Source organism: Roseobacter sp. YIN89, from assembly GCF_057219365.1.
Genome location: NZ_JBXVVD010000003.1, coordinates 230,686 through 288,356, shown reverse-complemented (window position 1 = coordinate 288,356; position 57,671 = coordinate 230,686). Strand labels below are relative to the sequence as shown.

44 protein-coding genes and 1 tRNA gene (1 of these 45 running past the window's edge) are annotated in these 57,671 nt (G+C 55.4%); 10 read left to right on the top strand and 35 right to left on the bottom strand.

Annotated features, from left to right (window positions below):
• Positions 1-44: 44 nt before the first annotated feature.
• A complete protein-coding gene (gene dctP, locus AC2D8V_RS13710) occupies positions 45-1,061 on the bottom strand; it encodes a TRAP transporter substrate-binding protein DctP (protein ID WP_484734140.1) in 1,017 nt (338 codons plus the stop codon).
• 398 nt (positions 1,062-1,459) lie between these two features.
• On the opposite strand from dctP, the gene acs reads away from it, so the two are divergent.
• Complete coding sequence (gene acs, locus AC2D8V_RS13705) at positions 1,460-3,424, top strand: acetate--CoA ligase (protein ID WP_484734139.1); 1,965 nt, start codon at positions 1,460-1,462, stop codon at positions 3,422-3,424.
• 130 nt (positions 3,425-3,554) lie between these two features.
• Complete coding sequence (locus tag AC2D8V_RS13700; protein WP_484734138.1) at positions 3,555-4,070, top strand: flavin reductase family protein; 516 nt, start codon at positions 3,555-3,557, stop codon at positions 4,068-4,070.
• Positions 4,071-4,086: 16 nt separating this feature from the next.
• Here AC2D8V_RS13700 and AC2D8V_RS13695 read toward each other — a convergent pair whose 3' ends face one another.
• The 4 genes from AC2D8V_RS13695 to AC2D8V_RS13680 all read right to left on the bottom strand — a co-directional run bounded on the left by AC2D8V_RS13695 (position 4,087) and on the right by AC2D8V_RS13680 (position 18,033).
• Positions 4,087-7,848 carry a translocation/assembly module TamB domain-containing protein gene (locus AC2D8V_RS13695; protein WP_484734137.1) on the bottom strand — a complete coding sequence of 1,254 codons (3,762 nt, stop codon included), beginning with the start codon at positions 7,846-7,848 and terminating at the stop codon, positions 4,087-4,089.
• Positions 7,849-7,880: 32 nt separating this feature from the next.
• Positions 7,881-9,665: an autotransporter assembly complex protein TamA gene (locus tag AC2D8V_RS13690; RefSeq protein ID WP_484734136.1), complete on the bottom strand. Its 1,785-nt coding sequence runs from the start codon at positions 9,663-9,665 to the stop codon at positions 7,881-7,883.
• 203 nt (positions 9,666-9,868) lie between these two features.
• Positions 9,869-11,776 carry a hypothetical protein gene (locus AC2D8V_RS13685; RefSeq protein WP_484734135.1) on the bottom strand — a complete coding sequence of 636 codons (1,908 nt, stop codon included), beginning with the start codon at positions 11,774-11,776 and terminating at the stop codon, positions 9,869-9,871.
• Between the two features lie 203 nt (positions 11,777-11,979).
• Positions 11,980-18,033 carry a VCBS domain-containing protein gene (locus tag AC2D8V_RS13680; RefSeq protein WP_484734134.1) on the bottom strand — a complete coding sequence of 2,018 codons (6,054 nt, stop codon included), beginning with the start codon at positions 18,031-18,033 and terminating at the stop codon, positions 11,980-11,982.
• Between the two features lie 280 nt (positions 18,034-18,313).
• On the opposite strand from AC2D8V_RS13680, the gene AC2D8V_RS13675 reads away from it, so the two are divergent.
• A complete protein-coding gene (locus AC2D8V_RS13675; RefSeq protein WP_484734133.1) occupies positions 18,314-20,575 on the top strand; it encodes a CHASE2 domain-containing protein in 2,262 nt (753 codons plus the stop codon).
• On the opposite strand, the gene AC2D8V_RS13670 is transcribed toward AC2D8V_RS13675, so the two are convergent.
• The 9 genes from AC2D8V_RS13670 to AC2D8V_RS13630 all read right to left on the bottom strand — a co-directional run bounded on the left by AC2D8V_RS13670 (position 20,576) and on the right by AC2D8V_RS13630 (position 32,534).
• On the bottom strand, positions 20,576-21,898 hold the full coding sequence (locus AC2D8V_RS13670; protein ID WP_484734132.1) for an HlyD family type I secretion periplasmic adaptor subunit: 1,323 nt from the start codon (positions 21,896-21,898) through the stop codon (positions 20,576-20,578).
• A gap of 3 nt (positions 21,899-21,901) precedes the next feature.
• Positions 21,902-24,109, bottom strand: a complete 2,208-nt coding sequence (locus AC2D8V_RS13665) for a type I secretion system permease/ATPase (RefSeq protein WP_484734131.1) — start codon at positions 24,107-24,109, stop codon at positions 21,902-21,904.
• Positions 24,106-25,482 carry a TolC family protein gene (locus AC2D8V_RS13660; protein WP_484734130.1) on the bottom strand — a complete coding sequence of 459 codons (1,377 nt, stop codon included), beginning with the start codon at positions 25,480-25,482 and terminating at the stop codon, positions 24,106-24,108. Before AC2D8V_RS13660 ends, AC2D8V_RS13665 begins: the two co-directional genes overlap by 4 nt.
• 137 nt (positions 25,483-25,619) lie before the next feature.
• On the bottom strand, positions 25,620-26,036 hold the full coding sequence (locus AC2D8V_RS13655) for a DUF3307 domain-containing protein (RefSeq protein ID WP_484734129.1): 417 nt from the start codon (positions 26,034-26,036) through the stop codon (positions 25,620-25,622).
• Positions 26,037-26,190: 154 nt separating this feature from the next.
• On the bottom strand, positions 26,191-27,288 hold the full coding sequence (locus tag AC2D8V_RS13650; protein WP_484734128.1) for an ABC transporter ATP-binding protein: 1,098 nt from the start codon (positions 27,286-27,288) through the stop codon (positions 26,191-26,193).
• A 14-nt stretch (positions 27,289-27,302) separates the two neighbouring features.
• Positions 27,303-28,964 carry an alpha-glucosidase gene (locus AC2D8V_RS13645; protein ID WP_484734127.1) on the bottom strand — a complete coding sequence of 554 codons (1,662 nt, stop codon included), beginning with the start codon at positions 28,962-28,964 and terminating at the stop codon, positions 27,303-27,305.
• Positions 28,965-28,977: 13 nt separating this feature from the next.
• Positions 28,978-30,102: a carbohydrate ABC transporter permease gene (locus tag AC2D8V_RS13640; RefSeq protein ID WP_484734126.1), complete on the bottom strand. Its 1,125-nt coding sequence runs from the start codon at positions 30,100-30,102 to the stop codon at positions 28,978-28,980.
• Between the two features lie 16 nt (positions 30,103-30,118).
• Positions 30,119-31,099 carry a carbohydrate ABC transporter permease gene (locus AC2D8V_RS13635; RefSeq protein WP_484734125.1) on the bottom strand — a complete coding sequence of 327 codons (981 nt, stop codon included), beginning with the start codon at positions 31,097-31,099 and terminating at the stop codon, positions 30,119-30,121.
• Positions 31,100-31,178: 79 nt separating this feature from the next.
• Positions 31,179-32,534 (bottom strand): ABC transporter substrate-binding protein, encoded by a 1,356-nt coding sequence (locus AC2D8V_RS13630; RefSeq protein ID WP_484734124.1) that lies wholly within the window; start codon positions 32,532-32,534, stop codon positions 31,179-31,181.
• A 240-nt stretch (positions 32,535-32,774) separates the two neighbouring features.
• Between AC2D8V_RS13630 and AC2D8V_RS13625 the strand changes: the two genes are divergently transcribed.
• Both AC2D8V_RS13625 and AC2D8V_RS13620 read left to right on the top strand, forming a co-directional pair.
• Entirely contained in the window at positions 32,775-33,800 is a 1,026-nt protein-coding gene (locus tag AC2D8V_RS13625) for a LacI family DNA-binding transcriptional regulator (protein WP_484734123.1), read from the top strand.
• Positions 33,801-33,817: 17 nt separating this feature from the next.
• Positions 33,818-35,131 (top strand): GH1 family beta-glucosidase, encoded by a 1,314-nt coding sequence (locus AC2D8V_RS13620; protein WP_484734122.1) that lies wholly within the window; start codon positions 33,818-33,820, stop codon positions 35,129-35,131.
• Here the strand turns inward: AC2D8V_RS13620 and AC2D8V_RS13615 are convergent.
• Positions 35,128-36,387: a cytochrome-c peroxidase gene (locus AC2D8V_RS13615; protein WP_484734121.1), complete on the bottom strand. Its 1,260-nt coding sequence runs from the start codon at positions 36,385-36,387 to the stop codon at positions 35,128-35,130. The genes AC2D8V_RS13620 and AC2D8V_RS13615 overlap by 4 nt on opposite strands.
• A gap of 33 nt (positions 36,388-36,420) precedes the next feature.
• On the opposite strand from AC2D8V_RS13615, the gene AC2D8V_RS13610 reads away from it, so the two are divergent.
• A complete protein-coding gene (locus tag AC2D8V_RS13610) occupies positions 36,421-36,891 on the top strand; it encodes a tetratricopeptide repeat protein (RefSeq protein ID WP_484734120.1) in 471 nt (156 codons plus the stop codon).
• A gap of 15 nt (positions 36,892-36,906) precedes the next feature.
• Here AC2D8V_RS13610 and AC2D8V_RS13605 read toward each other — a convergent pair whose 3' ends face one another.
• The 7 genes from AC2D8V_RS13605 to AC2D8V_RS13575 all read right to left on the bottom strand — a co-directional run bounded on the left by AC2D8V_RS13605 (position 36,907) and on the right by AC2D8V_RS13575 (position 43,338).
• Entirely contained in the window at positions 36,907-37,653 is a 747-nt protein-coding gene (locus AC2D8V_RS13605) for a DUF1353 domain-containing protein (protein WP_484734119.1), read from the bottom strand.
• A gap of 63 nt (positions 37,654-37,716) precedes the next feature.
• Positions 37,717-38,775: a TRAP transporter substrate-binding protein gene (locus AC2D8V_RS13600; protein WP_484734118.1), complete on the bottom strand. Its 1,059-nt coding sequence runs from the start codon at positions 38,773-38,775 to the stop codon at positions 37,717-37,719.
• 30 nt (positions 38,776-38,805) lie between these two features.
• Positions 38,806-40,095: a TRAP transporter large permease gene (locus tag AC2D8V_RS13595; RefSeq protein WP_484734117.1), complete on the bottom strand. Its 1,290-nt coding sequence runs from the start codon at positions 40,093-40,095 to the stop codon at positions 38,806-38,808.
• On the bottom strand, positions 40,095-40,685 hold the full coding sequence (locus AC2D8V_RS13590) for a TRAP transporter small permease (RefSeq protein WP_484734116.1): 591 nt from the start codon (positions 40,683-40,685) through the stop codon (positions 40,095-40,097). The genes AC2D8V_RS13595 and AC2D8V_RS13590 overlap by 1 nt, the downstream gene beginning before the upstream one ends.
• Before the next feature lie 81 nt (positions 40,686-40,766).
• Positions 40,767-41,294, bottom strand: a complete 528-nt coding sequence (locus AC2D8V_RS13585) for a flavin reductase family protein (protein ID WP_484734115.1) — start codon at positions 41,292-41,294, stop codon at positions 40,767-40,769.
• Positions 41,294-42,184, bottom strand: coding sequence for an aldo/keto reductase (locus tag AC2D8V_RS13580; protein WP_484734114.1), 891 nt, complete (start codon positions 42,182-42,184; stop codon positions 41,294-41,296). Before AC2D8V_RS13580 ends, AC2D8V_RS13585 begins: the two co-directional genes overlap by 1 nt.
• Entirely contained in the window at positions 42,184-43,338 is a 1,155-nt protein-coding gene (locus tag AC2D8V_RS13575; protein ID WP_484734113.1) for an LLM class flavin-dependent oxidoreductase, read from the bottom strand. The genes AC2D8V_RS13580 and AC2D8V_RS13575 overlap by 1 nt, the downstream gene beginning before the upstream one ends.
• 97 nt (positions 43,339-43,435) lie before the next feature.
• Between AC2D8V_RS13575 and AC2D8V_RS13570 the strand changes: the two genes are divergently transcribed.
• Positions 43,436-44,143 carry a GntR family transcriptional regulator gene (locus AC2D8V_RS13570; RefSeq protein WP_484734112.1) on the top strand — a complete coding sequence of 236 codons (708 nt, stop codon included), beginning with the start codon at positions 43,436-43,438 and terminating at the stop codon, positions 44,141-44,143.
• Between the two features lie 11 nt (positions 44,144-44,154).
• Entirely contained in the window at positions 44,155-45,249 is a 1,095-nt protein-coding gene (locus tag AC2D8V_RS13565) for a Gfo/Idh/MocA family protein (protein ID WP_484734111.1), read from the top strand.
• A 73-nt stretch (positions 45,250-45,322) separates the two neighbouring features.
• On the opposite strand, the gene AC2D8V_RS13560 is transcribed toward AC2D8V_RS13565, so the two are convergent.
• A complete protein-coding gene (locus AC2D8V_RS13560) occupies positions 45,323-46,231 on the bottom strand; it encodes a hypothetical protein (RefSeq protein ID WP_484734110.1) in 909 nt (302 codons plus the stop codon).
• A 101-nt stretch (positions 46,232-46,332) separates the two neighbouring features.
• On the opposite strand from AC2D8V_RS13560, the gene AC2D8V_RS13555 reads away from it, so the two are divergent.
• Positions 46,333-46,408 (top strand) — tRNA-Thr (locus tag AC2D8V_RS13555).
• A gap of 106 nt (positions 46,409-46,514) precedes the next feature.
• Here the strand turns inward: AC2D8V_RS13555 and AC2D8V_RS13550 are convergent.
• Positions 46,515-47,378 carry a hypothetical protein gene (locus AC2D8V_RS13550; protein ID WP_484734109.1) on the bottom strand — a complete coding sequence of 288 codons (864 nt, stop codon included), beginning with the start codon at positions 47,376-47,378 and terminating at the stop codon, positions 46,515-46,517.
• The gene (locus tag AC2D8V_RS13545; RefSeq protein ID WP_484734108.1) at positions 47,375-47,605 is read right to left on the bottom strand and encodes a hypothetical protein; all 231 of its coding nucleotides are present in this window, start codon (positions 47,603-47,605) and stop codon (positions 47,375-47,377) included. The genes AC2D8V_RS13550 and AC2D8V_RS13545 overlap by 4 nt, the downstream gene beginning before the upstream one ends.
• A 10-nt stretch (positions 47,606-47,615) precedes the next feature.
• Here AC2D8V_RS13545 and AC2D8V_RS13540 point away from each other — a divergent pair, with 10 nt between their 5' ends.
• Entirely contained in the window at positions 47,616-47,978 is a 363-nt protein-coding gene (locus AC2D8V_RS13540) for a hypothetical protein (RefSeq protein WP_484734107.1), read from the top strand.
• A 319-nt stretch (positions 47,979-48,297) separates the two neighbouring features.
• On the opposite strand, the gene AC2D8V_RS13535 is transcribed toward AC2D8V_RS13540, so the two are convergent.
• The 10 genes from AC2D8V_RS13535 to AC2D8V_RS13490 all read right to left on the bottom strand — a co-directional run.
• Positions 48,298-49,167 carry an NAD(P)-dependent oxidoreductase gene (locus AC2D8V_RS13535; RefSeq protein WP_484734106.1) on the bottom strand — a complete coding sequence of 290 codons (870 nt, stop codon included), beginning with the start codon at positions 49,165-49,167 and terminating at the stop codon, positions 48,298-48,300.
• Positions 49,168-49,185: 18 nt separating this feature from the next.
• Positions 49,186-50,145 (bottom strand): 2-hydroxyacid dehydrogenase, encoded by a 960-nt coding sequence (locus AC2D8V_RS13530; RefSeq protein ID WP_484734105.1) that lies wholly within the window; start codon positions 50,143-50,145, stop codon positions 49,186-49,188.
• Positions 50,146-50,147: 2 nt separating this feature from the next.
• Complete coding sequence (locus AC2D8V_RS13525) at positions 50,148-50,345, bottom strand: hypothetical protein (protein WP_484734104.1); 198 nt, start codon at positions 50,343-50,345, stop codon at positions 50,148-50,150.
• A gap of 16 nt (positions 50,346-50,361) precedes the next feature.
• The gene (locus tag AC2D8V_RS13520) at positions 50,362-51,702 is read right to left on the bottom strand and encodes an amidase (RefSeq protein ID WP_484734103.1); all 1,341 of its coding nucleotides are present in this window, start codon (positions 51,700-51,702) and stop codon (positions 50,362-50,364) included.
• A complete protein-coding gene (locus AC2D8V_RS13515; RefSeq protein ID WP_484734102.1) occupies positions 51,699-53,063 on the bottom strand; it encodes a TRAP transporter large permease in 1,365 nt (454 codons plus the stop codon). The genes AC2D8V_RS13520 and AC2D8V_RS13515 overlap by 4 nt, the downstream gene beginning before the upstream one ends.
• Before the next feature lie 30 nt (positions 53,064-53,093).
• Positions 53,094-53,684: a TRAP transporter small permease subunit gene (locus AC2D8V_RS13510; protein WP_484734101.1), complete on the bottom strand. Its 591-nt coding sequence runs from the start codon at positions 53,682-53,684 to the stop codon at positions 53,094-53,096.
• A 108-nt stretch (positions 53,685-53,792) separates the two neighbouring features.
• The gene (locus AC2D8V_RS13505; RefSeq protein WP_484734100.1) at positions 53,793-54,887 is read right to left on the bottom strand and encodes a TRAP transporter substrate-binding protein; all 1,095 of its coding nucleotides are present in this window, start codon (positions 54,885-54,887) and stop codon (positions 53,793-53,795) included.
• A gap of 440 nt (positions 54,888-55,327) precedes the next feature.
• On the bottom strand, positions 55,328-56,791 hold the full coding sequence (locus tag AC2D8V_RS13500) for a mannitol dehydrogenase family protein (protein ID WP_484734099.1): 1,464 nt from the start codon (positions 56,789-56,791) through the stop codon (positions 55,328-55,330).
• Between the two features lie 29 nt (positions 56,792-56,820).
• Positions 56,821-57,594, bottom strand: a complete 774-nt coding sequence (locus AC2D8V_RS13495; protein WP_484734098.1) for an L-iditol 2-dehydrogenase — start codon at positions 57,592-57,594, stop codon at positions 56,821-56,823.
• On the bottom strand, positions 57,591-57,671 hold the 3' end of the coding sequence (locus AC2D8V_RS13490; RefSeq protein WP_484734097.1) for an ABC transporter ATP-binding protein. 924 nt of this gene lie beyond the right edge of the window; only the last 81 of its 1,005 coding nucleotides appear in the window; its start codon lies off the right edge, out of view — the gene reads right to left on this strand; the stop codon is at positions 57,591-57,593. The genes AC2D8V_RS13495 and AC2D8V_RS13490 overlap by 4 nt, the downstream gene beginning before the upstream one ends.

Genomic DNA, 57,671 nt, shown 5'->3' with positions numbered 1-57,671 from the left:
TTTTTGTAAAAAGGGCCGCCCCATCACGAGGCGGCCCAAAGTATTTAGCTGCCGCCCTTGGCGTCGGCCAGCGTTTCGACAACCAGATCATAAAGCTCTTGGCCCGGCAGGCCTTGAGCTTCCATGTCGGCGATCCATGCATCCTTGGCAGGCTCAGCAGCCGCTGCGCGGAACTGCTCAATTACTGCAGGGTCGATTTCGACCTTCTGGACACCCTTTTCTTCCAAGACGCTATCCCAACGTTCCAGCAGGTCTGCGTAGTTCGCAAGATAGTGTTCGATCGCTTCTTCAACGGAGCTATCCAGCGCTTCGCGGTGTGCGTCAGACAGAGACTCGTATGCGTCGATGTTCACGACCACCGGGCAGTTCACAGTGCCGGGATTGAGGTTTGCAGTCCACCAGTCGGCTTGGTTGATGGTGCCAAAACTCAAGTGCGCGTGCTGGGCAAACGCAACAGTGTCTACAACACCGCCTTCCATTGCCTGGTAGGCCTCCGTCGCTGTCACAGACGTTGGAACGCCTCCGACTGCCTTAAAGGCCTCTCCCAGACCGCCAGTTGCGCGCACGCGCATACCTTCAAAGTCGGCCAGTTCATCGCGAGGCTCGCCTGTGCCAACAAGGTTGTACTGCGGCATGGGCGAGGTCATCAGCAATTTGGCATTCCACTGGGCCATCTCTTCGGCAGCGGCAGGGTGCGCATAGACCGCTTTGGACACCGCTACTTCCTGCTCGAGGTTTTCAACTCCGAGGAATGGCAACTCCAGCACGGTGATCACGCGGTTTTTGTCGCGGTGATAGCCCGCGCAGAACTGCGCCATCTCGAACGCACCGATCGAAATGCCGTCAAGGTTTTCGCGGTTCTTGCTCAATCCACCGTAGCTTACGTTCATGGTGAACTCACCGCCGGTTTTTTCCGAAACAAGCTCTGCCAGTTTTTCGATATGCTCCGTAAACGCACGGCGCTTACCCCAGACAGAAACGTTCCATTCCGTGGCAGCGGCCTCGGTGACAAAAGCAAAGCTGATGGCGCAGACGGCTGCGCCGGTCAGGTATTTATTCATGATTTTTCTCCCTTGTTGCCCGCATTAGCTAGCGCGGACTTGCGCCGAAACTACCCAAGCTCACCGCAAGTGCCAACCCTTCTTTGCACTCAGAGCCACCCTGCCTGATGCTGCTGCGCAGCAATTGCAGAGGTTGCAACACCGATCTGCGCGGGCATTGACTGAAGCGGCACCGCAAAGCCCTTGATTTTTAACGCCCCACTCTCGAAAATTTACAAATCTCGCAATCGCAGCGGAAATACCTTTACAGCAAAAGCTATATATATCGGTACCTTATTTCATTCTTTTCAAATGCCTCTATGATCGACGGCGGAGGAACCTCTCGGCGCAGCACGGCACGGTGCACACGCCGGGAAAATGCCGCCTGGGGCGGTCAAGAACGACTAAGGAGGAGACATATGTCCGATACAGCAAACGCAGCAAAGACCTATCCCCCCTCTGCGACAATGGCAGAGAACGCACATGTGAATGCTGCGAAGTACGAGCAAATGTATGCGGCCTCCATCGCGGATTCCGAAGGGTTCTGGCGAGAGCAAGCCGGTCGGGTCGACTGGATGACACCTTTCACCCAGGTCAAGGATGTTGACTTCACGCTAGGCAACGTTTCGATCAAATGGTTCGCCGATGGCGGGTTGAACGTCGCTGCAAACTGCATTGATCGGCATCTCGAAGCGCGGGGAGATCAAACAGCAATTATCTGGGAACCCGACAGCCCCGAAGATGCGGCGCAATATATCACTTATAGAGAGTTGCACGGGTCCGTATGCCGCATGGCAAATGTTCTCAAGGATCTTGGTGTCGGCAAAGGCGACAGGGTTGTCATCTACCTGCCAATGATTCCGGAAGCTGCTCACGCCATGCTTGCCTGCGCGCGCATCGGCGCCATCCACTCAATTGTCTTTGCCGGGTTTTCACCTGATGCTCTGGCGGCACGGGTGAATGGCTGCGACGCCAAGGTCGTCATTACTGCGGATGAAGCGCCGCGCGGCGGCAGAAATACGCCTTTGAAATCGAACGCAGACCGGGCGCTGTCGAACTGTTCAGAAACGGTAAAATGCCTCGTGGTAAAGCGTACTGGCGGCGAGACCAATTGGGTTGAAGGGCGCGACGCAGATTACAACGACTTGGCATCGAAAGCGTCTGACGAGTGTGCGCCCGAGGAAATGAACGCCGAAGATCCGCTGTTCATTCTCTACACGTCCGGGTCGACGGGACAGCCCAAAGGGGTCGTTCATACCACTGGCGGGTACCTCGTGTATGCCGCGATGACGCATGAAATTACCTTTGATTACAAAGATGGCGACATCTACTGGTGCACCGCAGATGTAGGCTGGGTGACCGGTCACAGCTATATCGTCTACGGACCGCTGGCCAACGGCGCGACCACGCTCATGTTTGAAGGTGTTCCGACCTACCCTGATGCCAGTCGCTTTTGGCAGGTCTGCGACAAACACAAGGTCAATCAGTTTTATACAGCCCCTACTGCGATCCGAGCGCTGATGGGGCAAGGCAACAGTTTTGTCGAAAAATGCCATCTGTCCGATCTCAAGGTTCTCGGCACGGTGGGCGAGCCCATCAACCCCGAAGCCTGGAACTGGTACAACGAGATCGTCGGCAAAGGTCGCTGCCCGATTGTCGACACATGGTGGCAGACCGAAACCGGCGGTCACCTCATGACGCCCCTGCCAGGGGCGCACGCGATGAAGCCCGGGTCTGCCATGAAACCTTTCTTCGGAATTGAACCCGTCGTTCTTGAACCAACCACAGGAGAGGTTATCGAAGGCGACGGGGTCGAGGGTGTCTTGTGTATTGCAGACAGTTGGCCCGGCCAGATGCGCACGGTCTGGGGGGACCACGAGCGTTTCGAAAAGACGTATTTCTCTGACTACAAGGGATACTACTTCACCGGCGATGGATGCAGACGCGATGAAGATGGTGACTACTGGATCACCGGCCGTGTGGATGACGTGATCAACGTTTCAGGTCACAGAATGGGCACTGCCGAAGTGGAAAGCGCGCTGGTTGCGCATGAAAAGGTCGCAGAGGCGGCGGTGGTTGGCTACCCGCACGACATCAAGGGACAAGGCATCTACTGTTATGTCACGCTCATGGGCGGAGAAGAACCGTCTGAAGACCTGCGAAAAGAGTTGCGCACGTGGGTGCGTCAGGAGATTGGGCCTATTGCCTCACCGGACGTGATCCAATGGGCTCCGGGCCTGCCTAAAACACGCTCGGGAAAGATCATGCGCCGCATACTGCGCAAGATCGCTGAAGATGACTTTGGCAGCTTGGGAGACACATCCACTTTGGCCGACCCATCGGTCGTCGACGACCTGATCGAAAATCGCATGAACAAAAGCTAGAAGCAGGTTCAAGCATCTCAACGCAGGCCGCCTTGATGCGGCCTGCTCTTATGGGTCCGGGCGGTTTCGCTCTTGTCCGGCGGTGGGGCCGCGTTACATGCCTCAACAACAGGCGAATGAACGACCCAATATGACCCAAACACACCATAGCTTTGACCCTGACGCGTCCCAGCAAGCCGCATTTCGGCGTGCATTGGGGTGTTTCGGTACCGGTGTGACCATCATTACCACTGCCACAGATAGCGGCCCGCTTGGCTTTACCGCCAATTCCTTTTCTTCTGTATCCCTGCAGCCGCCACTCGTGCAGTGGTCTGTGGCACGCGATGCCTCGCGTCATGATGCTTTCGTAGCAGCAAAGAATTTTAACGTGCACGTGCTTGGCGCAGGCCAAAGCGCCTTGGCCCACCACTTTGCTAAAAACGGAGACGGATTTGACAAGTTTGACTGGCAGCGGGGGCCAGATGGTGTGCCTGTGCTTCAGGGATGTCTTGCGCGCTTTTCTTGCAGCACATATGGCATTCACCCCGCAGGTGACCATTCGTTGATCCTAGGTCAGGTGAGGCACGTGGTGGCGCAGGATGATCCTGGTGCCGCGTTGCTGTTCGTGCAAGGGCGCTTTGGCACCTTTACAGACACCTGCGCGTAGCCCCCGCGCGTCAGTCTCAGTAATCACGCTCAAAGAAGATGCCGATGCTGCTTTCTCCCTCGGACCCTGCCGTCGCTTTTGCCGTAAGACTGTCTGTCAGATCAATGTTCAGTGACACATCCGTCCCCCCCTCGCCACTCGTCGTGACGTCGGTGTAGATGTCGTCGGTCAGATATTTGCCCACGGTTACTTCGGTGTCGCCACTGTCCGTGGTGGTGACGTCAAACTCGTCGACACCGAGACGCTGCGCACCCTCGGCAAAGCCAATACCGCCGCGACCGGATAGCTGCGCCAGACCGTTCACAAGCTGGATTGTCTGAAATGCGCTCAGTTCGTCAAGTCGCCGCCCAAACAGGATCAATGACATCACCTCGTCCTGTGGCGCCTCGGGAACCGCTGAGAACGTGATGTCTGGTTCGGTTGCGAGCCCTTCTACACGAATGCTCGCAGTACCATCGGGAATATTCGTTGTTGTGACAAACAGGATATAGGGCGTGACGCTTCCTTGAAACTGCACCGATCCCTCATCCAGTTCAAACCGCTTACCGATGATGTCAAGGCGGCCTCGGATCAGGTCGAAACTACCCGCTGAGATGATGTTATTCGTGTCGCCTGTAATGTCGAGACCACCCCCAAGTTCAGCGTTAATGCCGCGTCCCCTGACGAAAAGTCGAGACGGCGCATCCACTCTTATTGCCAAAGGATAGGCTGGCCCTGCCGCGCCTCTGCTTGCCTCGGCTTTTTCGCTGTCAACAACGCCCGCCCGACTACGCGTGGCATTTGCCGCCGACGGTGCGCCTATATGCCGGATCAGTGGAATTTCACCGATGATGGTAAGACCGGTGTCCGGAACTGTTACGTTGACCTGCCCGAGCGTGATCCCCCCGGTGATCCGCGCACCGCCTGTCAAAGGGCCAACAACTGTAATGTCGCCGCCCAGCGTCGCCGCGTACAGCCTTGGATCGGTCAGAACGGCATCGCGCAACGCCACCGCAATATCACCGTTCAAGTTATTGAGGTCTACTGACCCATTGACGGACAGGCTGCCACCTGCCGAAATATTACTGCTAAGATCAATGCCTGCACGGCCGGCGTTCAAGTCGACATTAGTGTTGATGTCCGTCAGGCCGACACGCAGGTTGGGCGCTGTAAATCGTGCGCCGGATGTGGAGATGCGGCCGCTGACGGCGTTCAACCCCGGGGCACCTTTCACCGCGAGATCAAATTTCGCCTGCCCTTGCAGATCACGCGGCGCGAGAAACGGGCGGGACAGGCCCAGTGGGGCTTCGCCCACAACACTCAAGTCCAGATCACTGCCATCTGCGGCAGCTGTGCCGTCTACACGTGCGGTGGTACCCAATGGACCGCCAACATCCGTATCGATCCGCCAACGCTCACCCTCGCGTGCAGCCTCACCATCCAGCGAAATCGGGCCCGGAATATCCGGCACAAAGACACTGATATCAGGCATTGCAGCTTTGAACGTCACATTGGCATCAGGCCCCGTGGCAAGACCTGCAACGGAGACTTCCGACTCGTACGGGCCATCTGCATCGATATCCACAACGAAACCATCGGGCGATTGTTGTACCCGCCCTTGTGCCGCCAACGAGCCTGACACGGAGTCAACGAACGGCTGCACTTGCGGGATGCTCAAGGAAAAATTGACGTCGGCATCAGGCCCTGTTGCCAATCCCTCGACGGAGACATCGCTATCATGCGGTCCCGTGGCCTCAACATCAACGACATAACCGTCGGGTGACTGCTGTACCCGCCCGCGCGCATCGAGCGGTCCTGAAACCGATGCGCCGAAGGAGGCCACGTCGGGCACGCCCAGCGCAAATCTGACATCGGCGTTTGGCCCTGTTGCGAGGCCGTCGACGCTTAACTCACTGCCGTAAGGCGCATCAATGCGTCCCTGCACAACCCACCCTTCGACGGTCTGCTGTGCATTTGCATCGACAATGACAGCGCCTTGGTATTGAGGAACGACAAGCCCGATGTCAGCCAGTGCAACCCGAGCCGTCACATCGCTTCCCTGACTGCGCAAGGCAGCATCAACAAAGACATCGACCGCATCATTGTTCAACTTAAGATCGCGGACAAAGGTGCCTGTCTCATCTCTTACAGCCTGCAAGGCAAGTGTCGTCAAACCCGCGAGCACGGCGTCGGCCTGTGGAATTTGCACCGCCAGATCCTGCGTGTTGCCCGACACACGCAAATCAAACGTTCCTGCAAGCGGCGTGACATCGCCGCTTACAGCAAGCCGCGCGGCGCCAGAAAGCGGTTGGCCTGAAAGTTCAGCAAACCGGCTGAGATCCTCGGCTTGAACGGCTAATTCCAACTGGGTGGGAAACCCGTTTGCCGGTTCCTGGATAACTACCTGCCCTTGCAAACCGTAGTCCGCGCCCTCCAGCGCGAGGTTGGTTATTCGGATGGGCTCATCCTCGATAAAGCTGATCTTGGCCCCACCCGATACAGAATTGCCGAGCGCACGCGACGCCGTTTCATCCGACAGCACGATGCCGGTCGCATCAAAGGTCAGGTCCGCGAGCAATTGGCCGATTGAATTGACCTCGCCGCGCAAAACACCATCCAGTGTCAGCAATGTCTGATCGATTTTCAGCGCATCATGGCTTAAACCCTGAATGTCAAAAGAACCTGCCAGAGCATCATTGTCTGACACGTCGTAATTCACATCGAGCGTGACGGATTGCACGGTGACGCCAGCATCAGAACCCGGCAAGACAACCGGCTGGCCCTCGCGCGACAATCGTCCTTTGACATCAATAAAGCTGGGCCACTTATCTTGATTGAGGCGCACCGCCCCTTTCAAATCGAGGACGCGCGCGGCCACTTCAAATGCATTCACATCGACAGAGCCGTCACCTTGCAGAACCGTGTCGACCGACAGCTTCACTTCAGGGCCGAAAAAATCATGGTATTCTGGCGCAATCAATGCCGTTATGTCGCCGCCAAGATCCGCCAGAATGCGCCGGTCGGGTGATTGCCCTTCAGGAACATCGGCTTCGGCCGTCAGGGTCACCTCACCCGCCAGTCGTTGCATGCCATCGGTCGAAAGATCGATCTGCGTTGCGAAGTCGTCCAGCGGGCCCTGCCCTTCAACTTTCAGTTCAACTGATGGCTCACCCGGCAAGTTCAGCAGTTTTGCGGTAATGCCGCCCGGATCTTCTTCCAATGCGATGTTCAATGTGATCTCAGAGCCGCTGCGAGCAACATTTGCATCAATGAGGAAGGTGCCGGACACATCATCGATGCGGTCAGCGGTCATATCTACATCAAGGCCAGCATCATCCAGAATTGCGCTGGCCGACAGCGATACGCGTGCGGGGGCTCCAAGAATTGGTGCGCCAAGATCAATTTCAGTGACTTCAAAGACCTGTATGTTGACCGATACCGGCAGATCCGGAAGCTCGAAGGAAAATCCACCTGCCTCAGCCGACGGCAACTCTTCCACTTCTTCGGACTCAGGCAGGCGCTCGACCTTTAACAGTTCGGCGCTGAGGCGATCGACCTCAAGACGGCCTCGCAGCAGGGCCAGCCTGCTCCACACCAGTTCAACGTTTTCAAGCGTCAGCCAGATACCCTGAGCGTCTTCGATGACCATGCGATCAAAAGACGCTTCGGAACTCAAAGCACCCCGAAACCCGTCGATGCGCACCTCTCGCCCCGCGCCGGATAACGCGTTTTCTATGGTGCGGGTCAAAAAACCTTTGTCGTCCTCGTCTTGCGCCCAGACCGATACCGGCCAAAGCAACAAGAAAATCGCAAATACCCGCACCACCCTGATCAAAACGATTGTCCTATGCCGATGTAAATCTGGAAATTGGAGTCACTATTGTCGCCGGTGACCGGTACTGCAAGATCGACGCGAATGGGCCCGATCCCGGTGTCATATCTGATACCGATACCAGCGCCACTATGCCACTCACCGGAACCGTCAGGAAATTCTTCTTCTCCAATATAGCCCGCATCGAAAAACCCGACATAGCCAAGTGAACCTTCGGTCCTAAATCGCAACTCCGCCGACAAACCAACAAACGATCGACCGCCCGCAAGCTCATCTAGCCCTACATCAACACCAAGCGACTGATAGTCGTGGCCGCGTACGGTACCACCCCCACCTGAATAGAAGAGAAAATCAGCCGGAGCGTCGGCCAGTGACGGCCCAATGACAGAACCGAGCTGTCCGCGAAAGGCCAAGGTCGTGCGCTGCTGCTCACCGAACGTAAAGTATTTGCGGTAATCGACTTCGGTCAAAAGCCCGTTGTCACTGCCCGACAGAGCCAGAAACGGAGAGAACTCGGCGTTGATATAATAGCCCTTGCGCGCATCCAGTTCCAAGTCACGGTAGTCGAATTCCAATCCGCCCTGCAAAATGAAGAGCGTATAATCGGAATCACCAAAGACATCGCGGGTGGTGGCGCGGCGAAAGCCCAGACCAAATGTGTAGGTGCGTTGATCAGAGGCAAAGCGTTGGATGCCAGCACCAATCGACACGCGGCGCGAAAAGAAATTGACCTGATCGAGTTGTTCCACTTCGGCCAGCGCAAACAGCGTCGTGTCCTCGTTGAAAGTTGCCGGTCGTTCGTAGCGTGTGCCAAGGAGATAATCGATCCCGCCTGTGTCGCCGCCGATACCCGCGATCTCTGCATCAAAGCGCAGGCTTTCTGCTCCGCCAAAGAAGTTGCGATGCAACCAGAAGCCAGACAGCGTCAGACCCTCAATCGTTGCCAGCTCGGCGCCAAATCCAAAGCGGCGCGGTTTGTTTTCCGAAATCTGGGCAGTGATCGGCAACGTGTTGCCGGCGCTCACGGTCTGGCTTTCAATCATGGCGACCGAACTGAACGTGCCAGTGCGGCGCAGACGCTCTGCCGCGTCTTCCAGTTCTTTGGGCGAAAACACCTGCCCCTCGGGCAAACCGGCAATTTCGAGTATGCGTTCAGTACGTACAGTCTCATTTCCGGTGACGTTTAACGGGCCGAAGGTAAGTTTCGGGCCCGGGTTCAGGACAATCTCTGCGTTAATTTGGCCCTCGCCATGATTGGCCGTAATTTTTTGGTCTTTCAGTTCTGCCTTGGCATGGCCCTGATTGCGCCAGCCCGTGATACCCGCATTGGCGGCCTGTCGCATAAGGCTCAGACGCGCCACTTCTTTGGTTTGAAATCCTTCGGGAAGCGTTGTGTCTGGTGCCAACGGGCGCACTTCAGCGCGCCCAAACTGAAATTTCTTGCCCGGATCAACAGTAACCACGATGCGATTGACCGCACCTGGCGGGCGCACAGGGTCCAGCGTCGCTGCCTCGCGGCCGTCCACAGAAATGCGGATCGTCGGACCATAGTACCCTTGGTCGTACAAAACTGCGAGCAGCCGCTTGTAATCTGCTTGGGCGGTGGCGATGATTTCCTGCGGTGTTAAAGGCTCTTCCTCCGAAGCCTGCTCGATCACCAGTGAACCGCCTTCCAAAAGCGCAGTCAGGTCCGCGTCAGTTCCTGCTTGCAAGCTTACCTCATATGCGGCCAGAGGCGTTGTAAGCCCATTGAACAACACCATAGGACACAGCAGACCCAGCATCCTTACCGTGCGCTTGAAACTTAACTTAGACAAAGTGACAGGCCCCCCAATTCGCACCGCGAGTCATCTGGCAGGATCACAATCGACGCGTATGAGGAATTCATAACGCTAGTTGTAGGGGTGCTGCAAACAAGCTTTTTGAAAAATGCGGAATGGTGCCTGTTGTCAGGCGCTGCCTTGCCGGCTTTGCGGCATCTGACACGTCAGACTTGGATCAGATAATCAGAAAAAACCAGAATTTCGACACTCGTCATTTCGTTCATTTCGCCTGACGCGATCTCGACAATCTGCCAATTCGCATCGCCAAGGTGTGTGACATCAAAATCCGCAACGGACCGCCCCACCAGCAATGTGTCGGCATCGCTGCCTCCATCAATGGTATCGACGCCTGCGCCAAATATGAACGTGTCCCGCCCGGCACCTCCAAATAGAAGATCGTCGCCCGCACCGCCGTCCAGTGTATCGCGTCCTATTCCGCCCGACAGCATGTTGTGCGCAGAAGACCCCGTCAGATCGTCAGCATAAAAAGAGCCTTCAACATCTTCAAAGTTCCGGATCACATCGGCTTTAGCATCACCGCCATTGACCGAGTTTTTGGCAAGGTTTACCGTCACACCGTTGTAGGAACCGGCATAACTCAGCAGATCGTCTCCGCTGCCACCATCAAGGGTGTCGGCATGTTTGCCCCCGTGTATCGTGTCATCTCCGGAACCGCCGGTAACTACATCGTTGTTACGACCGCCAAACAAGACATCGTTTCCCGCGCCACCTTTGATCGTATCGTTGCTGTGTCCGCCGTGGATCATATCATCACCTGCGTGGCCCTGTAGCAGGTTGGCCTGTGTGTCGCCCCGCAACTCGTCGTCAAAAGCAGAGCCAATGATCGCTTCGACATCTGCGTAGAGATCGCCCTCGGCGTCGCCCCCTGCGGCTGTCGTCAGAAAAAGATCGACCTGTACTGACGCCAGCGATGTTGCGAAATCCACGACGTCGAATCCAGCGCCACCAAAGAGACTGTCCCCTCCCGCGCCACCATTGAGGGTGTCCGCACCGGCGCCACCCTCAAGACTGTCATCGCCCGCACCGCCCGAGAGCAGGTTATCGCCCGTGTTGCCCACCAGCGTGTCATTGCCTGCGTCTGCGGTAGCGTTTTCGATCAGCGTACCGTGGGCGATGTTATAGCCACCATGAATGCCTGCTGCTTTCGATACAATCCCACCGGCCAACATGCCATCCGCAGTGTCCAGCGTCGCAGCGCGCAGGTCGATGCGCGTGTCAAGCGCGCCACTGTAACGAAATTCGTCGATGCCGCCTGCGTCCCAGATCGCCTTGTAATGCGTGCCCGCAGCATTTTCGCCGACAATGGTATATACGTTGTCTTCGGTCGCGTGACTGTCATTGGCGCCATACAGCATCTGCAAAAAAGCAATATCCAAAGTTCCCAAGACGCCAAAGCTGCGATCCACAGTTCCGTAAGTGAAAGGATACCCGGTGGTTTCGTCGCCGTTGGCGTCCACCTGCCGCACGCTGTTGTAAGACAGCACAGAGTAGATGTTCTGGTTCAAGGCAAAGTCGCCTGTGTCGCCGGCGCCGGTGACGCCAGGTAGCACGGCGTGGCCGTCGTGCGGATGGCCAAGCCCAAGGTTATGCAGGATTTCATGGATCACCGTACGGTGGTTGATGCCGCCATATTCGAGACCGTCGCCGGTATAGGAATTCGGCGCGAAAACATCGGCCATATCCATGAAGACACCCGCGCCGTCGACCCCGTAGGAATATCCGGCAACGTTGTCTCCAGGGTTGGAGTAAGCCCAGTAATCGATATCAGCGCCATCAGAACCGTTCACCTGATCCGCCACTTCGGAAAAAATGACATTCGCAACGGATGAAATGTCAGCGTGCGCACGCTCAATACTTTGCGTCAGTGCATCGGTCCAAGTTGCGACGGCCCGTCCGTCAGGATTGTTGTCGCCGATGTTAAGTGTGTAGGTCAGATTGTTGTCATTCCATTTCACGTACCCGCCCGAATACCGAAACCCGAAAGCGGTCAAAATGGAGTTTGAATCTATTTCTGCGGTCGTCTGATAGTCGGTGAAAGCCCAAGTCGCCATTTCATTCCCACTCGTTGCCTGTACGAAACGGGAATGGCGTGATTGATCAGTGCGGCATGAGCCGTGCCCAAAATGCGGTTACAGCAGGGCAAGTTGCTAGAATTAATAGAAGTTTTTAGTGATTGGGGCTTTGGAATCGCGTCGCGCAGGACACCTGAAGGCGTACCTGTGGATTGCGAATACAGCGTGTCGCAAATGGATGTTTAGGCTACCGGCACATTGGCGGTGACGACAGAGATATCCGTCTCGACCCCGAGAGTGGCCAATGCATTGCCGCCGCCATCGCTGAATTCATAAACGTTCAGAGTATTTCCAGCGCCGTCATTCACTTGCCCTGTAAGCGAAATGTCGTAGGTGTCGCCACCATCGAGCGTCAGCGTGTCGGTACCATCACCGTACAAACTGAGACTATTGCTTTGCGCCTCACCGAGGTAGGCGTTCAGAACATCATCACCCGTATCCGACAAGGCAAACACGTCCTCAAAACCAAGTGTCAGGCTGTCAGATTGCGCGTTCGTAACATCAACTGCCTCGACGCCGGACAGATCCAAGGACGACAATATCGCCGTAATGTCCGCAATGGCATCAACCGCAAGCGTGTCACGACCACCCCCGCCGTCGATATCATCGCCCGATGTATCGCCGTCTGATATGACGATGCGATCGTCACCATCGCCAGCACGTATGCTGTCGCTGCCAGATCCACCATCGATAGTGTCTGCACCGCCAAATCCAATAAGGACGTCATTTCCGCCGTTGCCGCTGATGACATCAGCCAAATCACTGCCAAACATCAGATCGTCTCCGGCCCGACCGGAGGCGGTCTGCGCGCTGTCAGCTTTGCCAATGACATCGGAAGAGAAAAGCTCGATCTCGGCATCCGATGGATCGTTGTTCACATCGAACTGGGCCGTAATGTTGATCCGGTTGCTTTCCCCCAACAGATCAAGAATGTTGTCGATGCTGGCCAACGGCAGTTCAAAGTCAGTCCCCTCAACCACCAGCGCATCGCTGGTTTCATCGGCAATCTGCACTGCCGCGCCATCATCCGCTTCCAGTTCGACCCGAAGCGAGATCAATTCGGGATTGAAGATCGGCGTGGTCTGGAAGGCGGCGGTCAACTGCGAAGAGTCGCTCAGGAATGTTGCGTTTGTATCCACCAGCAGCAGGTCGTCTTCCTCATAAGCCGCACCGAACCCAAAAGCGTTGATCGTTACGTCAAACGCATCCGTCGTGTCACGCAATTCGTTCAGCGGTTCAGTAAAGGTTCCGGATGTCGGCACACCGTCCGTGACAAAGAACAAGACGTTCGACTCGGCCGGATCCTGCGAGAAAAAGAAATTGCCCGCTTCGACGAACGCCAGTTCCCATGAGGTTGCGCCGCCCCGATAGGGCAGGTTCGCGTTGTTGATGATGTCGAGCAGTTCAGGATCAGACAACTGATAGTCTGTGCCGTCCGGCTTTTGCGTGACATCCACGTCAGACGCAAAGGTGATGATTTTGACATCAACTGTCGTATCCGACCCCTCAAATTGCAGCGCCAGTTCTGACAATGCGTCGCGAACAGAAGCCAGCAATTCCTGCCACTGCAAGAACCCGATACTCGTTGATCTGTCCAACGCAATAGCAAGATTGACCGATGTCACCGGCGTCGTATCGATGCCGATTTCAACGGCGCCTGCCGCTGTGTCATTGTTAGCCTCGGTATTCAAACCGATTGAGACATTCTCATTGTCTGGGTCGTCCGGATCGCTTTCAACTTCGATCGTGATCCGTCCGGTCGACACGCCGCCATCGGCATCTTCGACTTGATATTCGATCCGTTCAATACCGAGAAAACCAGCATCAGGCGTATAATCGAACGTGCCGTCGGGATTGATGACCAAAGTGCCATTTTCCGCACCCGTACCGGAGACGGAGAATATGAGGTCTTCTTCCGCACCATCCACATCCGAAGCTGAAAGCGCGCCGGAGATCATCTGGGCCTCAATGGTCTCAAAGACTGTATTCGTTGTGACGATCGGGCGGTCATTTGTCCCGATGATTGTGACTTCGACAACTATCTCTGTCGTGCCACCCAAGCCGTCACTTGCCACCGCGGTCAGGCTTTCCACCCGCGTGTCGCCCACGGCCAACACGTCCGCCGCCGCGTTGTCGAGTTCGTAAGTCCACGACCCCGTTTCCGAAAGCTCAAACTCACCGTAGAGCACATCCGACGTCCCGGACCACACGGGTGTTTGCCCAGCATCTGCGTCTGTCGCGGCCAAGACCCCGCTGGCAACGATGGTTTCCTCGCCTTCGATCAGTACAGCTTGCGCCTGCGAGGCGTCCGACGTAATAACGGGTGCATCGTTTGTGCCCGTGATTGTGACAGTGACCGTCTCAACCACAGGCGCACCGACGCCATCCGTTACAGAAGCGTCGAAGGTTTCGGTGAGCTGTTGGCCTTGCGCCAGAAACTGAACCGTTGCCGGATCGACTGTGTAAGTCCACGCACCGGTTGTCTGTATGACGAAGGCACCGTAAATGCCCGTTGTAGACCCGCTCCAGCTGGCCGTGCCATCTACATCTGCCGCTGCCAACGTACCGGATGCGACAAGCGGACCGATATCTTCTGTCAAATCGCCTTCAGCGTCGGCGGTAGTTGACGTAATAACCGGCAAATCATCCGTGCCAGTGATCGTAACACTAACGGTTTGAATGACCCCTTCCCCAACACCTTCAGTGACCACAGCGTCAAAGGTTTCGACCACTTGCTGATCTTGCGCCAGAAACTGAACGCTTGATGGCACCAGTGTATAGGTCCATGCTCCATTGGGATCGATCGCAAAGGTGCCATAGTCACCTGTCGCAGACCCGCTCCAGCTTGCGGCGCCATCGACATCAGTGGCCGCGAGGGCACCAGATGCAACCACAGCCGCCGCATCTTCAATCAGCGAGCCCGTGGCATCCGCCGCCGAAGACGTCACAACCGGCAAGTCATCAGTGCCGGTAATTGTCACAGAGACGTCCTGCGTCACCGGTGCGCCTGCGCCGTCCGTTACGCTTGCCGTGAATGTCTCGGTAACTTCTTGCCCCAGAGCAAGAAACTGCACCGTTTCAGGATCAAGCGTATAGGTCCAGGCACCATCGGGATCGATGGAGAAGGCTCCATACGCGCCGTCGGTGGAACCGCTCCAACTGGCGTCGCCGTCGACATCTGTTGCCGAGAGCACGCCTGAGGCAGCGATTGGACCCACATCTTCTGTCAGCCCGCCCGTTGCGTCTGCGGCATCAGAAGTAATGACGGGCAAATCATCCGTGCCCGTGATCGTCACCGTCACTACCTGTTCCACCGGGCTGCTCAGCCCGTCGGTGACAGCCGCGACGAAGCTGTCTGTGACCTCTTGACCCTCCGCGAGGAACTGAATTGCATCGGGATCAACCGTATACGTCCATTCGCCGGTCGTCTGGATAACGAACGCGCCGAAATTGCCATCTGCAGAGCCGCTCCAACTTACCGCGCTGTCGGCATCGGTCGCGCTCAATGTGCCGGCGGCTGAGAGCGGCCCGCTGTCTTCGATCAGGGCGCCGGCGTCTTCACCGACTTCGGTGGTGATTACCGGCCCGTCGTTATCCCCGTTGATGGTGACGGTGATTACCTGAGAAACACTGGCACCGAACTGATCTTGCGCCGTTGCATCGAAAGTTTCCTGAACCACGTCGCCTTCCGCCAATGCGTCGGCCAGATCAGGATCGAGCGTATAAGTCCATGCACCGTTTTCAGACACATCAAACGTGCCGTAAATAGCTGACGAGACGCCACCCCAAGTCACCACAGCACCATTGTCGACGTCACTCGCGCTGAGTTGACCACTGGCGGATGCGCTGCCCCCGCCTTCGACGACAATACCACTATTTGCGCCGGCCGCTGTCGTAAGAACTGGCACATCATTTGTGCCGGTAATGCGAACTGTTACCGCTTGGAACAGCGGCGCGCCAATCCCATCCGATACAGAAACCGACAGCAGCTCATCAAATGTCTCGCCTATTGCCAGTTGTTGTGCAGCTTCGGCATCAAGCGTGTACGTCCACTGCCCTCCCGGTGTCACCGTAAAGGTTCCCATGCTGGGAACTGCGCTGGTGGACCACGACAATTCAGCATCGCCGTCCACGTCGGTTGCAGACAACGTTCCAGTGGCGGCGATCGGGCCTGAATCTTCGGTCAAAGCGCCTTCAAGGTTGGCGGCTGTGGTGGTCAAAACCGGTTGGTCGTTGGTGCCAGTCAAAGTCACAGTGACGTCGATGCTATCCGACACGCCATCGGCATCGGTTACGGTTGCTGTAAAGACTTCCTCGACCGTCTCACCCGCATCCAAAGTATCTGCTGATGTAGGGTCGAGAGTATACGACCACACGCCGCTTTCTGAGATGTCAAAGCTGCCGAATGCCCCGCTGGCAGAACCGGACCATTCCGGCAACGCGCCAGGATCGGGGTCTTCTGCTTCAAGCGTACCGCCAATGCTGGTGGGGCCTGCGTCTTCGGTCAATGCACCTGTCGCGTCGGTGACTGACGTCACAATGACCGGTGGATCATTCTCGCCCAGTACCGTCACCGAAATCGTCGCCAAAGACGCTGCGCCCTCCACGTCGGAGACGAGAACACTGAAACTGTCTGTGCCCTCAAAGTCGGGATCAGGAGTGTAGGTGTATGTGCCGTTTTGCAGCACTAGCACCTCACCATCCGTTGGCAAATCCTGCAGGTTGTAGGACAGTTCGTCGCCGTCGATGTCAACCGCCTCGATTGTACCCGAAACGATGCCATCCTCGACCATGCTCAGGTCGGCACCTTGTGCGACCGGTGCATCGTTGACCGGCAGTACCTCCACCACCACGGTGCCTTGGGCTAATTCGCCTTCGGGCCCATTTGCCGTAAAGGTAAAGCTGTCAATCCCGTTAAAATCGGGTTCTGGCACGAATGAAAACGTACCATCGGCGTTTACGGTTGCAGTCCCGTTGGCCGGTGCCTGGCCCAGGCCGAATACGATGGGAATCTCATCGGGGTTCTGAACAACCGCCTGCCCGGCGATCGCGCTGTCCTCGGTTGCGTCTTCAAAACCCTGCACGGCGATCAGCGTGGGAACCTGCACCTCGTCTTCGAGCAGGTTACTTTCGTCCAAAGGACCAATGTCATCACTTTCGACTTCGTTCTCGATCTCGTCCAGCGGGTCGAGGGCATCCTGATCGTCAACGCCGTTCACATCCAGATCGGTATCGACACCTTGGTTTTGCTGCAGGTTCTGCTGAGTGGTTGTTGAATCAGAGAGCGAAACAAACGTGTCGCCTGCTTCGACACGGGACGTGGCCGCGCGGAACGCCGCAAAGGCTTCGGCGATCAGAACGCTGTCTTCAAGATCATCCTCGGGCGTGCGGGCCAACTCGCGGGTGCTGTCATCTGCAGCTGAAACAACCCATTTGGTGTCAGTCTCGGTGATGTTGGCGATGAGATTGCCATCAAGATCAAAGAGCGCAACAGTTCCAACGTCACCATCGGGGTCATTCGTCAGCGTTACCTCTGTGGTCACCACACCGGCATCCGTACCGATTTGCACCAGAACGGTGGTGCCACGGATCCCCATTGTCGAGGCGGGTGTGCCCACATCCATACCACCGGTTTTCGCAACCTGGCCGGCGATAAAGACGAAGCCACCCTGAATGAGGCTGAAGCCTGCACTGTTGTCGTTTGCGTCCGGATCAAAAACCAGTTCGTCGATGACCATGCGCGATTCAGAGGAAAGCGTGAAAATTGTACCATCCACAAAGGTGACGGAAACCGTGCCATCCTCACTGGTCTGGATCAAATCCTGCTGAAAAATTTTCATGCCGATCTGCAGTGTCTCTACGACACCGTCGGCGCGCTGCACTGAAGCACCACCTTCCAGCGTTTCGACTTGCCCAATGGGGCTCGCGCCCGGTTGTGCGCCGACCTGCGTGTATTGAGCAGGTGCGATAGGGCCAGCCAGAAGCTCGACCAGATCGCCACGCAACACAGCACCGTTTGTGTCAAAAATGTCTGCTGGTGTTTCGGTCGCAAAATATCCAGGCAGGTGCAGACTGGCCGCACCGTCGCCGGAGATTATCAGGTCAGAACCGCTTCGTTCGAAATCACCACTAAACAGTTGCTTGCTGTTCGGGGCGACGAAATTGCCCGCCTCATCAGCAACCAAAGTAATAAACTCTACAAGCGTTTCGTCGTGTTCAGAAAACTTAATAGACACGCCACACCTCAAAATAAGAAGTTGACGTTACTGTACCTTAATCCGACGCTGGTTATGTGAACCAAGACACATTTCGATGAAAATTAGCCACAAAAATGCCATATTTCCGCCAATCGAGAAGAAAAAGGTTGAAAAAACTTGCCAGCTTTTCGCGTAAAAGTGGAATTCGGTTCACGAATCGGCAAGTGATTCGCACTAAACGCCGGAAACTGTTTCGAGATTCGGTTCAAAATATCCAGACGGCTTGTCCGTCAGCGATGCCAATCGTGCGACCCGTTGCATGAAGGCTTGGTTCAGCAAATGGATCGGGCTGGTGCGCATCGTCGCTCTTCTGGGGCTTTTCTTTGGTATCGTGATCCGCATCGGCGATCCGTTGCCACTGCAAACGCTTCGAAACGCGACGTTTGATTTTTACCACCAAACCAAACCGCGCGATGTGGTACCGATGCCCGTTACCATACTGGACGTTGATGACCGCAGCATCGAAGCTTTGGGGCAGTGGCCATGGCCCCGCACCCGCATTGCGGAAATGGTCGACAAGGCAACGGCCGACGGCGCGGTTGCAATTGCCTTCGATATTATCTTCGCGGAGCCAGACCGTTTGTCGCCCGAACAGTTTGTGGCCGATAATCCGACAGTGCCCCCAACCCTGTTAAAACAGATGTCTGACTTGCCAGACAATGATGCGGTTTTGGCGGAATCTTTTGCCCGGTCTCGAGTCATTCTTGGCCAGACCAGTGTGCGGTCGGTCGCCGGAAACCGGATCCAAAAACGGGAAATGGCACCAGTACAACATGCCCTGATCGGCCCCAATCCCCTGCCCTACATGCTGACCTTTCCAGACATTGTGCAGAACTTGCCCGAACTGGAAGCAGCAGCGGCGGGTCGCGGAATGTTCAACGCAAGACCAGACGCGGATGGTGTCTACCGACGTGTGCCTTTGGTGATGAGTGTGCAAGGCCAAATCAGGTTGGGGCTGACACCCGAACTTTTGCGGGTTGCCACCGGAGGCCAACCTTTCGCTGTGCGCACAAACGAAGCAGGTATCGAAGGGGTCATATTGGCCCGGCAGCTCATCCCGACCGCCCGCGATGGCACCGTATGGCCATATCTGAGCCCCTCGTCACCGGCGCGTTATGTGTCAATTGTCGATCTGATTGATGGCACAATGCCAAAAGGAAGGCTTGCCGGGCATCTTCTGCTTGTCGGCACTTCTGCCATCGGGCTGGAGGACTTTCGGGCGACACCGCTTGGCGTATCCATGGCAGGAGTGGAAATCCACGCGCAGGTGCTGGAAAACATTATGGCCAAAACCCTTCTGGTCCGGCCGAACTACACCATAGCAATCGAACTGGTTACGACCGCAGTTCTTTGCCTGCTGGTGATTATCTTTGCCCCAATGCTCAGCGCGCGCGCACTTATATCTTCGTCCTTGGTATTGCTGTCAGGCTATGTCGGCACCTCATACTACTTGTTTGCTGACAAACGCATCCTTCTGGACCCATCCTTTCCGGTGCTGGCGACGGCCACAGCCATCATGCTGATCTCTACGGTGAATTACCTGCGCGAAGAGCGTCAGCGGCGTCAGATCCGCGGCGCATTTGGCCAATACGTCTCGCCTGATCTGGTCGATCAGTTGTCGCGTAATCAGGGGCAACTGACATTGGGCGGCGAATCCCGGCAACTCACGCTGCTGTTCAGCGATGTGCGCGGCTTTACGGCCATCGCTGAAGAGTTTCGCGACGATCCCGAAGCGCTGACATTGCTCATGAACCAATTTTTGACCATCCTGTCGAATGCCATCATGGATCACCGCGGTACCATCGACAAATTTATGGGCGATGCGGTTATGGCCTTTTGGAACGCACCCCTCGATCACGAGGATCACGTCCGCTCTGCCTGCCGTGCCGCTCTTCGCATGATCGCCGATATTGAAGTGTTCAATATCAACAGGATGTCAGGCGTTGTTGATAGTACAGATGAAGCGGATGGGAGCAATGAAACAAAGGCCGATGCTCCAAAAGTGCATAAGCTGAATGTCGGTATCGGGATAAACACAGGCCAATGCGTTGTGGGCAACATGGGGAGCGACACCCGATTTGACTATACGGCGTTGGGCGATCCGGTGAACGTCGCATCTCGTCTTGAGGGGCAATCACGGTATTATGGTGCACCGATCATCCTCGGCCAAAATACCGCACATGAAGTGCTGGACGAGTTTGCCCTGATGGAACTCGACCTGATCCGTGTCGTCGGCAAGGACGTCCCGGAAAACATCTTCGCCTTGCTCGGCGATGAGACGCTTTTTGCGCATCCTGACTATGCCACCGCATTCGAGTTGAATGGCGCAATGCTTGCAGCATACCGGCGGCGGGACTGGGAGACAGTCGAGCAGACGTTGCCCAAGCTGAGACCGCTTTTCGACGCATTGGGCGTCGATCTCGAAGACTATTTGCAGATGTACCGTGATCGCTTGGCAGAATTGCGTGAAAACCCGCCCGCTCCGGAGTGGGACGGTGTTTATGCCTCTACCAAGAAATAATCAGCGTTCGCGCAACGCTTCTGACTGGGCGCGCAAGATCGGTTTGGCAAGATATGACAGCACTGTTTTTTCTCCGGTCTGAATATCAACAGAGGCAATCATGCCCGGTGTTATCGGCAATGGGGCGTCTTCGCTGCCAAGAAAAGACTTATCGGTGCGAACGATGACGCGAAAGAACTCCAGACCTTCCTGTGTTGTGATGGTATCGGCCCCAATACGCACCACCTCTCCTTCCAGCGCGCCGTAGACCACGTAGTCATAAGCGGAGATTTTCACTGAAGCCGGCTCGCCTGTGCGGACGAAAGCGATGTCGCGCGGTCCGAGATCGGCTTCGATAAGCAAACTGTCATCTATTGGAACGATTTCGATCAATTCCGCGCCGGGTTGTACAACGGCACCGATCGATTTGGCATTTATCCTGTTCACAGTTCCGCGCACAGGTGCGCGCAACTGAGCGCGGGTAACACGGTCATTCGCGCTGCGTAGTGTTTCCTGCACCACGGCGACCTCTGCCTGCAGTTTGGCCAATCGCTGCCGCGCGGACAAAACATACGCCGAACGGGCGGCGTCCATTTGTGTTGTGGCTTCTTCGATTGCGGCCTCGAGCCTTTTCTGACTCGCTTCGCTGACGGCCACATCACCACTCAACTCAGCCATACGCGATTGCAGTCGAAGCAATTCGATCTGGGGAACCAACCCACGGTCGAACATGTCCTGCGTAAGATCGATCTCATTTTGCAGTGGCGTCATCACGGCGCGGGTTCGCGCGCGCATTGCCAGTAATTCAGCCAGTTCGCTTTGACGCTGCGCCAGTTGTGAGCCAAGCACACGTGTTTCACGTTGCAACTGGTCCCGTCGTGACGCGAACACCTGCTCTTCGGCGGCGACAGCCAAGGGATTGCGCGTCTGCAATCCCGCCGGGAAAGTCACGCTGTCCGCAAAATTCGCTTCGGCTTCGAGGCGCGCGATCTCGGCGCGCATGGCGGTCTCCCGCTCCAGTAATTCGCCGCGCTGTGCGTCAAAACGGGTGTCATCGATCTGCATCAAGACGGTGCCCGCATCAACGATATCGCCCTCACGGACAGCAACCTCACGGACGATCCCGCCTTCGAGGCTTTGTACAACCTGAACTTCCTGTGACGGGATCACACGACCAACGGCACGTGACGTCTCTTCGATTTTGAATACGGCGGCCCATCCAATGAAACCCGCCATGCCCAGAGCAACGACAAGCAGTAGCTTCCATGGGCCACGATCGCGAACCACGGCATCAGCACCGGTTACATTGTTGGCGAACTCATCCTCGATGCGGTTACCAAACATGCCCTACCCCTTGCCTCCGGCGGATACCATACCGCGTAACTTCTCAAGGATATCGTCTCTCGCGCCGTCCAGAACCACGCGTCCCTGATCCATCACAATAAGGCGTTCCGCCATCGCCGCCAGAGATTGCCTGTGCGTCGATATGATCAGGCCTGTACCCTCGCGGTTCAATTCAGCCATCCGCGCGATGATCTGGCCTTGCATCTTTTGGTCCATGGCGTTGGTCGGCTCATCCAAGAACAAGGTCTTTGGCCTGCGCAGCAATAGCCGCGCCAGTGCGATACCCTGCCGCTGTCCACCAGACAGCCGTGCCCCTTGCTCGCCAAGGTAAAGATCTAGCCCCTCAGGTACACTGGCCATGAAATCATCCATGGCAGCAAAGTACAAAGCGCGCTTGATATCATCGTCGCTGGCCTGCGCGTTTCCGATTGTCAGGTTTTCGCGCAACGACCCGGTAAAAAGCTCGGGCGTCTGCGGCAGGTAGCCGATGCCTCTGCGCAACTCCGCGGAATCATATTGGTTTAGCGCAACGCCATCGATCAGAATGGAGCCTTCGTCGGCTGGCATAAGTCCGGCAATCACCTTACCTGCCGTCGTCTTGCCCGACCCCACGCGCCCCAGAAGGGCCACACATTCTCCGGCCGCAATGTCAAAGCTCAGATCCTTCAGCGCAGGTACATTCGATTGTGGGTAGGTAAAGTTGACTGCCTTCAGGCTTAGCGCGCCTTTTTCGATCTGAGCGTCAGATGTGACCCAGTCGGACTGTTCAACAGGTAACGCCATAAAACGGTTAAGTGCACCAAGCGACTTAAACGCATATTGCGCGCGAAAGATCGTCTGCGCGATCGTTCCCAGCGGTGAAAGTACACGTCCTGCCAAAATATTTGCCGCGATCAAACCACCGATCGTGATCAGACCATCTGCGACAAGGAACACGCCCCAAACGATGATCAGCACGCTGACAGCTTGCTGAACCGCCATTGTGCCGTTTGTCGCTATACCCGACCAAAACTTCGTCCGCCCATTCACTTGCGAAGAGGCGGCTACGGCATTTTCCCATTCACGCTGCATCAACGGCTCGGCGTTCAGTGACTTGATCGTTTCGATCCCACCCAGCGCTTCGATCAATACGGTATGCCGCTTGGTGGCCATTTGCTGCGCTCGACCGGCTGCGCGGCCAAGGGGAAGTTGCGCGAGTATCGCCAACAAAAGAACAATCGGCACAGCGCAAAGAGGCACCAATGCGATGGGCCCGACGATAAAGAACAAGGCCGCTACAAAAATTCCGATAAACGCCAGATCAATTACCGCGACAAACGTGGCAGAGGCGAAAAATTCCCTAACCACTTCAAAGTCGCGGATGGTGCTTGCGATGCCGGCAGCACCACCGGGTCGATCCAAAAGCCGGGCGCGCATGGCTTGGTCAAACAACTTGGACGCAACTTTCAGATCCACGCGCCGCCCGATGTTTTCGAGGATGTTTCCTCGAATTGTGCGCATCAGCAAATCCAGACCCAGCGCTATGCCAACGCCCACGGCAAGTGTCCACAGCGTGACATAAGCCAGATTTGGGATCACCTTGTCGTAGACGTTCATGACAAACAGCGGCAACGCCAGCGTCAGCAGATTGAGCATCAGGGCAGCGACCATGATCTGTACCCAGTTGCCCCAGTTGGCACGTACCGGTGCCCAGAACCAGTGACCTTTATTCCCGGCGGCACGTGCCGTATCCGGCGACAGCATGGCATGTGTTTTGTCCGCTGTAGGAGTCACCAGCAATACACCCGGAGAGACTGCGCAGCGCAGTTCCTTTAGCGAAACTTCGGCGCTCAGGTCCGGAGTCTGAGGGTCAACCGTGGTCGCGACCTTACGCTTGCGGTCGAGTTGCGTCACAACAAGCGGCCCTGCGCTTTTGCGAAAGACCACTACCGGCAATGCGACCGGATCGATGCCCGCGACGTCGCGTAGCACAAGCCGAGAGGTCAGGCCAATTGCTCCAAATGCCCGAGAAACACCGGTGGCTGTGCTCAGGTCGGTGCCCCTTGGCAACCGTGCCGCCACAGATGGCTCTGTGTATGGGCGGTTGAAATGCGCAGCGATCCATTCGATCAAGGCATAATCTTGCGCGAGAGCATTTTCTCGTGTCGGGGTATTCTCTGGTCCGCCATGCGGCATCATCTCTGAAGGGCGCTTGCCCTCGAGCAGAGTCATTGCAGAGGCTCGATCTTTACATTGAAGACGTTGTTGACGTTTTTCTGCGCCTGTTCCCTGAATGCAGGTTCAAGCGCCAAGTCGGCGCTTGCGAGACCGAAATGTGCTGCAAGCTGACTTTGCGTGGCTAAAGTGCGATATGTGCTAAATGCCAATCCGGCTTGTGCACCAACGGCTTCGAACTCGACGTTAAAGCGCGCCCGTTCAACATCCAAAAGATCAAGCAAGGTCCGTTTTGCCGCTTCAAATTCATCGCCGTATACCTCGACGAGTAGGCGGTTGATGCGCAGTTGTTCTTGTAGCTGCGAAGACCTCTGACGATTGGTCTGGTAGCTGTTCCAGGTGCGCGCGGCCAACTCGGTAATGTCGCGCACCGCTACTGCCTGCTCGGCAAGCGCGCGGCTGCTTTGTTCGGCAAGTGCGTTGCGTTCAGCCACGCGTCCGCCTTGGTAAAGCGTCCAGTTCAGGCTCAGACCAACTGTTTCATCCATCCGGTTGCCCGAAACACCATTTCTGTTGATGTCCCTTACAGCGCCCGCATGTAGCGAAACGCGAGGCGAGCGATCGGCAAGGATCGCTTCGGCCTGAAACCGTGTTTGGTCGATTTGGGTCTTTGCGAATTGTACGCGGTAGCTGTTTTGAACTGCGTTATTGGTAAATGTTTCCAAAGACGACGGCACGGGTGCACGGGGCACATTCATACCGCTGCCGGGCGCGCGCCCGATAATCCGTTCATAGCGCGCGTTTGCATCACGCAAAGACCGCCCGACTTCTAACCGCGCCAACCGCGCAGAGCGGATGCGGTCGTCGATAGTCAACTCGTCGCTGTAAGGCAGCCGCCCCCCCTGCACCAGATCACGGACGCGGCGGCCAATTTCTTCGTGCTTACGGACGTTGCGATCAGCCACTTCGACCAGCGTGCGGTGGCGCATGACGTCGATATAGGCCTCTGTCGCGTTGAGCGCCATCGTCTCTGAAGCGTCAAGCAGGCGAAAAATGCTGCCGTCTACCCGCGCTGCATTCGCGTACACAAGGTTCGATCTGCGAAACCCGTCAAACAACACAAGCTCGGCGCGCAGACCCAACTGATGTCGGTCTTTAGTTGAATCATTGTCAGAGATCGACAAGGACTGGGGATCGTCGACCCGTTGATAGCCGGTTTCTGCATTCAACGTCAGGATCGGAAGATACTCGCCGCGCAACTGCATCAATTCATACGCAGCGCCACGCATCTCGGCTTGAGATGCCTTGATGGCAGGGTTCGTTGTGACCGCAAATCTTACGGCGTCTTTCAAGCTCTCGGCAGAGGCACCAAAACCAACTGAACTAATAACTATAGTTGCCGCGAGATATTTTTGCAGCAAATTCAACATCTTACCCCCTCAACAGCTTGGCTGCTGGACTATCGGTTACGAAACCACGTTAATTCACTTAATCAAAAATGCAAATCGCGCTGAATTGCGCGACGTGCGATACCCCTTATTAAAGCGCATGCGCCCAAAATCACGCCCTACGCAAAAGAACTACTCCCCCACATCAGCCAGATCCAGATCATGGCAACATAGGTAAGTTGGTGCAAAGCCTGATCGATCCCGGTTGTCCGCCAATATGCGGCATCTGCGGGGGTCAAATTGTGCTCATCAGTCAATCGTCCCTTCCACCAATCGATGTGAAAGTGGACAAATAGCTCGGCGATCACCAAAGCGAGAATAAACGCAACGGGTGCGCCCATAACGACAAAAACGATGAAAGACAGTCCGGCATGAACACTGGCGTGCATGAGGCGTCCAAAGTGCAGATACTGACCACGGCCGTTCAACATGGTCCGTGTTTGCAGAAAAAAGTCGCCGAACATGTGCTTTATCTGAAGCAAACACAACAATATCAGCAGAGCGCCATACGTCTCGCCCAAATCGCGTCCTTTCACCCTACTTGGTGCTATTCGTTACGTTAATGCGTTCTTTACCGATGTGTAAATTACAATTTCTCGATACAATTCAATAATTTCTGATCGTGTCCTGCAGCCTATAGCGCGGTGGGGCGGTTTGGCAAGAATTAACCTCGACCGCCCCGCGCAGGCTTTAACGGTAAAGCAGCGATTGTTCGTCGTGAAACAAGTGAATTTTAGATGGATCGGCGGTCATTTTCATATCAGTGCCCCGTACATTGGCATGAATACCCTGCAGCTTGCCAATCACAGCGGTTTCTCGACCATCGCGTTTTTCAAAGTAGAGTTGGGTTACTTCGCCCAAGGCTTCAACGATTTCGACACGACCTTCGAATGCATAACTCTCGCCGTCTGTTGCAACCATATCTTCCGGTCGAATACCGATATTGACGCTCAGCCCCTTGTCCGCATCGATTGTCGGAATGTTGGCCTGAATGGTGCCGTTACCCGTTTCTACACGCACGGTAGTTACCTGCCCCGTTTCAACAATCTCGCCTGGGAGCAGGTTCATAGCGGGCGATCCGATGAATTGCGCCACAAACTCATTCTGTGGTGTTTCGTAAAGCTCAAGCGGGCTGCCCACCTGCGCAATACCCTTGTTGGCCAGAACAACGATACGGCTGGCAAGCGTCATTGCTTCGACCTGATCATGCGTCACGTAGATCATGGTCGAGTTCGGCATGCTCTCTTTCAGCTGTGCAATTTCGATCCGTGTTGCCACGCGCAGACTGGCGTCTAGGTTCGACAGGGGTTCGTCAAAAAGATAGACCTTCGGATCGCGTACGATCGATCGCCCAATCGCGACGCGCTGCCGTTGCCCACCAGAAAGGGCTTTGGGCAATCGGTCCAGGTATTGGTCGAGTTGCAAAACCTTGGCTGCTTTGGATACGGCCGCGTCGATTTCCTCGTTCGACTTCTTGGCCAGCTTGAGTGCAAATGCCATGTTGTCCCGCACCGTCATGTGCGGATAGAGCGCGTAGGATTGGAAAACCATCGCAATGCCACGCTGCGCGGGTGGTACGTCGTTCATACGTTGGCCGTCGATCTGCAATTCGCCGGAGGTGATCTGCTCCAATCCGGCGATCATACGCAGCAAGGTGGATTTGCCACAGCCAGACGGCCCGACGAAGACGATCAATTCGCCGGTTTCGATGTCGAGATCGATATTCTTGAGGACCTCGACATTGCCGCCATAGGCTTTGCCCACGTCTGTCAGCTTCAGGTTGGCCATTGTACTTCCCTCCCTCAGGTCTCTTGGTTTGCCGGAATGGCGAACAGCGCCTGATATGGCGGCAGGTCTATTCCTGCGGCCGTTTCCTTGAAATCGAACGGGGCACCGCGGTCAATGTGCCAGTCCCCCTCAGGCAGTTGCACCACCATCGGCTCTTCCGACAGATTGAACATGCAGAACATTTCACGATTTTCGTACCGCCGCATGAAGGTGATTTGCATGTCGTCCGCAGCCAGCACTTCGATATCGCCCTTCAACAACAAAGGATGCGCTTTGCGAAAGCCCAGCATGTTACGGTAGAAGTTCAGCATCGACGTCGGATCGTCTTCCTGATGACGCGCCGCGCGTTGAATATGCTCTACAGCCACCGGCAACCACGGCTTGCCGTCAGAAAAACCGCCGTTTTGGGTCTCGTCACTCCATGGAAACGGCGTGCGCGCACCATCCCGGCCCTTGAACTTGGGCCAGAATTGCTTGCCGTAAGGATCCTGGAGATCTTCGAACGGCACATAGGCTTCTGTCAGGCCAAGCTCTTCGCCCTGATAAAGACAGATCGACCCCTTAATGCTCATCAACAAGCCGGCGTACAGTTTTTGCTGATCCTCATTGAGGTTCCAGCGCGACGGATGACGCATCACATCGTGGTTCGAATATGCCCAGCACGCCCAGCCGTCCGAGACAACCTCGTTGAACTTGTCGAGGATCGAGGCGACGTGATGACCTGTTGGATATTCGTTGGCTAAAAACGCAAAATCATAGCACATGTGCATCAGGTCATCGCCGCGTGTGTAATCCGCCTGCACTTCCATACCGCGCTGACTTTCGCCAACTTCGCCGACGGATGCGGTATCCGGATATTCATCCAAAAGCGAACGAAAACGCTTTAGAAAGGCGATGTTTTCGGGCTGTGTTTTGTCATAGAGGTGATCCTGGAAATTGTAGGGATTCACCTTGGGTGCTGTTTTGTCGTTTCGCTCGGATTCGGGCAACGGCGGGTTGTCACGCAATTCCTTGTCGTGGAAGTAGAAGTTGACGGTATCAAGCCTGAAGCCATCAACGCCACGTTCCAGCCAATATCGGGTAACGTCCAACAACTCGTTCTTTACGTCGTCGTTGTGAAAATTCAGGTCTGGCTGCGACGTCAGGAAGTTGTGCAGATAGTACTGCATCCGCTCTCCGTCCCATTGCCATGCCGACCCGCCAAAGATCGACAGCCAGTTATTCGGCGGTGAACCGTCAGGCTTCGCATCGGCCCAGACGTACCAATCGTGTTTCGGATTGTCGCGGGATGACCGGCTTTCCTTGAACCATGGATGTTCAGAGCTGGTATGGCTCAGCACCAGATCAATCATGACCTTGATGCCAAGATCATGCGCGCGTTCGATCAACGCGTCGAAATCACCCAGCGTGCCGAACATCGGATCAACGTCTCGGTAATCCGAAACATCGTATCCGAAATCAAGCATGGGCGACCGAAAGAATGGCGAGATCCAGATAGCATCCACCCCAAGGCTCGCCACATAAGGCAGCCTGTGAATGATGCCGGACAAGTCGCCGATGCCATCACCATTACTGTCTTGAAAGCTACGCGGGTAGATTTGATAGATCGCACCTCCGCGCCACCAGTCCGGGTCGGTCCCGGAACTCGATTTCTGCACCTGTTCCATAATCGTCATGTCAGAGCCTATTTTACTTGACGGAGCCAGCCAGCAGGCCGCGCACCAGATAGCGTTGCATTGTGAAGAACACGATCAGCGGCACTGCGATCGAAATGAATGCCGCCCCAGCGAGAATACCCCAGTCGCCTCCGCGTGACCCCAGAAGGTCGTCTGCGATCTTGACCGTCATCACCCAGCTTTCAGAATTCGATGGCAGGAAGACTTTGGCCACCAACAGGTCATTCCACGTCCACAGGAACTGAAAGATCGCAAACGAGGCGAGTGCCGGGAAACTCAGAGGCAGCACGATTTTCGTGAACACCTGAAAATCCGTTGCGCCGTCGACTTTGGCGCTTTCGATGATATCGCGCGGTAGCCCCACCATGTAGTTGCGCAGCAGGTAAATCGCGAGCGGCAAGCCAAACCCTGTATGCGCAAGCCAGATACCCAGAAAGCTCTGACCGATGCCCACTTTGTTATGCAGTTGCAAAAGCGGCACCAAAGCCAGTTGCAGCGGCACAACCAAAAGGCCAACCACCATCGCAATGAGAAGCCCCCTGCCCTTGAAATCCATCCACGCCAGCGCGTAGGCCGCAAAAGCAGCGATCAAGATCGGAATGATTGTCGCGGGGATTGTTACTGTGAACGTGTTGATGAAGGCTACGTCCATCCCATTCGAAAACAGGATTGTCCGATAGTTGTCCAATGAGAAACTCGCTGGTGTTGCGCTAGAGTAGTAGACGCGCGGGTCGCGGCTGATCTCTTTCGGGTTTTTGTAGACGAAATCGCCATTGGCCTCGACCGTCAAAGTCCGGTCACGGCGCAAGTCGGCGATTTCGCCGGGTGCGAACGCTGTGGGTTCGCGGCTTGTGCCGCCAAAGCGCAGAACTTCGCCTTCGCCTCCGTTAAAGATATTTCCGTCGATAACGAAAAAATCGCCCTCTTTGCGGGCCTCTTCGGCGGAAATGCTGGTTTGGAAATTCTGTTCAACAGCGAAAGGCGATAGCCACCATCCGGTTGCCGTGATCTGATCCCGATCACGAAAAGATGACACCAAGAGCCCGACCGTTGGGATTAACCACAAAAATACCAGCACAATGACCGATAGGTTGACCGCCCAGCTGAGGGCGGATTTTTGACCGGCAATATTGTCCATGTCTCTCTCCTGACTCTCAGCGCATTTCGGCGCGGGCTTGGCGGATGTTCCAGATCATCACTGGAAGCACCACAATCATGATGACGAAGGCAACGGCCGTTGCGCGCCCATCATCGCGGAACATGTAAGACATCATGTAACTTGGCAGGATCTCTGTGCCGAAGTTGCCGCCCGTCATCGTATAAACAATGTCGAAAACCTTGAGCACAAGAATGGTAATCGTTGTCCACACAACAACGATCGTCCCCATGATCTGCGGTACCTTGATCTTGAAAAACACCTGAAACGGGTTTGCACCGTCGATGATTGCGGCCTCGATCGTTTCTTCCGGGATGCCACGCAGCGCGGCCGACAAGATCACCATCGCAAACCCGGTCTGGATCCAGACAAGGATTACCATCAGAAAGAAGTTGTTCCAGAACTGCACCTGCAAGACATCAAGTGGCTCTTCAGCCCCGAAAAAATCGCGCAGCGCGTTGATCAGACCAATGTCGGCGTTATTGGCGTACACGAATTTCCAGATCAGCGAGGCGCCCACAAAGGAGATCGCCATCGGCATGAAAATCAGCGATTTTGCAATGTTGCCCCAGCTCAAACGGTCGGTCAGTTGCGCAACCAGCAACCCTAGAAAAGTCGCTGCCGCGGGTACGAAGAGCACCCACAGAAAGTTGTTAAAGAACGCGACTTGAAATCCATCGTCGGAGAACATTGTCGCATAGTTGCCAAACCCGATGAATTCGTCGCCTGCGCGATTGAAAAGGGACCGATAAAAGGACCCAACCACCGGATAGAGCAGATAAAGCCCCAAAAGGAACATGGCCGGGAACAGAAACAACCAGGGTCGGACCAGATTGGCCCGGTTGATGTTCCGACCGATGTCTTCTCCGCGGGCGGGAAAGATTACTTTGTCGAGGATCAGATTAGATAGAAAGAAGTAGCCTACGCATCCACCGACACCGATTAGAATGGTGAGCGCGCCCTGCAAAAGCGGTGACATGCCGATCCCTCCCTTGATCTACCTGCCTATGATCCCGGCGGCGCGCATGCACGCCGCCGGGGATATCTTTTTCAGGCGATTACTGGATGGCGTCCCAGCGTTCCTGAACACCTTTGGCCACGTCTTCCGCAGACGCGCCGGTAACGTAGTCTACCATGCCTGTCCAGAAAGCACCCGCGCCGATCTCGCCAGGCATCAGGTCTGAGCCATCAAAGCGGAATGTCGTCGCGTTTTGCAGGATTTCGCCCTGTGCCCGCAGCGTATCAGAGGCGTAGACCGCCGGGTTCACACCAGAGTGCGGTGTCAAGAAGCCCCCCTGCGCCATCCAAAGTTCGTGGCTGATCGGCGCTTGCAGGAACTCGATCATCGCGTTGGTCGCCTCAGATGGGTTCGTGATGGCAAACAGCGCGCCCGCACCAAGAACCGGCTTGCCAAGGTCCTTGCTTGCATAGGCAGGGAAGTAGAAGAAATCTACATCCTCGCCTGCTTCGGTACCTTCAGGGAAGAAGTTCGGAATGAACGACGCCTGACGGTGCATGTAGCACTTTGGCGGGATCGAGAAGAGACCGGCTGGGCTATCACGGAAATCGGTGTTTGCAACCGCTTCGGTACCACCGTCAACGTAATCGTCGTTGCGTGCAAAATAGCCGAATTCGTCCATCGCGGCGATGATCGCAGGGTCGTCGAATTTCAGCTCGTTTGTGACCCATTGGTCATAAACCGATGGCGGCTGCGTGCGCAGCAGCATTTCTTCGACCCAGTCGGTTGCCGGCCAGCCGGTCGCAGCACCGGAACCCAGACCAATGCACCATGGCGTACCTCCGTCCTCGACGATCAGGTCGGTCAGCTCTTTCAGCTCTTCCATGGTTTCTGGAATGTCATAACCAGCTTCATCGAAGGCAACCGGCGAATACCAAACCAGCGATTTCACGTCAGCACGATAAAACAGCCCGTAGAACTGGCTGTTTCCATCCGCATCCGGATAGGTACCAAGGTCAACCCACGACTGACCCGCCGCAAAGTTGGAAGCGACCCATTCCGCTGCGCCGTCCGGCATTGGCGTCAGAAACCCGCGGCTCGCCATATCCGCTGCCAGACCAGGCTGCGGGAACGCGGCGAGGTTCGGTGCTGAGCCGGATTGCGCCGAGATTACGATATCTTGTTCAAAGCTGTCTGAGCCCGAATAGTTGACCGTGGCGCCAGTGGCCGCTTCAAAATAGTCAAATACCGCGTCAACCTGCTCTTTTTCGTTACCGGTCCACGCACCGGTGATTTCGACCGTTTGGCCGGACAGATCATATTTGTCCGCGAAAGCAGTGTAGCTATCCCAAGTGAAGTCACCCTCTCCTACTGGAAAGATAAGGTGCCCATCCGCATAAGCTGAACCTGCAAAAAGAGCCAGCGCTGCTGCGCCGGCATAAAGACGTGCCGTCATGATTTCCTCCCGTTCACCCTCTTGAAGAGGGTATTTATCCGACAATTTGAACGCTCAGAATCAGATTCAAAGCGCTTTGGATGCCCGAAAAGTGGCCGATGCGTGAACCACTGTCAACCAATGCTGTTAGCGTTCACATTTTTCTCCAAAGCGCTTTGAAAATGAAACGAACTGTGTCAATAATCCCAACTGGAATACCAGATCAGACGGAAAAAGCGCCCGGAACGTGGCTGACACGACATGAACCTAAGAGAACTCTCCGAAAGACTGAACTTATCCCAGACAACAGTCAGTCGTGCGCTCAATGGATACCCGGAGGTCAACGCGAAAACCCGTGCGCGGGTGCACGCGGCGGCGGCCGAGTACAACTATGAACCAAACATGCGGGCCCGTACGCTGGCCACTGGCAGATCCATGTCGGTTGGCCATGTGATCCCGTTGTCCCGGCAAGAAGATATTGTAAACATCGTCTTTGCAGATTTCATCGCCGGTGCGGGCGCTGTTTATGGCCAGCATGGATATCATCTCGCCCTGTCTATCGTGCAGGATGAAGACGAGCTGGCAGCGTACCGACGTATCGCAGAGCGGGGTGCGGTGGATGGCGTGATCGTACAGTCGCCGACCAGCAATGACCAAAGGATCACATATCTGTCCAATCTCGAGATCCCGTTTGTTGTCCATGGGCGTGCGTCGGATATCAATACCGACTACGCTTGGCTTGACGTAAACAACAGGCGCGCCATTGAAACTGCCACCACACATATCACCGATCTGGGCCATCGGCGCATTGCGTTACTGAACGGGCTGGCGCATATGGATTACGCCGTCAGACGCAAGGCTGGTTTTGTCGATGCGTTGCAGAAAGCCGGGGTGACGCCTGAACAATCCCTGATGCGATCCGGTGAAATGTCAGAACCCAACGGCTACGCCGCTGCGATGGAGTTGCTGCAAGACGACAACCCACCAACAGCGTTTGTAGCGTCATCCATCGTGCTTGCGCTTGGGGTCAAGCGCGCGGCGGGCCAACTTGGCCTTACGATCGGGCGTGACGTGTCTGTCGTGTGCTATGATGATGACATTTCTTATTTGCCCAACGCTGGAGACGTCCCCTTCTTCACCGCTGTCAGATCATCGGTCCGCGCAGCGGGTGCGCGATGTGCCGACTTGCTCATGGACCAAATCAACAACCCGGGCGCCCCGCTGCCCGGCGAACTATGGGAAGCCGAACTGGTCATCGGGTCGTCAACCGGCCCCCTCCATTCCTGAATAAGGATCGCAATTATATGCAGTTTAAACGTTCGGATTTTCCGGCAGGCTTTCAGTTTGCAGCAGCCACATCAAGCTATCAGATCGAGGGGCACAAATTCGGTGGCGCAGGCTCGACCCATTGGGACACGTTCGCCGCGACCCCCGGCAATGTAGTGCGCGGCGAAGACGGTGCCTTGGCCTGTGATCATTACCACCGCTGGGAAGAAGACCTCGACCTGATGCAAGCAATGGGTCTTGATGCCTACAGGTTTTCTACCAGCTGGGCGCGCGTCTTGCCTGAGGGACGTGGCACGCCCAATGCCGAAGGGCTCGATTATTATGACCGTCTGGTGGACGGTATGCTGGCCCGTGGGATCAAGCCCATGGCCACCCTCTATCACTGGGAAATGCCGTCTGCATTGGCTGACAAGGGCGGTTGGGCAAATCCGGATGTTTCGCACTGGCTGGCAGAGTTTGCCGAGGTCGTCATGGCGCGTATCGGCGACAGGATCTACAGCGCCGCGCCAATCAATGAACCTTGGTGCGTGGCATGGCTATCGCACTTTCTTGGTCTGCAAGCCCCTGGACTTTGCGATATTCGTGCCGCAGCCCATGCCATGCACCATGTACTGACCGCGCATGGCCGTTGCGTTCAGGCGATGCGCGCAATGGATGTGAAAAACCTCGGCGCTGTTTGCAATTTCGAACATGTTCACGCAGTCGACGACGACCCGGAGAACATCCGCGCTGCAAGTCTTTACGAAGGTATATACAACCGATTTTTCGTTGGCGGCCTGTTCAAAGGCGCCTACCCGGAGGATGTGATGGAGGGCCTCGAGCCGCACATGCCAAAAGGGTGGGAAAACGATTTTGATCTGATCCAAGAACCGATCGATTGGTTCGGTATTAATTACTACACATGCAAAAGGCTTGCCCGAACCGAAGGACCGTGGCCCGCAACGAAAGAGATAGAGGGGCCTCTGCCCAAAACCCAAATGGGGTGGGAAATCGAACCGGATGGCTTGGAGCATATTCTGAAGTGGCTGCATCAGAATTACACCGGCGAGTTACCACTGTTCATTACGGAAAATGGTATGGCCAACCCAGATGAGGTGGAGGTTCCCGACACAGCGCGAATGGAATACCTCGACGCACACCTTGCCGCAGCCCGTCGCGCGATAGACCGGGGTGTTCCTTTGGCGGGCTACACCTTTTGGTCCCTATTGGACAATTACGAATGGTCCCTAGGCTATGAAAAGAGGTTCGGTCTGGTGCATGTCGATTTCGAGACGCTCGAACGTACGCCAAAAGCCTCTTACCATGCGCTTGCGCATGGTTTGGCGCGCTAGTCTTCCACGAACCAATCCGGCACGCCGAACGGCGGGTCAGTCACGCTTTTTGTGCCGGTCAGCGCATGCAAAAAGGCGACAACATCGTCGATTTCACGATCCGTCAGGCGCACCGGTTCAATGCTGACGGCACTTGCCTGACGTGCCATTTCGAAGCGGTCGCTTTGCACCAAGAAGTCGGCGCGCTGCAGCCAAGGCACTTTGGGCAAACGCGCGTCTTCGCGGCGCCACGCAGCGGCACTTGCCGCCGGACCAAGATGATGTTGCACGATCCCTTTCAAGGTCGGGAATGCGCCGTTGTGACCATAGGGTGCTGTTAAGGCCACGTTGCGCAGCATAGGCGTCCGGAAGGCATAGGCGTCTTCAAGCCGGTCACTTTCGCTCATACGACCTACGTCGCGGGCGTAAGGGTCAAATCGGCGGGTCCGGCCCGGCCCAAACGCCGGAAGGCCAAGCGCATGAAATTCCTGATCCGTCATTAGCGATCCAGCGTGGCAACTGCTACAGTTCGCCTTGCCATAAAACAACTTCATCCCCCGCTCTTGCGCGGGGTCCAATGCAGCGTTGTCACCCGCGAGGTATTGATCAAACGCGCTGTCATAGCTTGTCCATTCCAACGCCATGAAGGCTGCCAGAGCATTCGCAATTTCAACAATGCTGACGTCTTCGGGCTTGGCGATGTGATCAAAGGCTTCGACAAAACGCCGCCCGTACCGATCAGCAACCCGTACACGCTTTGCCAAAATGGGCCACGCATTGTCTATCCGGTCATGAACAGCCCCAATCACTTCGTTCTCGCCCGGGTTTCCCGCCATCTCGAACTGTGCAACCAACGGAAACAGCGCTTGCGCCGCCAAGAGCGTCTCAAGCCCCTCGGGCAGCCACTCTTCCGCCGGCGAATTGAAACCGTTGCCGTATAACGACGAGGTGCTCAACCGGCCATCGTGAAACATCGTATGCAGATCGCGTGCGCCGAGATTCCACAGACCCGGCGCATTGCGGGGAATCCGCTTTGCGATCCTGTTTGCCCCTTCGCCGGGGGTTCGATCCGGCCCGATGCCTCGCCCACCCTCGCCGATCCCCAAGGACAAACCATCGCCTGTGCCAAATTTGGGGTGGTGACAATGCGCGCAGGATATATTCTGGTTGCCCGAAAGGATCGGATCGTAGAACAAGGATTGACCCAGTGCTGCCTGCACAGGATCAAATTTCAAAAAGTCTTCGCCTGTCAGAGGCGCCGGCAAGTCACCCGCCATTGACGTTGAGGCCCAAAAGGAGAGCATAACCCCATGCGCGCAGCGTTTCTTGCCCTGGCCTTTGTCGCCAGCCCCGTGTTTGCCGAAATCGAAGAGGCGCGCGACATGATGGAAGCCGGGCAATTTGAAGAAGCTTACGAGGCGCTTTGGCCGGCGGCCCGGTCGGGCAACGCCGATGCTGAAGAACTTATTGGTGTCATGTACGCGATGGGACTTGGCGTCGCCCGCGACGATGAGCGCGCGTTCGAGTGGTATCTGCGTTCGGCGATGAAAGGACACCCGGGTGCGCAATCTGGTGTGGGCTGGTATTACGAAATCGGCCGCGGCATGCCCGCGCCAGATCTGGTCCGCGCGTATATGTGGTATACACTGTCGGCGATTGGCGGCGATCCTGATGCCGCCATAAGCCTTGAGGAAGTGGTCAAGAAGATGACTACTGATGAGATTGAAAGAGCGCATATTCTCGTGGCTGACTACAAAGTTTGGATGTATCCGTTTCGTTGAGCTTGAAGCTCGTATCTAGCGTTTAGGCGGTATACCGAGTTCGGCAACAACAAATAGTGGCGCATCGCCACCCAGACCCGGCGCTCGGCTTCCATCGAAATCAAAATCCGTCGCGCGTGGCAAGATACCTTGCGCTTCCTGCCGGTTTACCCGTGCGACAATATCTTTGATGCGTTGGTCATCTTCGGGATTGGCACAAGCCCCCTTCTCGTTCCAGAGCCGAAAGCTGACCGGTCCTGCTGTCACAGGCGCAATCACGGCCCCTGCGTCACCGGTACGTCTTTTCAGGTCATATTGCACAGTCACGGTTTTTATTATTTCTGCCATCACATCAGCGGTTTCACCAAAGCTCATATCCGATATGGGGTTTTCCGTGCCCCATGGGTCGCCGTCGTTTGCGCATTTGCGCACCACGAACAACCAGTCGTGCACGATGTATGCCGGGCCAAACGCCCACGCATTGAAACCTTGGACCCACTGCACAGCCCGCGGAATTGATCCCCCGTCGGTGTAGAACGCACCGGGTGTGATCACCGAGTTGCCTTCGGACGCGCCCGATTGCGGATCACGCAAAAATGTCAATTCATTGCCATCAAGCGGAACGTAGACGAACTCGGCATCGCCAGAGCTGCTGTCGTCCCCCGGTCCGGCCCAGACTACCAATGCTGTACCCTGAAACTCGCCGACCGGTGCCGCATCGAAATTCACCCGGGCACAAGCGGAAAGCAGCACAAGACACAACACAGCGGTGAGGCAGCGCATTGAAACATCCCCGGACAAAATGCGAGAGGCGAACTGTCCGCCTCTCGCGAGAACCAAGCAGTCTTAGTTCAGATCGGCTGCCCGTGCTGCGCCAACTTGCTCTTCGGCTTGGGCAACGGCTGCGTTCAGCGCATCAAAGATTTCTTCGCCACGACCTACATTCGCCTTGAACCAGTCAAACACAGGTGCCGCACCTTCTTTGAAAGCGGCTTTCTGTTCTGGTGTGGGCACATAAAGATCGCCACCCTCTTCGACGAACTGCTCATATGCAGCGATCGACTTGCGTTTTGGCGACGCAAATGTCGCTTGCTGAAGGGCGTAGAAGCCATCGACAACAACGCGGCGCATGTCCTCCGGCATGGACTGGAACTTTTCGTTGTTCATCCACCACAGCGCGCCCATATAGGCGTGGCCGTCAAGGGTCACGTACTTCAGACCGGCGTCAGGGAACTTCATACCCATGATGTCGGTAATGCCGTTCTTGGACCCTTCAACAACGCCGGTTTGGAAAGACGTGAACAGCTCTGGCCACGGGATCGGCGTAGGCGCAGCGCCAAGTGCCTTGACCAGCTCTTGCGGCAGATCGGCGACAACCGTGCGGATTTTCAGACCTTCCATATCGGATGGCTCAGCCACGCGGCGTTTTGTATTTGCAAAGTTGCGCCAGCCGCCAGTGTTGCCAATGGTCATGAGGCGAATAGCACCGCCGGAATCCTCCAGCGCCATGTCACGCATTTTGCGGGTAAAGTCACCCGATAGAACCGTTTCCGCAATCCGGTCGTCTGCCATCAGATACGGCAGATCGAGTACCTGTACGTAAGGGAAGATACCCGAAGCACCGCCTGATGTGGAAACGTAGACATCGATTGTGCCGTCGGCCACGCCCTGCAAGCATTCAGCGCCGTTACCGCAAAGCTGCGTACCGATGAAAAGCTCAACAGCAATCGCACCGTTCGAGGCAGACTCGACGTAGTTCTTGAAAACGACGAGACCGTCATAGTCCTCATCGTTTTCATTCGAGTTAGCCGTCGCGCGGATTGTGAAATCCTGTGCAGCAGCAGCCATGGCTGTACCGGCCAGCATGGCCGCGACAGTCAGGGTCCGTAAGGTAGTTTTGAGCATTAGTTTCCTCCCATTTGGATTTGTTTTTACTCAGTTAGCAAAGCCCGTCAGACGCGGGATTGTCATGGATAATTCAGGAATGTAGGTGATCAGGAATATCACCAGAATTTCTACCGCAAGAAACGGCAGGATGGCTTTAGAGATCGCTTCGACCCGTTCGCCTGATACTGATGAGGCCACAAACAGAACCAGGCCCATTGGCGGAGTCGCAAGGCCGACCGTTAGATTGACGCTCATGATGATGGCAAAGTGGATCGGGTCAACGCCCAAGCTGACAAATATGGGGCCCAGGATCGGACCCAGAATGATGATCGCCGGGCCGGCATCAAGGAACATACCAACCACGAAAAGCAGCAGGTTGATCAGCAGCAAAAGCAGCAAAGGGTTAGACGTAAGTGACAAAACGAAGTCTGCCATCGCTTCGGGCGCATGGCTCAGGCTGACCACGGTTTTGAATGCCATCGCGGCCCCCACCAGCAAAAGCACAACCGCCGATGTCAGCCCTGCGCGACCAAGAACATCTGGCAAATCGCTCAATTTCAGCGAGCGCATGACAAATAATCCGATAAAGAGCGCGTAAGCAACCGCAACCGCCGCCGCTTCGGTGGGCGTAAAGACGCCAGCAAGAATGCCGCCCAGAATAATGACCGGTGTCAGCAACGGAAAGAAAGCTTTGAGGCTGGCCTGCCCACGTTCGCCCCACGTGTGTTTGCGGGTCGCAACCGGAAAGTCGTATTTGTCTGCCTGCAATTTGACCATCAGCATCAGCCCGAGGCCGACCATGATGCCCGGCACGATACCGGCCAGAAACAGGGCAGCGACGCTTTCACCCATGACATAGGCATAGATGATCATGATCCCCGAAGGTGGAATGATCGGCCCGATCACAGAACTTGCCGCCGTAATCGCGGCCGCAAACTTACGCGTGTAGCCCTGTTTCTCCATGGCGGGGATCAGCATGGAGCCAAGCGCAGAAGTATCCGCGACAGCTGAGCCGGACAGCCCTGCAAATAGCATCGAGGAAAGGATGTTTACATGCGCCAAACCACCACGAAAATGACCCATCATCGCTTGGCTGAACTCCACCAGACGCATGGTGATACCGCCCCGGTTCATCAATTCGCCTGCCAGCATGAAGAACGGGATCGCCATGAGCGGAAAGCTGTCCATCCCGTTGTAAAGGTTACGATACAGCAGGGTAATGTCTTTCTCTTGGCCATTCAGCCAAAGCAGAATGCCCGGCGCGGCCAGCAGACCAAAAAACACCGGCAAACCGATCATCAGGAAAACGAGGAAAAGCGGTAGGAACCAAACCAGCATTACTCGGCTCCCAATTCTTCTTCGAGGGTAATGGGCGGCAACTGATCAGCGCCTCCCATCATTTTAACTATCGCCCGCAAGATCAATTCGATGTTTACCGAGATCAGGAGCACAAGCCCGACGAGAAGCGACGCCATCATCCAACTGCGTGGCACACGCATCCAGTTTTCAAAGCTGAGATCGGTCGGGATGTAGAGCGACGCAGTAGCAAACCTTCCGGCAAAACCGGTGACTTCGGACCAGCCGATCTGCACCGCCACCAGCATGACCCCAAGACTGAGAAGCAACAGCGCAATGGATAAAATGGCACCCAAAGCGCGAGGCAGAAACTGTATCACGGTGTCGATGGCCACAAACCCGCCGCGCCGGAATGCCGTTGGTGCCATAAGGCCCGTCATCCACAGCATGCAAAATCGGGCCGCTTCATCCGGCCAAGGCAATGCATTGTTCAGCGCGTAGCGAAAGAACACCTGTATCAGGATAGCCACGACCATGGCCGCAACAGCCAAGATCCCGATTGCCCGACCAATGGCCAACAATGCCTCATTGACCAGCCGGAGCGGTGTCATAACCGCCAGCAGTGCCCCCATGCGCGGGCCTCCCTCCCTGTCGCCCGGGTTCTCCCCGGGTCATGATGCGACGTTTGCGCCGCACCTACATTGGTTGGCGTTTTACGCCTTTTTGTCAAACCTTCTGAACGTGCCTTGCGAAAAAATCAAAGCCTCTCCTTCGCGGAAGGCCGCAGATGTCACCCGGCCAAGAATAATCGCGTGGTCACCCGCCTCGTGAAGCTGATGCATTGTGCATTCAAACCGTGCCAGACAGCGGTTTAACAGCGGCACGCCGTGGCTGTTCTCGCTCACGTCCAGCCCTGCGAAGGCTTGACCCGAGCGGGCAAAATTCATCGCGATAGCTTCATCGTCTTCGCCCAACACATGGATCGCGAAATGGCTCGCATTGGCAAAAGAAGCAAATCTGCTGGATGCCTTTGCAGGGCACCACATGACCAACGGCGGATCCATGGACACGCTTGAAAACGAATTTGCTGTCATCCCGATCGGACCTTGAGGTGTCTTCGCGGTCACAACGGTTACGCCAGTTGCGAACCGGCCAAGCGCGTTCCGGAACGGGCGCCCGGAGTTGTCGGTGAAATCTACCCTGCGCAGCGCATTCAACGTTTGCATCGATCCGTCAGGCATCACGGCACCTCGTATCCATTGGCGGCTTCCAAAAGCTCAAACCAGGTCTGGCGGTCCATATCGACCTTGAATGCATCACTGAACGCAGCGATGCGTGAAAGTGTGTTGGTCCCCATCACAGGCATGATGCGCGCGGGATGCGCCAGCAGCCAAGCTACTGCGACAGCCGCCCGGTCAACACCCTGAGCCTGTGCGATCGCATCCATTTTGGTCGCAACAGCGCTGCTTTGTGTCATTAGCGCCCCACCGCCAAGCGGCGACCACGCCATGGGCGCAATCCGGTGCCGCTGCAAATGCGCAAGATCGCCGTTGGTATAAGCGTCTCTGGCCGCCAAACTAAGTTCGATCTGGTTGGTAACCAGCGGATGGCTCATGCTGGCCTGCAACAAATCCCAGTCCCATGGCCGAAAGTTTGACACGCCCGCGGCTTTGATCTTGCCGGCATTGATCAACGCATCAAGGGCAGCACCGGTCTCGGCCGCATCCATCATAGGATCAGGACGGTGAATGAGCAAAAGATCGATCTGCTCTATGCCCATGTATCCCAATGACGCATCAACTGACGCATTTATGTGAGCAGCCGACGTGTCGTAGTATTTGACCCGGCGGTCAGCATATTTTCCAATCGGCGCGATGATGTCGCACTTGGTGACAATTTCCAGTTCATCGCGCAACCCAGGACTTTGCTTTAACGCAGCGCCCATTACCTCTTCGGCCACATACCCGCCGTATATGTCCGCTTGGTCCATGGTCGTGATGCCTTGCTCAAGACAGGCATCAATTTTTGCGCGCACATGGGCAGCCGAGGTATCCTTGTCATCCGCAAGGCGCCACATGCCATAGACGATGCGGCTGAACTCGAGATCTTCAGAAAGGCTGATCCGCTCCATCACCGACGCTCCCCTGCTGCAAGTGGTGTTGCGGGCGCTTGATCCGGCACGCGCCCGTACATGTGAGGCAGCGAGCATGTTTTAAGGTGCGGCATCACCAAACGACCAAAATGCTCTGCCTCGTCTATGTGCGGATAGCCCGAAAAGATAAATGCGCGCATACCCATCTTCTGATAGCTCTCAATCTCGCTCAGCACCTGATCAGCAGACCCGACAAGTGCGGCACCGCATCCCGACCGTGCGCGCCCTACCCCTGTCCAAAGATGCGGCTCGACGTAGCCAAACTCATCGGCAATGTCTCGGTTCTTGGACTGGTGCGATACTCCAAGTGATGTGGCATCCAATGCGCGTTCGCGGATCTTGCGGCCATATTCATCATCAAGCTTTGAGACGATGTATTCAGCGTATTCCTTGGCCTCTGCCTCTGTGTCGCGAACGATCATGTGAACACGCAGACCATAATCCAGTGTCCGGCCTTTTTCTGCCGCGCGTTCATGCACCGCTTTCATGCGTCCTTCGAGCGCCTCTTTCGGCTCGGGCCACATCAGGTAGACGTCACAGTGTTCCGCGCACAGATCCAAGGCGTCGGGAGAGTAGCCGCCAAAATAAAGCAGCGGCCCACCGGTTTGATAGGGTTTGACTGGGTCAGTGGTCAGCCCTGAAAAATTGTAAACTTCGCCCTCGTAGTTGATTTCATCGCGGGTCCACGCCTGCTTGAGGATTTCGACCACTTCGCGTGAGCGCTGGTAGCGATAGGGCGACGGTTCTTTCTGACCCGGAAAATCTGAACTGATGATATTTACCGTCAGTCGGCCTTCGAGCATATGGTCCAGCGTCGCGAGCGTACGGGCCAGCATAATTGGTTGCATCTCTCCACATCGTACGGCGGCCAGCAAGTTGATCTTGTCTGTGATCGGGGCGCACCCTGCAACAAAGCTCAGCGTGTCTTGCCCTACTTGGTAGGACGAAGGGCAAAGAATATTGCGAAACCCCTGCGCCTCGGCTGTCTTTACAATGTCAGAGCAATGCGCCCAGCTCGACCGCAGATCACCGTCCGGCACGCCGAGAAATTGATAATCGTCCGAACACAGCGCAGAAAACCAGGAAACTTCTGCGGCGTCCAGATCGGCTGAAGTGACAGGTACTACCGTCATGAGAACTCCAAAGAAGATCAGGTGTTGTTTTGTCTTGAATAGCACCGCCAAACATGTAGATCAATGGTGTATCAATTTTGAATTTTGTCTGAGTCGCATGTCCACCTCCGCCCGCAATACTGGCGCCTTGCCGAAATACATCCAGCTCAGCGAACTGATTATTCGCGACATTGATGCCGGGCGTCTGCTGGATGGTGAACGGCTGCCCCCCGAACGAGAGATGGCGCAAAGTCACGGCACCTCTATCGGTACGCTGCGCAAAGCCTTGGCGGATCTTGAAAAGAAAGGTCTGTTGAGGCGCGTTCACGGTTCTGGAAACTACGTTCAAAAATCAGCTACGCCGTCCGGGCTTTACGCGATGTTCCGGTTGGAATTGCTTGACGGCGGCGGCTTGCCCACTGCGCAAGTGCTTGATGTTGCCGTACTCGACAAACCAGACGATCTGCCCAGTTTCGGCACATCGACTTTTGCGACACGTATTCGGCGCCACAGGTTTCTGAACGATGTAGCAATTGCCGTGGAGGAAATCTGGCTTGATGCATCCGTAGGTACGCTGAACCGCTCGATGCTTTCTGATTCCCTTTATCAAACCTATCTCAAGCGGCTCAATTTTTGGATCATGCGCGCAGAAGATCGCGTCAGTCTGGCCCAAATGCCCTCTTGGACACCACCCGGTTTTGTAGCGCCCGGGTCGGTCTGCGGCTATATCGAACGACTAAGCTGGTCATCCGATGCGCAACCCATCGAATTTTCCCGTACATGGTACGACCCAAATCGCGCTGTCTATGTGCAGCGGCTGAAATAAGGACCAAATCAATGGCCAGCAAAACTCGCTATGGCATCATCGGGTGCGGAATGATGGGACAGGAGCACATCAAAAACATATCGCTGCTGGACGATACAATCGTCACCGCAATCTTTGAGCCGGATAGCGAAATGCGCGCCATTGCCGCAACGCTCGCACCGGACGCGACATTCGAGGCATCGCTTGATGCGCTTCTGGATCGTCGAGATGTCGATTGCCTTGTTATTGCCAGCCCAAACTACTGCCACGCAGATCAATTGGCAGAAATTGCCGGGAAACGCCCCCTTCCCCTGCTTATCGAAAAACCGCTGCTGACCAGCCCGAACGATATCGACAGGGTAAAGGCGGTTGCGTCAAGCTACCCCGCGCCCATCTGGGTCGCGATGGAATACCGGTATATGCCACCGATTGCAGCTTTGCTGTCACAGGCACAGGCAGTCACCGGTGGCGTTCGTATGCTCACCATCCGCGAGCATCGTTTTCCATTTCTGGAGAAAGTCGGCGACTGGAACAGGTTCAATGCAAAGACAGGTGGCACATTGGTCGAAAAGTGCTGTCACTTTTTTGATCTGATGCGTTTGGTGGTTGGTACCCGTCCTGTCCGCGTGATGGCCAGTGCTGCTCAGTCTGTGAACCACTTGCGCGAAAGCTACAATGGCGAGACCCCCGACATCATCGACAACGCCTATGTGATTGTCGACTTCGAGGGTGGTGTGCGCGCGATGCTTGAACTGTGCATGTTCGCCGAAGGGGCACGTTATCAGGAAGTGATTTCAGCTATGGGCCAGAACGGCAAGATCGAGGCATTTGTGCCGGGGCCCACCCGTTTCTGGCCCGAGGATCTGGGGGCGCCACCCGTTCCCCTGCTGGAAATCAGCCCGCGCGCGCCAAAACGCCCAGAAGTACGTGAAATACCCGTGGATCCGCTATTGCTCGAAGCGGGAGACCACAACGGTTCGACTTTTTTTCAGCATCAGAGATTTCTTGAATTGGTCCGCGGAGAGCGCGAATACGCCGAGGTCACGTTTGAAGATGGACTTTGGGCGGTTCAGATCGGCATGGCTGCTCAACTGTCCGCGGCGACAGGTCAAGCAGTCTCACTTTGACATCAGCACTGTTGCAACCAGGCAGATGTGATTTTTTGCAAGGCCTTGGTATCCTGTTCCGAAACCAAATGCGCTAGGGAGAAAGCAGCGTAATGCCCGGAATGCGTTCGATTGCAACTACATCATCGTCATAGGCTTCGGTCATCTCATCTACCAGTTCTGCAGACCAACCGGGCATATCAATCTCTTCTTCGATGGCTTCTTCAATAGCGAATTTATCCAGAAAGGCGACCATGACCCGTCGGACCTGAATCTCGGTCAGAGCCGGTTTTGATTTGATGTATGCAGCGAACCGGTTCATTCCGTCTTTCGAGATGATGTCGCCAAACAGATCAAACCCGCCGACAACCGGTTCGCCATGGTCCATACCGCCCATTTCGCGCACGATCTGAGACCACAGGAAAGGTGCATCCTCGTTACACCAGATGGTGATGGGAATTTCCGGTGCTGCTTCGCGCATACGCACAAAACTATCCGACCAACGCACTGCGCGCGGATCCACCCCGCCCATAAAATCCGCAGTGTCCTCGCGCGGCGATTTATGAAAGCAGGCAGGCAGGAATGTCGCCGGATTCCGGATTGCCATGAAGAGTTCAATCTCGTCGCCTTGGAAAAGTTGCGCAAGGTTGGCAAGGCGTTCCGCTGCATTGGGGTATATCAGCCCCTTTCGGAGCGCCGCACGCGGAGCGCCGAAGAAATGCGCATTTGAAAGCAGCACGCGTTCTGCGCGATCGTCATCCAGAATAGCATCCAGCACCACGTCTCTTGCGTCATGTGCCGCCGCATTCTCTGACATCGCTACTACGGTTTGACGCAACAGTTTACGGTACTTCCCGGGCCCCGGCACACTGACCCCGCGCTCACGCAACCGTTCCTGATTGCGCAAAAGACACTTCATCAGACGTTCTTCTTCGGTGAAATGAGCACCGGCATGAAAGACCAGTTGCATGTGTCCCTGCTGCGCAATTGCCTGTCTCTCCACGCTAACTTGAGCAGCACGAAGGTTCAAACGCTATCGTAAACGAAAATCTTGCAAAAACCCTCTTGCACGTAACGGTCAAACTGACTAAACGCTCGCCCAACGCCCCTATAGCTCAGCTGGTAGAGCAACTGATTTGTAATCAGTAGGTCCGCGGTTCGAGTCCGTGTGGGGGCACCATTTAACAAATAAAAACAATGACTTACGGCGTATCGAGTTTGATCTGCTTGTGGCAGTGCGTTTTTGACCTGAAAAAGACCTGACGGCAGAACTTATTGGCTTGATTTCACTTTTTGCTGCATGAACCGATGCCTGATTGCCAGGCCGTCCAAATTTGATCCTCACTACACTGGACCCTCTCCCCGACGGTTCTGCAAGGCGCCAGTCCGCTCAAGACCATTTGCTCCATTTCGTAGGCTGCCAACTCACTGCCCCATCTTTGAGAGTACCGAAGCTGCCATAAGGACTTGATCACTTCAGTCGGAATGTGCTCGTTCAACTGGCTAACTCGTTTTTTGACATCTGTGGCATAACCAATTTTCCATATGTCACTTTCACCAAATTGCATGGCATAAGTGGACGCTGGCTGGACAACATTCCTTAAAATTTGTTTGGACCAAGATGCTGGAACAGGCCCGGTCGTTGGACCATTTTTTGCCATCGGTTCTTCAAGGATACCTTCTGTTTGCAACCCTTCGATTTCAGGTAGAACCACCTCCTCCAAGGCAAGCTGAAGAATTTTTGATTTATCGTATTCAGAGAATAGTACAGCTTGGGAAGTCGCTTGGTACGGAAGCTGTTCTTCAACGATGTCAAGAAGCAAAGGCTTCGATTTTACACGCCAAGCTCTAACCATATGGAGAGCTTGAGGCCAGCGAAACTGAAGGTTCAAGGCGTGATCCCAGGATTTTCCTGCACCATCTGGCACAACGTCTATTGTATTCACTGGAGTACGCCCAATTTCGGCAATCCCCAATAATCTGCCTCTATCTCCAACTATTGTTGGATTCCGCAGCGTACCAACAAAAGCGATCATGTCGCCGGGTGCAGACTTTCTAAGTAATCTGTCTCTGCTTGCCTCGGCATTAAACGTAATTACGGGCCATTTTTCGGGATTAAAGCCCCGAACTCGCGTTACAAACAACTTCATGCACCCATCGCCACCTCCTGATGGTTTGCGTTTGCAGACTTTGCGATAGCATCAAGTGTGCGCAGGTTTTCAATGTCGCTCATTCTAGCCCCTTTCGATTTTACGGTTAGACGGCCTTTCAATTCTCCGGCCAGTGTTTGGTTCTGCCTTTCCAACTCTTGGATTGTTCCCGCATCAAGTTCGGCTCTGTCCAAAGCACCCAGTTGAGCGAGCATCCGCGAGTTCATGAACCGAGGTGTGACGATCAAGACCGTGATCAACGGCATGGTCTTCGACGGGACGACCGCAGACCCCACTCAGAAGGCTATCAGGGACGCGCTGATTGGCTTCATGGCGGCGATGGCGGAAGCACAGGCAGAGGCCAACAAAGAGGCTCAGAGGGCCGGTATAGCGCACCATAAGGCCACCTCTCCGGAGAAGTTCAAAGGGCGCAAGCCAAACTTCGATAGAGCCAGCTTTGAAGCTGTGAAAGCGATGCTGAATGCAGGACAAGGTCACTCGGCTATTGCCAAAGCCACAGGCGTCAACCGGAACGCCGTGATCAGGATTGCCCAAGACCCTTCGAAGGCAGATGCGGCACTGGAGAAGTGGGGGTTGTGACGCCGCACCCCACATACATGCCCAAGACACCGATAACAGTTGAGGACAGGACCAAGCCGATGGCACTTAGTTGTTGATCGTGCATGGCAACTTGTAACCCACACCTTAGGCATAAACAGTAGCAGTTGGCGGCAATCTGGGCGAGAGCAATTCACACACATACTAGACCCAAACTCGCTTGATGCGCCTCCATCGGACTTACCCCAGCATTGGACTACCAGTGGCCTGTTTAATGGCGAACCTATTAACACCCATACTAGAGGCAAACGCCGAAAGCCGACGGGCACTTCAAACGTGGTTTATTGAGAGCTAACAGAGGTCAAAGCTTTTGCAGACGCTTGAACAAACTGGATGTGTCCCAGCGTCCGCCACCCATCTTCTGAACGTCTTTGTAAAACTGGTCAACAAGCGCTGTAACAGGCAGGCTCGCGCCATTTTCATTCGCCGTATTTAGACAAATGCCAAGATCTTTTCGCATCCAGTCCACGGCAAACCCATGTTCAAAGTGGTCGTCAAGCATCGTCTCATAGCGGTTGCTCATCTGCCAGCTTCCGGCAGCCCCCTGACTGATAACCTCGACGACATCGCGTCCATCCAGACCTGCTTTACTAGAGAAGTGCAGCGCTTCCGACAGGCCTTGGACTAGGCCTGCGATCGCAATCTGGTTGGCCATTTTTGTCAACTGTCCTGCACCGCTTGCACCAAGGCGCCGGCACAGTTTCGCATAAGCGGTGATCACCGGCTCGGCACGCGCATAGTCAGCTTCATCGCCCCCGCACATGATCGAAAGTTGCCCGTTTTCAGCCCCTGCTTGTCCGCCCGAGACAGGCGCATCGATGAAACCCACACCTTTCGATTTGGCCACAGTGTAAAGTTCCGACGTTACTTTGGCTGATACGGTTGTGTGATCCACGAACAAGGCGCCTGCGGTCATCGTTGCGAATGCACCAGAGTCGCCAAGGCAAACGGCGCGCAGATCGTTGTCATTTCCGACGCAAGCCATCACCATGTCCGCGCCATCGGCGGCTTCGGCCGGTGTTTTGGCAGCTGATCCGCCATGTTCCGACACCCATTTCTTAGCTTTGGCAAAAGTACGGTTGAAAACCGTCACATCATGTCCCGCGGACTTGAGGTGTCCAGCCATTGGATATCCCATTACACCGAGGCCTAGAAAAGCTATTTTTGTCATCTGTTTGATCCTTCTAAATCAGAGGAGATCCCGTGGTGTCTGCCCGGCAAAATAGGCGTCCAGATTGTCGAGCGCTCGAAAACCCATCGCGTCACGAGTGCGCGTCGTCGCACTGCCAATATGCGGGAGCATGAAGATGTTTTCATGTGCAGCAAAAGCGGGGTTGCCGCCTGGTTCCACCTGAAAACAGTCCAGTCCGGCAGCACTGACTTGCCCCGCCTCCAGCGCCTGCAACAGCGCGGTTTCGTCTACCAGTGCACCACGCGCCGCGTTAACCATAACCGCACCTTTCGGCAAAAGCGCAAACCTGTCCTTGTTCATTAAGTTCATTGTATCAGGAGTTGCCGGGCAGTGCAGTGAGAGGAAGTCCGACACGGCCAACAGATCTTCAATGCTGTTGTGATATGTTGCACCGAACGATTGGTCCGAAGGCAGTTCAGAGCGGTTGTAGTAATGGATTTCCATGTCGAAACCGTTTGCCTTGGCCGCAAATGCGCGGCCAACACGGCCCATGCCGACAATACCCAATCGGGCTCCTGTCACCTGCTTCCCGACCATGAAGGACGGCGACCAGAAATCCCAAGAGCCTGTGCGCACAATCCTGTCACCGGCAACAGCATGTCTTGCAGCACCGAGCATTAACAACATTGCGAGTTCGGCTGTTGCGTCTGACAGCACATCGGGCGTGTTGGTAACAATGATCCCACGTGCCGCTAGGGCGGCAAGGTCACAATGGTCTACACCGACGGAATGGTTCGCAACGATCTTGAGGCGCGGTGCAAACTGCGAAACAACCTCCGCGCTAAAATGTTCGGAATGACAAGGAATAATCGCGTCGTACTCCGCGCTTGCTGCAATCAGATCATCTGCGCTGCCGGGCGTGTCTGCATGGTTTACAACAGTATCGTAGTCCCTCATCGCGCGTTCGATCGTGGCATCGGACAGGCGACGGGTAATCCAAAGACGGGGTTTGGACATGATCAATCCTTCTTGCGGATACACTCATCCCAGTAATCGTAGATCGCGAGCGCGCAGACAATGATCACAATAACCATGAAGGGAAAGCCGCCCCAAAACCCGGCAAAGCCGGTGGAAATGCTGTGAGAGAGTTCGCCCACAAAGATCACAAGCAATGCAGTGCCGATGAAGCCAACGATCATCTTTGTAATGTAAGACATAGAACTGTCCTTCTGATTACGCGGCTTCTGCCGCGATATAGTTTTGAACCCACCGCGCTGTACGCAAGAGACGATCATCTTTTTGCGCGGCGCCAATCAATTGCACACCGATCGGCAATCCGGTTTCACCGACCAAAAGCGGAAGCGTGACACATGGCAAACCCGCCAGCGTCCATAAAGTACAGAAAATAGGGTCGCCGGTGTTGGTGCCAAAGGCGACAGCTTCGCCAGAAGCAGATGGCGCAAGAATTGCGTCATAGTCCTGAAAGAAGTCCGCAAAGAACTTCTCGGCCGAAGCTTTGACTGCCAGAGCGTCCTGATACTCCGCCTCACCAATTTTGCGTGCACGCTCAATGATCGGCTTCAGTGTATCGCTGATTTGCCCCCAATGCGCGTCGAATACTTGGGCTTGGTGTCGAGCGATTTCATATTCATGGATGCGCGCCTGCACTGCAACCAATTCACCCAGTTGGCTGGCCGGATCCATCCGTGTCACGCGCTCTCCAAGCACATCCATAACAGTTTCGAGCCCTTCCGACGCAGCCTCAGACAGCCGGTCATTGAAAGGCAGGTTCAACCACGCAATTTCCGGTTCAACAGGAACTTCTGCGCGCGCGCCGGCGAGCAAATCGGGCCGTGCGTCTTGATAACTTTCGGTGTCGCGCTGGTCATACCCGCTTATCGCGTCGGCAAGCAGGGCCACGTCGTCTAACGTGCGCCCGAAGGTGCCTATCTGGTCCAGCGAATTCGACGTTTGCAACACACCGGTCCGCGGAATCGCACCGCGCGTCGGCTTGAAACCAAAAGTTCCGCAAAACGATGCCGGCCGGATTACCGATCCGTTTGTTTGCGTGCCCACTGCCAATGGCACATGCCCCGCTGCAACCGCCGCGGCTGAGCCACTCGACGAGCCTCCGGGGGTTCGATCTGCGTCATGCGGGTTGCGCGTTTCGTTCGCATGGACAAAAGCGAGCTCCGTCGTCACAGTTTTACCCATAATAACGGCACCTGCCTCGCGCAGCTTTTCGACAATGCGCGCATCTTCCTCGGTTTTGCGGCCCTTAAATACGGGCGTTCCACGCTCGGTCGGCATGTCTTTCGTATCGACAATGTCCTTCAATCCAACCGGCAATCCATGGAGCGGGCCTGTCGCGAAACCGGCCTGACGGCGACGATCGAGGGCGGCGGCCTGCTCCAAGGCATATTCCGCGTCGAGATACGCCCATGCTTTTGTCGCCTGATCTGTCTCGGCAATCCTGTCGAGACAGGATTGCACCAACTGTACGGACTTCAATTGACCCGATGCGATAAAGGCTGAAGCCTCTGTCGCACTGAGTTCGTGGGGTTTTATCTTCATGGAATGTAAGGCCCGAAGAGATAGTCAGGGAACCAAAGCGCAATAGCCGGAAACTGATACATCAAGACCATCGTCAGAATGACAATTCCGAGATAGGGCATGATCCCGCGGAAAATTTGCATCAGCTCGATTTGTTTCTTCAACACCCCTTTTAGGTAATAGGCCGACATAGCCATTGGCGGTGTCAGGAATGACGTCTGAAGATTAAGTGCCACCAACATTGCAAAGAAGTATGGGTTCACGCCGAAGACCTCGAGCAGAGGCAAGAAAATAGGCACAAAGATGATGAGAATTTCAGACCACTCCAAGGGCCAGCCCAGCAGGAAGATGATGACCTGAGCCAAAACGAGGAACTGCCACGGTTCAAGCGCCATCCCGCCAACCCAGTCGGCAATGATGTCATGCCCGCCCAGATACGAGAATACTGACGCGAACGTCCATGATCCGACAAAGAGCCAACACACCATGGCCGTCGCCTTCGCCGTTAGAAACACGCTCTCTTTCAGCTTCTTCCAGGTCATGGACCGGTAGAGCACCGCAAGTACCATACCGCCAAGGGCTCCCATCGCCGCAGCTTCTGCCGGCGTCGCGAGACCACCAAGGATAGACCCCAGAACCAGCATAATCAGAACGGTGAGCGGCACAAAACTCACCAGCAAGTTCCAGTAAATCTCGCGTGGCGGAGGTACATCATCCATGCTGGGTTTCGGCGCAAGCGCAGGGTTAAAGTACACCCGAACGATTACGTAAACGATGTACAACCCGGCCAGCAACAAGCCCGGAAAGACGGCGGCTGCGTAAAGCCTTAGCGGAGAAAGGTCCGCGATTGCAGAATACACGATCAGCATGATCGAAGGCGGGATCAGGATACCCAGCGTGCCGCCTGCGCAAATCACACCGGCAGCGAAGCTTTTGTTGTAATTGGCGTTTGCCATCGCGGGAAAAGCCAGAAGGCCCATCAAAGTCACCACCGCGCCCACAATACCGGAGGCGGTTGAGAAGACCGCGCAAGTGATCAAAGCGGCAATCGCCAAACTGCCGGGCAGATTTCGCGCAGCTTGATACAGCGAAAAAAACAGCTTATCGACAATGTTCGCGCGCTCAACAACATATCCCATGAACAAAAACAGCGGGATAGCGACCAAGGTCGGGTTTTCCATCACCGAGTAGGTGTTCTGGTTCAGCAGATAAAAGATGTTGTTGTTGAAAATATCGCCAAAACTGTCGATCGGGCCGCGGAAGTATGCGTAGTATCCAAAGGCTACGCCCATGGCGAGCAGTGTGAACGCGATCGGAAAACCGAGCAATACGAGTACAATAAACAGGCCCAGCATCAAAAGGGCGACTTCGGGGTTTGTCATCTCTTGGTCTTTCTTGGTGCGTCAGCGTGATTATTTTTCATCACGGTGAATGGCGGCGATCTCTTCGAGGTCAGTTTCCGAAAGTAAGTCTTCTGTCTCTTTCACATCGGCCAGTCGTTCCGGCCAAACGCCTGTGCGCATGGTTGTGACACAGCGCACAAGCTCGGCCGCTCCCTGGATAAGCAACAAGGCGCCTGCCACGGGGATCAGCGATTTGAAAAAGTATATCTGAATACTTGCCGGACTGTTGAAGCTCACTTCCTTATAGCGCCAGCTGTCCGCGGCAATCTCGTACCCAAACCAGACCAGAGCCAAAACGCCCGGGAAAAAGAAAAGAAAATACAGCAGAAAATCAAGCCCTGCCTGAACTTTCGTCGGGAGTAAGCGGTAAATGACGTCAGCCCTCACGTGCGTGTCTTGCGCCAAGGCGTAAGCCCCGCACATCAAGAACAGGGCACCGTACATTTGAATCATCATGTCAAATGCCCAGACCGTTGGGGCATTCAGCACGTAACGCACAAATACTTCGTAGGACACTGACAGCGTCAATATCAGTATGCACCATCCGAAGGCCCGTCCAACCCAAAGGCTCAGACCTTCTATAGCGTGTACAAATTTCATCTTGTCGTCTTCCTTGTGGCCCTGAGATCTCTGGCCAGGTGCGCCTTGGATGGCGGATGTAACTCGGGCACCGTGACGGTGCCCGAATTCATAACAATATTTCTGCTATCAACCGAAGTAGTGATTATACGCCAGTTTATAGTCGGGCTGGTTCAGGTTGAGGTAGTTCATCACGTCTTTGGCGTAGGCCTTCTGCGACTCCATAACCTTAGCAAAGAACGGATCTTCTTCAGAGATCCGCGCCGTGACCACATCCCACGCTTCCAGCTGCGCGGCCATCACGGAATCCGGCGTACGGTAGACGTTTACGCCGTCAGATTCCTGCAGTTTGACAAGGTCGTCCGAGTAACGCTTTGTATTACCCCAATAAAAACCAGAGTTTTCAGCCATGGATGCATTTTTGATGATCGCTTTGTGCTCATCGCTCAGCGCATTATAGCGGTCTTTATTGATCGTAACTTCAAAGAACTCCTGGCTCTGGTGGAACGACGCGAGGTGGTAGTGCTTGGACACGTCCTGCATACCAAAGTCGCGGTCAGAGGTTGGATTGTTGAACTCCGCCGCGTCGATCAGACCTGATTTCATTGCAGGTTGAATTTCGCCGCCTGGCAGCTGTACCACCGACATGCCCATCTCAAGCAGAACGTCTGCCGCAAGACCAACTGTCCGGTATTTCAATCCGTCCATCTGGCTGGCGTCGGTGATCTGCTCTTGGAACCAGCCCATTGGCTGTGCTGGCATCGGCGAGTTAAAGAATGAAACAACGTTGAGGCGCAAGCTGTCCATCAACTCGTCAAACAGTTCTTGGCCGCCGCCTGCATAAACCCATCCGAGTACTTCCTGGCTCGACCAGCCAAAGCATGGACCCGTTCCGAAGAGCGATGCCGCTTTGGACTTGCCGTACCAATAAGCCGGCACGTAGTGTGCCGCATCAAGAACGCCTCTGTGTACGGCATCCTGCATTTGGCTGGTTTTGACGACAGCGTCCACCGACAGCACTTCAATCGTGAGCGAGCCGCCGGACATTTCGTTTACACGTGCTGCAAAGGACTGCGCGTTTTCCAGAAAGATGCCGCCGCCCCAGGCCGCTTGCATCTTAAGTGTTTCACCGTGGCCGTCGGCGATCGCCGGCGTTGCAAGTGCGGCTGCGCCTGCGACAGCAGAGCCACGCAGGAATTTTCTGCGGTTAAGATTTTCGGTCATTTTTCCTCCCCGAAATTATTTTGGTCAGGCTACGCGAGAGCGATCCCAGGCAACGTGACGAACAGTATTTAAGGAGTATGAACGTGACAAAACACGCAAGCTGACGCCTGCTGCGATCCACACGTTTCTTCCTCCCCCCGCATAGCGTAGTTCATAACTATTTTATGACAAGTATCAAATTGACGGAATTTTCCACTTCGCGCCAAAGTAGGGAAAGGAGTTCAAAATATTGTTTTCATTATGAAAAATTAATCGCTCAAGATCGAATGGGCTGCAATCCCACGGGCGATGGCAAATCCGACCAAGAAAACTGCGGGCACAGTTATCGATACTCTGGCGTTCCAAAAGCCGCCAAAACCCGTCAAAATAATGGAATTGGTCCTGAGTAATGCAAATGCCACGCAACAAGCAGGTTGAGATACCAACCTGCTTGTTGCGTCTTAGCCGTCCATAAATTGACGCAGCGTGGCGCGCGTTCCCTGCTGCCACAAAAGATCCAGCCATCCCGCAAACTTTTCTGCAAAACGCGGTTCTGCGCCAAGCGTGCCGTATATTGCGTGTTGAGCCAGCCACCTTGAAGGATCGGTTCGCGCGATAAGGGCCGCTTCGTTCAGCGCAGGCCAGTCCGGATCATTCGGCTCAATTTCTGTCTCATCGTCACGCAACCCAGCACACATCCGCGCCCAAAGCGCCTCGGTCAGTGCCAACCCGTCAATCGACCCCTCTGCATGCAAGGCGTCTTTTAGAATCGGCAACACAAAGCCGGGGTGCCGTGACGATCCGTCAAATGCCACACGACGCGTTGTGTCGTGAATCTTCGGGTTCGCGAAACGTTCAGAAATCAGGTCGAGGTAGTCCACGGGTGTCATGCCCGGGACCGGCGCCACATAAGGCGCAATCTCATATTCTTCGACGCGACGGAAAAACCCTGAAATCTCCGGATCAGCCATACAGGCGGCAATCGTTGGCACGCCAAGCAATTCGCCTGCATTCGCCAACACCTGATGGCCCGCATTCAACATGCGGATTTTCATGGTTTCATAGGGCGCCACATTGTCGGTGAGGGTCGCGCCGACATCTTCCCACGGTGGCCGGCCTGCACAAAACTTGTCCTCAATTACCCATTGGCGAAAGGCCTCATGTGTCACGGGCGCTGCATCGTCGATACCAAGCGATTTGACCTGTGCAATTTCATTGGGGCCGGTCGCCGGCACGATGCAGTCAACCATCGAGTTTGGGAAGGAGGCGTTCTGAGTTATCCATTGCGCCAGATCCGGGTCGCTGAGCATAGCCAGATCGACAACTGTCTGCCGCAGGACGTCGCCATTGTGCTGCAGGTTGTCACAGCACAAACCGGTAAACGGGCCGACATTTGCCGCGCGCCGCGCGCCATAGGCTGCAACCATTGCACCAAACGCTGTTCGTGGAGATGCCGGGTTAGCCGCATCATGCACGATGTCAGGATGCGATGTGTTCAACGTGCCATCGACGTTCCGGTAATATCCGCCTTCGGTCACAGTCATAGCAACGATGCGGATGGCCGGAACGCTCATCGCCTTGATAAGCGCGGCGTTGTTTTCTTCGACAGGTAAAAAGTCGATCATTGACCCGGTGATTTCGATCGAAGTCTTTTGCGGATCAAGCTCGATCAGCGTTGTCAGGCAGTCCTGCGCCAAAAGCCGTTCGCGCATAGCTGCATCGTTGTGACGAACACCAGCCCCCAGAATTGCCCAGTCCCGCGCTTTTCCCTGCTGCATCAACCGGTGCAGATACCATGCCTGATGACCTCGGTGAAAATTCCCAAGGCCGATGTGTATGATCCCCGCTGTCAGCTTGGATCGATCATAATTGGGTACCGACACACTTGACGGCATCTGATCCAGCGTCTCATTGCTGAGTTTCATGGGTCCCTCCCCCCGATTTTGAATATTCATCAGCTCATCCAGTTGCCGCCATCGACGTTGTAGGTTTGCGCGACAATGTAATCGGCATCATTGGATGCCAGAAACACCGCCATGCCTGTCAGGTCTTCGGCCGTGCCCATCCTCCCGAAAGGAACGGCCGCACCCACTTCTTCTTTTTTCTGCCCGGGAGCCTTGCCTTCATACTTTGCAAAAAATGCGTCCACACCTTCCCAGTGCTCGCCATCGACGACACCGGGTGCAATCGCATTCACGTTGATACCGTGTTCGATTAGATTGAGACCGGCCGATTGCGTAAGACTGATGACTGCAGCCTTGCTCGCGCAGTAGACTGCGACAAGACTTTCACCTCGCCGTCCCGCTTGGCTGGCCATGTTGATTATCTTGCCTTTGATGCCACGTTCGATCATGTGGCGCGCAACGGCTTGCATCGTGAACAATGCACCAGCGACATTGATATCGAACACGCGGGAGTAGTCCTCGCGGTCGATCTCCACGATCGGCGCGGCCGTAAAAATAGCCGCGTTGTTGATCAGGATGTCAATTTGCCCGAACTGACCGACGGTTTCCGCGACCGCTGCGTCGATACTTGATTGATCGGTCACATCCATACGTACTGCAATCGCATTGCCGCCGATGTCCAGTGCTGCAAGTCTGGCACGGTCGATGTCGATATCCGCGATGGCAACACGCGCGCCCTCGGCGACATAGGCCTTGGCAAAAGCAAGGCCTATGCCGCGTGCGGCACCCGTGATCAGCGCAGACTTTCCAGCCAGTCGCATCACCCCATCCTGAGCCCTTGAGCGTCGAACCGGTGAATTTCATCAGCTCTCGGCGTGAGGTGGATGGTGTCACCGTGCCG

Bases quoted from the DNA above. Each gene is read 5' to 3' on its own strand.
- dctP (WP_484734140.1), bottom strand. From the start codon at position 1,061: ATGAATAAATACCTGACCGGCGCAGCCGTCTGCGCCATCAGCTTTGCT.
- acs (WP_484734139.1), top strand. From the start codon at position 1,460: ATGTCCGATACAGCAAACGCAGCAAAGACCTATCCCCCCTCTGCGACA.
- AC2D8V_RS13700 (WP_484734138.1), top strand. From the start codon at position 3,555: ATGACCCAAACACACCATAGCTTTGACCCTGACGCGTCCCAGCAAGCC.
- AC2D8V_RS13690 (WP_484734136.1), bottom strand. From the start codon at position 9,665: ATGCTGGGTCTGCTGTGTCCTATGGTGTTGTTCAATGGGCTTACAACG.
- AC2D8V_RS13685 (WP_484734135.1), bottom strand. From the start codon at position 11,776: ATGGCGACTTGGGCTTTCACCGACTATCAGACGACCGCAGAAATAGAT.
- AC2D8V_RS13675 (WP_484734133.1), top strand. From the start codon at position 18,314: ATGAAGGCTTGGTTCAGCAAATGGATCGGGCTGGTGCGCATCGTCGCT.
- AC2D8V_RS13670 (WP_484734132.1), bottom strand. From the start codon at position 21,898: ATGTTTGGTAACCGCATCGAGGATGAGTTCGCCAACAATGTAACCGGT.
- AC2D8V_RS13665 (WP_484734131.1), bottom strand. From the start codon at position 24,109: ATGACTCTGCTCGAGGGCAAGCGCCCTTCAGAGATGATGCCGCATGGC.
- AC2D8V_RS13660 (WP_484734130.1), bottom strand. From the start codon at position 25,482: ATGTTGAATTTGCTGCAAAAATATCTCGCGGCAACTATAGTTATTAGT.
- AC2D8V_RS13650 (WP_484734128.1), bottom strand. From the start codon at position 27,288: ATGGCCAACCTGAAGCTGACAGACGTGGGCAAAGCCTATGGCGGCAAT.
- AC2D8V_RS13645 (WP_484734127.1), bottom strand. From the start codon at position 28,964: ATGACGATTATGGAACAGGTGCAGAAATCGAGTTCCGGGACCGACCCG.
- AC2D8V_RS13640 (WP_484734126.1), bottom strand. From the start codon at position 30,102: ATGGACAATATTGCCGGTCAAAAATCCGCCCTCAGCTGGGCGGTCAAC.
- AC2D8V_RS13635 (WP_484734125.1), bottom strand. From the start codon at position 31,099: ATGTCACCGCTTTTGCAGGGCGCGCTCACCATTCTAATCGGTGTCGGT.
- AC2D8V_RS13630 (WP_484734124.1), bottom strand. From the start codon at position 32,534: ATGACGGCACGTCTTTATGCCGGCGCAGCAGCGCTGGCTCTTTTTGCA.
- AC2D8V_RS13625 (WP_484734123.1), top strand. From the start codon at position 32,775: ATGAACCTAAGAGAACTCTCCGAAAGACTGAACTTATCCCAGACAACA.
- AC2D8V_RS13620 (WP_484734122.1), top strand. From the start codon at position 33,818: ATGCAGTTTAAACGTTCGGATTTTCCGGCAGGCTTTCAGTTTGCAGCA.
- AC2D8V_RS13615 (WP_484734121.1), bottom strand. From the start codon at position 36,387: ATGGCGGGTGACTTGCCGGCGCCTCTGACAGGCGAAGACTTTTTGAAA.
- AC2D8V_RS13610 (WP_484734120.1), top strand. From the start codon at position 36,421: ATGCGCGCAGCGTTTCTTGCCCTGGCCTTTGTCGCCAGCCCCGTGTTT.
- AC2D8V_RS13605 (WP_484734119.1), bottom strand. From the start codon at position 37,653: ATGCGCTGCCTCACCGCTGTGTTGTGTCTTGTGCTGCTTTCCGCTTGT.
- AC2D8V_RS13600 (WP_484734118.1), bottom strand. From the start codon at position 38,775: ATGCTCAAAACTACCTTACGGACCCTGACTGTCGCGGCCATGCTGGCC.
- AC2D8V_RS13595 (WP_484734117.1), bottom strand. From the start codon at position 40,095: ATGCTGGTTTGGTTCCTACCGCTTTTCCTCGTTTTCCTGATGATCGGT.
- AC2D8V_RS13590 (WP_484734116.1), bottom strand. From the start codon at position 40,685: ATGGGGGCACTGCTGGCGGTTATGACACCGCTCCGGCTGGTCAATGAG.
- AC2D8V_RS13585 (WP_484734115.1), bottom strand. From the start codon at position 41,294: ATGCCTGACGGATCGATGCAAACGTTGAATGCGCTGCGCAGGGTAGAT.
- AC2D8V_RS13580 (WP_484734114.1), bottom strand. From the start codon at position 42,184: ATGGAGCGGATCAGCCTTTCTGAAGATCTCGAGTTCAGCCGCATCGTC.
- AC2D8V_RS13575 (WP_484734113.1), bottom strand. From the start codon at position 43,338: ATGACGGTAGTACCTGTCACTTCAGCCGATCTGGACGCCGCAGAAGTT.
- AC2D8V_RS13570 (WP_484734112.1), top strand. From the start codon at position 43,436: ATGTCCACCTCCGCCCGCAATACTGGCGCCTTGCCGAAATACATCCAG.
- AC2D8V_RS13565 (WP_484734111.1), top strand. From the start codon at position 44,155: ATGGCCAGCAAAACTCGCTATGGCATCATCGGGTGCGGAATGATGGGA.
- AC2D8V_RS13550 (WP_484734109.1), bottom strand. From the start codon at position 47,378: ATGAAGTTGTTTGTAACGCGAGTTCGGGGCTTTAATCCCGAAAAATGG.
- AC2D8V_RS13545 (WP_484734108.1), bottom strand. From the start codon at position 47,605: ATGAACTCGCGGATGCTCGCTCAACTGGGTGCTTTGGACAGAGCCGAA.
- AC2D8V_RS13535 (WP_484734106.1), bottom strand. From the start codon at position 49,167: ATGACAAAAATAGCTTTTCTAGGCCTCGGTGTAATGGGATATCCAATG.
- AC2D8V_RS13530 (WP_484734105.1), bottom strand. From the start codon at position 50,145: ATGTCCAAACCCCGTCTTTGGATTACCCGTCGCCTGTCCGATGCCACG.
- AC2D8V_RS13525 (WP_484734104.1), bottom strand. From the start codon at position 50,345: ATGTCTTACATTACAAAGATGATCGTTGGCTTCATCGGCACTGCATTG.
- AC2D8V_RS13520 (WP_484734103.1), bottom strand. From the start codon at position 51,702: ATGAAGATAAAACCCCACGAACTCAGTGCGACAGAGGCTTCAGCCTTT.
- AC2D8V_RS13515 (WP_484734102.1), bottom strand. From the start codon at position 53,063: ATGACAAACCCCGAAGTCGCCCTTTTGATGCTGGGCCTGTTTATTGTA.
- AC2D8V_RS13510 (WP_484734101.1), bottom strand. From the start codon at position 53,684: ATGAAATTTGTACACGCTATAGAAGGTCTGAGCCTTTGGGTTGGACGG.
- AC2D8V_RS13505 (WP_484734100.1), bottom strand. From the start codon at position 54,887: ATGACCGAAAATCTTAACCGCAGAAAATTCCTGCGTGGCTCTGCTGTC.
- AC2D8V_RS13500 (WP_484734099.1), bottom strand. From the start codon at position 56,791: ATGAAACTCAGCAATGAGACGCTGGATCAGATGCCGTCAAGTGTGTCG.